The following is a 57,671-nucleotide window of genomic DNA, read 5'->3' on the forward strand; positions in this document are numbered from 1 at the left end:
CGACGCGGCCATGGGGGCAAATCGCGCCGGAGACGTGAAAGCCATCGAGAATCTAGCGCTCGCTACTGGCGTGTTCCAGCTTGAAGTGGTTGATGATCGAGGTCCCGGAGAGACCCGAGTGCCAGCCAATGCCCAACCGGTTATGCCGACCGGCCACGGCGAGCCAACAGACCCGCTGGAAGGCGCTTCCAAGGCGGAACGCCGCGCATGGAGCAAGAAGAACCAAGCCAAGCCCGTGCGTGTGTGGAGTTCCACGAACGTGCGCTACCTGCTAGGCCAGGGACGCATCAAAGACGCCGACGCGATTCTGGGGCATCCGCACGCCGTGGAAGGTATTGTGGTGCACGGCGAGGAACGTGGACGCACCATTGGATTCCCGACGGCGAATTTGAGTGACAATGTGGCCGGTTATCTGCCGGTTGACGGCGTGTATGCGGGTTGGCTCGTTGACTTGGGATCGAAAACTGCAGAGAGCGATCATGCGGAAGCAGCGTCCGATGGTATTTCGCAACAGTTTGACTCGTCTTCCGTTGATGCCCGCCTTGCCGATCATTCGCCGTATCGTTGGCCCGCTGCGATTTCCATCGGCACCAAGCCGACCTTCAACGAGGCGACCGGAATGAACGATCGCGTGGTCGAAGCTTACGCCATCACCGACGATTGGCTTGATTTGTACGATCATCAGGTGCGCGTGGAATTTACAGGATTCCTGCGTCCGCAAATCAAGTTCGATTCCGCACAGGATCTGATCGACGAGCTGAAGCGCAATGTCGAGGAAACCAAGCGAATTACTGCCTGATTCTAATCGCAATAATAATTACGATAATGACAGTGATTAATGAATGCTGATATTTTCGATAAAAACGTATCAGCATTCAAAAAAATAGTGGGGCTCTTACGTAAGAATCTACGTAAGAGCCCCACTAGTATAGGTTAAAAAATAACATAATGTATATGCTTCGCGTGCATACATGCGAAAACGGTATGTAGGGTGTGTGCTATCGCAACATGGCGCCAAGCGCATCCTGCAATGTGTCGACCTGAACGATCGACAATCCGGGAATTGCGATTTCTCTACGTAATGTCGGCACTACAGCGGTGGTGAAGCCAAGACGGGCAGCCTCGCGCAACCGGTATTCCAGTCGCGGCACCGGGCGCACCTGCCCGGTCAACGAAATCTCGCCGATCGCACACGTGGTGCGGCCGATCGCCTTCGACTTCGCGGCGCTCGCCAACGCGCCCACAATCGCCAGATCGCAGCCCGGCTCACGTGCCTGACCTCCAGCAATCGTGGAAATATAGAGATCGTTTGCCAGAAGATTGACGTTGCCATGCCTGTATAGCACCGCCACCAGCATGGCGATGCGGTTCGCGTCCACGCCATTCGCCGCACGGCGAGGCGTCGGCAATACCGATTTGGTGACCAACGACTGCACTTCGATAGGCAGGCTGCGGTGGCCGTCCAAGGTGAACGTCACGCACGTGCCCTCCACCGGAGCGGAACTGGCGGAATTGGATGATGAAAGAAAAAGCCCAGACGGGTCCGTCACCTCTTCGATGCCTTCGCCGCTCATATCGAAACAGCCGACCTCATCGGTGGGACCGAAACGATTCTTCACCGCGCGCAGCATGCGAAGCGCGGTTTCAGCATCCCCTTCGAATTGGCAGACCACATCAACGAGATGCTCCAACGTGCGCGGACCGGCAATCGAGCCGTCTTTGGTGACATGACCGACCAGTAATACTGGAATATCAAGCGTTTTTGCAGTGTCGATCAGGGCGCTCGCCACTTCGCGCACCTGCGTCGACCCTCCGGAAATTCCGTCGACTTCCTGCGAGACGATGGTCTGTGCGGAATCGACGATGGCCAGCGCAGGCTTGCTTTGCTCGATCAGTCCGAGCACGGTCGACAGGTCGGTGGTGGCGGACAGTAGCAGATTCGGCTCGACCGCGCCTATGCGTGATGCCCGCATACGCACCTGCGCCTGCGATTCCTCGCCGGAAATATACAGTACCGTGTTGCGTTCCGGTTGCGCCGCGCAAAGACGGGCCACGTTGCCGGCGGTTTCCAGCAGCAGTGTCGATTTGCCGATGCCCGGCTCGCCTGCGATGAGCGTCACGGAGCCGGGTACGATGCCGCCGCCGAGTATGCGGTTGAATTCCGTGAAACCCGTGCTGATTCTGGAAATGTTTTCCGTGCCGATTTCCGTGATGGGCTTTGCGGCGGAAGCGGGCACCATATGCGATTGCGTGCGCGATGTGCGCCCGGGGGCCGCGGTGCGTTTCGAAGCGGCGGGACGGGCCTCGTGAAATTCCTCGATGGTGCCCCACTGGCCGCATTCGGGGCAGCGGCCCAGCCATTTCGGGCCGTTCCAGCCGCATTCGGAACATACAAATTGCGAGGACGTCTTTGCCATATCGCTGACAATACGGATATTTTGGGACAATCGTTTTCGGAGATATTAAGGGGGTGCTGGTGCGGGATGATGGCGAGATCACGGTTTCTGGATTCGAGCGTCTCACGGATATGAAAGAATAACAGCCATGTCTACTACGCAAACTTCCTCTTCTCATGGCAAACTGATCGTGGCTGTCATTGCCGCCGCTTTGGTGGTCGTGCTCGCCTTGGTGTCCGCTTTCATCTGGCCCGGCTGGGCTCTGAACAAGGGCGATGAAGCGTCCACTCAGGGCACCACCACCTCGCAGGGCGCGTCGCAGGATGCCTCTGAGCCGACCACGCCGTCCATTGACGCTGTGGCGTTGCCGGATGACGCCAGCGAACTGTTGAAGGCCATGCCTGATTCCGTGTTGAATTTCGCGCGCACCAAGGCCGATGCCAGCACTTCGTGGAGCGGCGCTTCCCCGGTCGAGGAGTACACGTTGACGTATTCCACGGGCAAGGACGGTCAGGATATCACCTTGAAAGTGGCGCAATGGTCTCAGTCTGATGATGCGCAAAGTCAGTATGACAATCTGACCGGTGCCATGACCGGCAAGGAGCTGGGCGGCGGCAATGTGAAGGTTTCCGGTGAAGCGACCGGCGCCTATAGCGCCAAAACCGATCCGGACGACGAAACCAAGGCCATCGCGGTCTGGCGCAACGATACCGTGGTGTTCCAAGCCACGGGAGCCAAGGATTCGGTGCAGCGCTTCTACCAGCAGTTCCCGCTGTGATACTGCCTACGGCTGGTTGTGCGATCCTATGATTCATGCATGATTCACGTAAGATTCAGCCGTGGACCATGCGGACTGCGTTTGCCTGATCTTCCGATAAAAAGGTGCGTGCTTCCACCATATGAATGCGGTTGTGTGCGTTAGTCCCCGAAGCAGTGTAGTATTGGGCAAGTTGCAAACTTTTACCCTTTGAGTTTAAGAACGGAGGCTGAGATGGGCTCGGTCATCAAGAAGCGCCGCAAGCGCATGAGCAAGAAGAAGCACCGCAAACTGCTTCGTAAGACTCGCCACCAGCGCAAGTAGTCTTCAGGCGCGGTTGAAGCGTCGCTTAAACAAAATCCCGTATGTCTTCTTGAGGTATGCGGGATTTTTGCATATTGCAAAGAAATAAACGAAAAGTACGAGAATCGGAAATCAATAGATGCAAAAAGAAGGCTGTGCGTTCGAAGTTGAACGCACAGCCTCATATGGTTTCGTGTAGGTTCGCGAAAATCCGCGGAAAATGCGGAACTTACGCTACTTCAAACTCACTTGTTGGAGTTGGTGAGCACGCGCGGACCGTTGGGATCGCCCACGATGACCTGGTCCACCATGTGCAGGAACAGGCCATGCTCCACCACGCCAACGGTGTTGATGAGATCGTCGGCCAGAGCCTCCGGGTGTTCGATGCATTCGAGGTGCAGATCGACCACGTAGTTGTTCTCGTCGGTGCGCACCGGCTGGCCTTCGGCGTCGAGGCGAAGCACCGGCTTGTAGCCGCGGGATTCGAACTTCTTGACGACCTGGCCTGCGCCGAACGGAATCACCTCAACCGGCAGCGGGAACTTGCCGATGGTGTCCACAACCTTGGACTCGTCCACGATCCACACGATCTTGTTGGAGTTGGTGGCCACGATCTTCTCCCACAGCAGAGCGGCGCCGCCGCCCTTGATGCCGTTGAAGTTCTTGTCGACCTCGTCGGCGCCGTCGATGGTCACGTCGATGTGATCAACGTCATCGATGTCGACGATCTTGATGCCGTAGCCTTCTGCCTGCTCCTGAGTGCGGCGGGAGGTGGTCACGCCGGTGAACTCCAAGCCTTCCTCCTGCACGCGGCGGCCGAGCTCGTCGACCAGGAAGCGCACGGTCGAGCCGGTGCCCAGACCTGCGATCATGCCGTTCTGAATCAGCTTGGCAGCTTCGATGCCGGCTGCCTTCTTCAATGCGTCCTGCTGTGCCTTGTCCATGATCCTCCTTCGATATGGGGTTAAGACCGTCTCCATATTATCGGATGTGTTGATTTTTGTGCGTTTGCGGACATGTCATGAACGAAGGTGTGCCATTGGTGGTCAGCAAATGTTTTCACAGGATGTTTCACGCACTTTCGAGGCGTTAAGGTCGAAAGTGCTGGCTCGTTAGTTGTGCTTGACTGCAAATGGCGCTTCGTCGAGGACGAGCGTGCCGTCGCCTTGCACGTAGCCTTCCACCGCGATGTAACCGCGGATCAGGCGTGGCTTGCCGTCGAACGTCGGACTGGAATTTGGCGGGGGAGTGAAGCGAATGGCGCCCGACACCGCCAATCCCGAAGGACTGGCGCGATGCGGCAGTTTCGGCAAGTCGGCGACGGCGTTCGTTGGCGCCGACGCGTTTGCGGATTCGGCTGATTCGCTCGTTGGCGCCGGCGTGTTTTCCGAGGAATTCGCGGATTGTTCGTTCTGTGCATCGTCGGCTGGCTGCCGCTCGTCATGCTCGTGGGGAAAACAGTCCGGCTTGAGCAGCATTTCGGCATACGATTTGCGCGGTGCCTCGGCGTCAGGCGTCGTGCCATCAGGCATGGTCGTATCAAGCGCGGTGGTCGGTTCCGGCATGTCGTCGGATTCCACCGACATTTCGTTGGACGTCAACGGCAATGTCGCCTCGTCGGGCGCTGGATAGCCTTCCGGCTCCACCAGCATATCGGCGATGGAACGTGGACGCGGCTCCGGATCGGCCGCGCCCATCAGATCATCGGCCGATCCTTGAGCGGACTTGCCTTGCCCGCGCCCCATATGGTATTCGTCCGTAGTGATTTTGCCGTCAAGCAGCATTTGGGCATCATCGGGAACATCGGTACCTTGCGAATATTCGGAAGCCAGCAGCGACTGCCAACCCTCCAAAGGAAGATATCCTTCACGGATCTTCGAACGGCAATCGCCCGCATAGGTGCGCGCCAGCTCGTCCACCTTCTCATTGCCGGCATTGCCGGCATGACCCTTGACCCATACGAATTTCACCGGTCCGGGGCGCTTGGAGATTTCGGCATCGATCGCGCGAATCAGATCCGCGTTCTTTACCGGCTTCTTCTGCGAGTTCTTCCAGCCGTTCTTCTTCCAGCCGTGAACCCACGTGGTGGAACAGTTGATCGCATACTGCGAATCGGTTTCGATCACCAACGGTTCGGAGCCGGGGTGCGCGCGCAACGCCTCCAGCACTGCGCACAGCTCGCCAATCTGATTGGTGCCGTTCGTAGCTCCGCCGGCATCGCAGTCGCTGTCATGGTGATGCCCCGGCTTGCCGCCTGTGGCAAGCTCATGATCGGCCCAACCCCAACCCATCGGACCATTCGGATTGCCTAAAGCGGAACCGTCTGTAGAAACCGTAATCGTCATATCTCTACCCTACGAAAGCCGTGAGACGCTGCCATACGTGGTGAACTGCGAACTGTGATCGGGCGACGTCGAACGGGAATCTCAATCATCCAAACACAGCATGACGGAAGCGCGGAACAGCGTGCCGTCATAATCGAACGAGGTTGCGCCATGATGCCGTTCCGCGGTTTCGCGCACGGTGGCGGTGCCCAAACCTTCACCCCCATGCTTGGTTGAGGCGAAAGCGTCGCCAACCTGCATAATGGAGGAATCGTGCGTGTTGTCGACCACAATGAACAGTGATGCGGGCGGCCCAGTGCGATATTTGATGCGCACCCTGAGTTTTTTCTCCCCATCCTGTTGTTTCATAATGGCCTCAGACGCATTTTCCAGTAGATTGCCGACCATGGAACATAATTCGGCATTATTGATGTTGAGATATTGCGGCACCGACGCTTTGACGTCGACTTCAGCCCCTATATGGCGGATCCAGTCACAGTAGTAGACCAGCACCGCGTTCAACGAAGCATGTTCGCAATACTGCATGGGGATGGGCTGCAACAGCCTATGATTGGCCATCTCCTCCAAATACGAGGTGATGCCGGGCATATCGTCGGCCGCGGCGAGAGCCTGCAACGTCTGAATATGATGCCGGATATTGTGCTTGATCTGCCTCGCTTCGTTGATGCGTTCGTTCATATGCTGCAGCTGCAAGGTCTGCATGGCTTCGTAATGTTCGCGTTTGCTGGCTTCGCGCAGTCGGTCCGCCTGCTGGACCATATACCAGATGAGGAAGTAGGCCATGGTCATGAAACCGGAATATGCGATGGATACGGTGAAGGCGATGCTAAGCACGCGGGTGTCGAGCAGCGATGCGTTGTCGGCGGGCATGCACCACACCACAATTGCTGTGGAAATGAACGGGAAAAGCCAGATGACCCTCCAAAAATTCCTGCTGATGGAAGGTGAATCGAATGTTGCGGAAAATGAATGATGGAACGGATGGAAAAGTGTAGTCGCCGCAATCAAATCAAAAATCAGCAGACTGATCATTCCCGGCCATCCGACACGTAAATTCATGGACTGCTCATTCAGAACAGCTAAATCCACGGCCAAAGACAGGTAATAAATGATCGCGACGATATATGCGGCTGTTGAAACGACGAAAAGAAGCTGCCCCCAAGGAAGATTCGTCATCTTACGTAAAGCCAATACCACAACCGGAGCCGAAGGAATCACGGACCAGAGCGAGGGGACGTGGGCGAGGCAACATGCGATGCCGCACAGGAAGAAGACAATCACGCCGGAAATCATGAGAATAAGGCCGTCGCGCTTGGGATTCTCCATATGATGCCAGGTCATGTACAGGCAGAGAAGCAGGCCCGTTAGCGCGTTTAGCTGCTCGCCGATGGCGAAGAACATGCATGATGGCGCGATCGATGCGAGTGCGTCAAGCATGGCTAGTCCTCCATTCTCATGCGGGTGAACGTGTATTCCGCGTATTTTCTGCAGGTGGTGGTCACCGCGGTTTTCGTGATGGGAATGTGCTTGCCGCCTTTCATCACGAATTCATTGTTGCTGATGCCTGACACGTAGTCGAAGTTGACGAGCACTCCTCGCGCGGTGCGGTAGAAGTTGCTGAATACGGTGAGACGATGTTCCACATCGGAGAAGTTGGTGCGGATTTTCGCGCAGGTGCCGTCGGCGAAGGTGAATTCCACATAATGCGCGCTGGAAAGCGCGTAGGCGATAAGGCGACGGTCCATGGTGATGGCGGGATTGCCGAAAGCCACCTGCCATGCGGCGTCCGTGCTGCTTTGTGCATTGCCCGTCGATTGATGTTTTTTCAGATGAGTGACCGGTGTTTTCGTGTCGAGCTGCGCTGCGACGCGGTCCATGGTCGCATGGAACGCGTCGTGATTCAGGGGCTTCAACAGATATCCGCTTGCCTGCACCTCGTAGCCGAGCACGGCGAAATCAGTGCTTGACGTGATGAACACGATCGGGCAATCGTCGTTTTGTCTGCGCAGCGTCCGTGCGATATCAAGTCCGGTCGCCGCATGCGTGGCGGTTTCGTCGTCCGACAGATAGCAGTCGAGCAGCAGCAGGTCGTATCGGGCGTCTTTCCAGCTTTCGATGAAGGATTCCGCATCGGCGAAGGTCACGCATTCCACGCCGATATCGCGGGTGCGTTTGAAATATTCCGCGCACATGACGGCCATCAGTTGGCGTTCGGCGGCGTGGTCTTCGACGATGGCGATGCGCATCGTTCACCTCCCATGAAGATTGGCGGGGACCGCTGGACTGAGTGTTGTGTCGCTATCATTCAAGCGTAATGCGAAGCGGGGCCGGCAGGGGGTGATAGCGTGCGTGTCATGCCAGAATTCGGCGTTTCGTGCCATATCGCACGATTCGTGTTCGTTGCGATTCGTATTCGGGCGGATATGCGAGAAGCCCGCCTTTTTCAGGAAAGCGGGCTTCTCAGTGAGTTTGCGAATGATTGGCGAATGGCTGGATTACGCCGATTCGTCAATGATCACTCGGCCAAGGCCTTGTCCACGACTTCGGTGGCTTCGGCGAGCACCTTGTCGAGGGCTTCGGGGGATTCGAAGGACTCGGCGTACACCTTGTAGATGTTCTCGGTGCCGGAAGGACGGGCCGCGAACCAGTTGTTCTCGGTGGTGACCTTCAGGCCGCCGATCTTGGCGTGGTTGCCCGGGGCTTCGGTGAGCTTGGCGGTGATGTCCTCGCCGGCCAGCTGGGTGGCCGCGACGTCGTCGCCGGAAAGCTTGGCGAACTTCTGCTTCTGCTCCAAGGTGGTCGGCGTGTCGACTCGCTTGTACCAGCTTTCGCCAAAGCGATCGACCTGCTCCTGATGCAGCTGGGCCGGGTTCTTGCCGGTCTTGGCGGTGATTTCCGCAGCCAGCAGGTCAGGGATCAGACCATCCTTATCGGTGGTCCACACACGGCCGTCCTTGCGCAGGAAGCTCATGCCGGAGCTCTCTTCGCCGCCGAAGGCGACTTCGCCCTTGAACAGCGGGTCAACGAACCACTTGAAGCCGACCGGAACCTCAACGAGCTTGGCGTCGATGGAAGCGGCCACGCGGTCGATCAGGGAGGAGGACACCAGCGTCTTGCCGATGCCGGCGCCTTCCGGCCAGCCCGGGCGGTTGCCGCCGAACAGGTACTCTACGCACACGGCGATGTAGTGGTTCGGGTTCATCACGCCCCAGTTCGGGCATACGATGCCGTGACGGTCGGCGTCCGGATCGGTGCCGCCGACCAGGTCGTACTTGTCCCAAGCGCCGTTGTTGAGGGAGTCCACAAGACCCTTCATGGCGTACGGGGAGCTCGGATCCATGCGGATCTTGCCATCATGGTCGATGGTCATGAAGCTCCAGGTCGGATCGACCTGCGGGCGCACCACGTCGATGGTCAGGTTGAACTTCTCGTTCATCAGCGGCCAGTAGTTGACGGAAGCGCCGCCGAGCGGGTCGATGCCCAGGCGCACGCCGGAGGAACGGATCACATCGAAGTCGATGACGTTCTCCAGATCGGCGACATAGTGCTCGCGGAAGTCGAAGCGCTCGACCAGGTCGGACTTGACGGCCTGCTCGAACGGAACGCGCTTGATGTTCTTGAAATCGCCGAGCAGCTCGTTGGCACGATCCGCGATGGCGTTGGTGACGTCGGACGGAGCCGGGCCGCCGGTGACCGGGTCATACTTGAAGCCGCCATCGGTCGGCGGGTTGTGCGACGGGGTCACCACGATGCCGTCGGCCAGGCCTTCGCCGGTGAAGCGCTGGGTGCCATCCGCTGCGCGGTTGTGGGTCAGGATGGCCTGGGACACAACCGGGGTCGGGGTGAAGTCGTCGCGGGAATCGATGCGCACGGTCACGCCGTTGGCGACGAGCACTTCGATGGCGGTCTTCCAAGCCGGCTCGGACAGAGCATGAGTGTCGCGGCCGATGTACAGCGGGCCGGTCACGCCGGCCTTCTTGCGGTATTCGGCGATGGCCTGGGTGATGGCGACGATATGGGCCTCGTTGAACGAGGTCTTCAGAGACGATCCGCGGTGGCCGGAGGTGCCGAAGGAGACACGCTGTTCCGGAACGTTGGGGTCGGGGACGACGTCATAGTACTTGCCGATGACCTCGTCGACATTGATCAGATCTGCTGGGGTAGCGGGCATTCCCGCATTGTTTGCAACCATAGTCACTATTCTGCCACGCTTTTGCGTCAGATGTGCGTAATTGTCCCATTATGCGCGATGAATACGTTGTCTGTTTAGTGCATGTTCGGATGTGTGTACATGAATTTTCGAAAATGGCGGATTCTGCGCTTAGCCGAGTTGCGCAATGTCAAACGATGGTGTATAGCTCTATGCTATTCGACTGATGCAGGGTTGCTAGTCAACATAAAGACGCAAGACCTGAGATGTGGCTGAACTATAGCCATATCTCAGGTCTTTTTTTGTTGCCCGAAGCGGTGTTGCTCGGATCGAATCGGTTGTAAGGGAAAGAAAGGAAATCAGGATGGCTGACTCACTCGCATCGCAGATCATCACTGCAATCGGTGGTCCTGAAAACGTTCGCAGTCTGACGCATTGCGCCACTCGACTGCGCTTTGAACTGGTTGACGCATCCAAGGTCGATCAGAATAGTCTCGAGCACATGCAGGGCGTGCTCGGCGCGGTGCCGCAGAGCGGCGACCGCTTCCAGGTGGTCATCGGCGGTGGCGTTGCCACCGTGTACGAAAACATCATGCATCTGCCCGAAATGGCCGGTGTCGGCGGTGCCTCCGCATCCGACGATGGTCAGAAGAGCAATGCCGACGTCAAGGCCGAAGCCCGTTCCAAGGCCCGCGGCAAGGTGGCTTGGCTGGACTCCTTCTTCGAGTATCTCTCCGATTCCTTCCGCCCGATTCTGGGCGTGCTGCTCGGCGCTTCCATCATCATCGCGCTGGTCAACCTGCTTATTTCGCTGAACGTCATTCCGAATGACGAGGTTTCCGCAGGCTGGGTATTCGTGAAAGCCATCTGGAAGGGCGTATTCTACTTCCTGCCGATCATGGTCGCCTACAACGCGTCCAAGAAGCTCAAAGTCGACCCATGGCTGGGTGGTGCCATCATGGCCATGCTCATGACCCCGCAGTTCACCGGCTTGATGGACGCCAAGACCACCACGTGCGTGGAGAACGCCGCTCTGGGCACCAAGTCTTGCATGGCCAACATATTCGGTCTGCCGATGGCATTGAGCGACTATTCCGGCAACGTGTTCGTGCCGCTGCTCATGGCCGCCGTGCTTGCTCTCGTCTACCACGGATTGAAGAGGATCATCCCGGAAAGCGTCCAGCTGGTCTTCGTGCCGTTCTTCTGCATGATCATCGTTGGCGCGCTGACCGCCTTTATCATCGGCCCGATCGGCGTGTGGGTCGGCAACGGCCTCGGCGTCGGCTTGGCCTGGATGAACACCCATGCCCCGTTCATCTTCGCCATCATCATTCCGATGCTGTACCCGTTCCTCGTGCCGCTCGGTTTGCACTGGCCGCTCAACGCCCTGATGCTCATGAACATCCAGACTCTCGGCTACGACTTCATCCAAGGCCCGATGGGCGTGTGGAACTTCGCCTGCTTCGGCGCTACCGCTGGCGTGCTCTTCCTTGCTGTGCGTGACAAGGATAAGGACATGCGCCAGACCGCTTTGGGCGCACTTGCGGCCGGCCTGCTCGGTGGCGTTTCCGAACCGTCTCTGTACGGCATTCACCTGCGTTACAAGCTCATCTACAAGCGCATGCTGGTGGGCTGCGGTCTCGGTGGCGTCGTCATCGCCATCCTCGGTTGGCTCTTCCCGTCCGTCACCGCCGCCGGCCAGACCGTGCATGGCGTGACCACCACCGCTTTCGCATTCACCTCGTTGCTGACCATTCCGGTCTTCAATCAGATGTGGGTGTATGCAGTGTCCATCGCCGTGTCCTTCCTCACCTCCTTCCTTCTGATCATCACCTTCGACTACCGCACTCCGGAACAGAAGGCCGAAGTGCTGGCCCGTGCGGCTGCCAATCAGAAGACCGCTGTCTCGTCGGTCGAAGCCAAGGGAGTCGCTCCGGCTGCTGCCACCGCGACTGCCACTGTTGCCGCCACCAAGACTGAAGCCCCGGCTGCTGCTGCCACCACCACCGTGGTGAACGCTCCAGTCGCAGGCCATGTGATTTCCCTGGATGAAACCGGCGATCCGGTGTTCGCATCCCGCGCACTAGGCGAAGGCGTCGGCATCCAGCCGGCAGACAGCACCGTCGTCGCGCCGGTATCCGGCGTGCTGCAGACCGTCGCCGAAACCGGTCACGCATTCGGCATCAAAACCGATGATGGCGTGGAAGTGCTCGTGCACGTCGGCATCGACACGGTGAAGATGAACGGCGAAGGCTTCGATGTGAAGGTCAAGGCCAACGAACACGTGAACGCGGGGGACAACCTCGTTGTCGTCGACTTTGATAAGGTTAAGGAAGCTGGATACAGCACCACCACATTGATGACGGTGCTGAACACAGTGGCCTTCGCGTCCGTCACGCCAAAGACCGGCGTCGACGTCAAGGCCGGTGAGTCGGTGATCGACATTCAGCGCTGACCAATCGCATAGTCGGAAGGGGCCGACGTGGACGTTCTTCGCGTATTCAACAATAATGTCGTACTGGCAAAAGACGGCAACAGTGAGGTGATTCTCACCGGTCGAGGTATAGGTTTCCAAGCCAAGCCCGGCCAGCATGTTGACGACGCGAAGATCGTCCGTCGGTTCGTTCCCGCAGATGGCAAGGATCCCGACCATATGGCCCAACAGGTGGCCGGGATTCCGCCCGAAATCATTCGTCTCGTTACGGACGCCATGAACCGCACCGGTCTGAAGGAACAGGCCGACAGACAGCCTGCATTGGTGCTGGCATTATCCGACCATATTTGCGGTGCGATCCGCCGATCGCAAAACAAGCAGACCATCGAATATCCGCTGGAAGCCGAAGTGCGTTCGCTCTACGCGAGCGAATATGCCAAAGGCAAAGCTCTGGTCGATGCCATGAACACGTATCTGGGCGGTGCGCTGCCGGATTGCGAAGCCGTGGCTTTGGCCCTGCACTTGGTCAATGCGGGCTTCTCTACCGGCGATCTTTCCGCCACATACACCATGACCGGCGTCATCCAGCAAATGCTGACGGTCATCGAAGGCTATTACGGCATCACTCTCGACCAGAACAGCGTCAATGTGGCGCGTTTCATCACGCATCTGCGCTATCTTTTCGTGCGCATCCACCAACATGAACAGCTTGATGACGAGCCTGAACCAATCGTGGAATCCATCAAAACCTCATATCCGAAAGCATCGGATTGTGCGAACAAACTTGCGATCATCGTCAAAATGCGATTGAACGTGAGTCTTTCGGAAGCGGAAATCGCCTATCTCACCTTGCATGTCGCACGAGTGACTTCTCATGCGACGGAATCGCATGAGAATGACGATACCAATGCATAATCTGCATAAAATACATAATCATCGTAATAAATAATTTAATAATTACGATAATAGTTACTGATTTACATTGGAAGTATTGGCTTCGGGCGCTTCCGGCACACGCACGCACAACGACTTACGCTCCACACTGAAACGAATATGCTGCGTTTCGGGAAGCATATCGCCATCCACCTGAGCCAACACGGGTTTCTCCAACTTGATTTCCGCGCTGACGCCCTGAATCTGGTCAACCGTGGAATTCGTGGACAGCGGACTCTGCTGGGCCTTGCCGGTGATCGTCTGATGCAGCACATCGCCGAACAGATTCGCCCAACCGATCAAACCGCCGGATGTGTCAATGATCTCGTAATCGAGAATGCCGTCATCGTACACGGCGTCGGGCATGAGCGAAAATACCGGAATCTGGCCGCAATTGCCGGCCATGAACGTGCGGAAGGTCAATCCGTGCGTGGTGTGCGTGCTGCCGTCGGCGCTGGTAATGGTCACATCACCCTTGTACTTCGGGGCGAACAGGTTCTTCACGCCCGACACGAAATAGGCGAGCCAGCTGATGTTCTTCTTCAACTCAGGATCGGTGTCGTCGATCATCACCGCATCAAAGCCGATGCCCGCGATAATAAGGAACGCATGGCCGTGATCGGCGGCTTCATCATCGAGCAGCGTCAGTCGGCCGACATCCACCAAACGCGAACCATGAGATGTGGCGACGGTCAGCGCCGCATCGATATCATCCACAGGAATGCCCATATTGCGGGCAAACAGATTGCCGGTGCCAATAGGGATGATGCCCAGCGCGTGGCCGGTTCCCGAAAGTGCGCTCGCCACCGTGCGCACCGTGCCGTCGCCGCCGACCGCGACCACCACGTCGGCGCCATGCTCCAAGGCTTCCAGCGCGCAGGCGCGACCATCCTTATCAAGCTGCGTTCCGATATATTCAACCTGCGTGAGATGCTTCGCCTCACAGAACTCCTGAATATGCTGCTTGCGTTGTTCCGCCTGTGGTTTCGAAGGATTGATCACAAACGCGTAATGCACCTGATCATCGTCGCGCTTGTCGAGCTGTTCCGCAAGTTTGCGATGCTTATACGCGCGTACTGCGAAAAAGGCGGCCGCGCACACCGCTGCGACCGCAAGAACGACAATCAGAATGATAACAGGCATAGGCATGTCATCTATTGTTCACGGAAGATGCGAAAAAAGCGAATCAAGACTGATTTATTCGACGATTCCTGCACGTTGTATACAAAAATGAGAGGACTGCGGCGGGTGTCGGCTTTCAGCACTAGGCTAGGAGGCATGCTTGATATCCAATTCATTCGTGAACATGCTGACGTTGTTAAGGAATCCCAGCGCAAGCGTGGCGAATCGGTCGAACTGGTCGACGAGGTGCTGCGCTCCGACGAGGTTCGTCGTTCCTCTCTGAAGGAATTCGAGGCTGCCCGTGCGCAGCAGAAGGAAATCGGCAAGAAGGTCGCCGCGGCTCCGGCCGACGAAAAGGCCAAGCTGATTGCCGAAACCAAGGAACTCTCCCAGAAGGTTTCCGAATACAAGGCCGCAGCGGACGCCGCAGCCGAAGAATACACCACCGCCATGTGGAAGCTCTCCAACGTGGTTGAGCCGGAAGCTCCGGAAGGTGGCGAAGACGATTACGTGGTGGTCAAGAAGGTTGGACAGATCCGCGATTTCGCAGCCGAAGGTTTCGAGCCGAAGGATCACCTGACCCTCGGTCGTGGCGTTGCCGGCATCGATATGGAACGTGGCGTGAAGGTCGGCGGTTCCCGCTTCTACTTCCTGCGCGGCCAGGTGGCACGTATGCAGATCGCCATGCTCACCATGGCTGTGGACCAGGCCGAAGAGCACGGCTTCACGCTGGCCATCACCCCGACGCTGGTGCGTCCGGAAGTGATGCGCGGCACTGGCTTCCTCAACTCCCACGCCGACGAAATCTACCGTCTGCGCGAACCTGACGAGCAGTACTTGGTCGGTACTTCCGAAGTGGCGCTCGCCGGTATGCACGAGAACGAGATTCTCGACCTGTCTGACGGTCCGCTGCGTTACTGCGGTTGGAGCTCCTGCTACCGCCGTGAGGCTGGCGCAGCTGGCAAGGATACTTCCGGCATCATCCGCGTGCACCAGTTCGACAAGGTGGAAATGTTCGTTTACACCAAGCAGGAGGACTCCTACAAGGAGCATGAGCACCTGCTGGCCATGGAGCAGGAAATGCTCGGCAAAGTCGAGGTGCCGTACCGCATCATCGATACCGCTGCCGGCGATCTGGGCTCTTCCGCAGCCCGCAAGTTCGACTGCGAGGCTTGGGTGCCGACCCAGGGTCGCTACCGTGAGCTGACCTCCACTTCCAACTGCACCGAATATCAGGCTCGCCGTCTGAACATTCGCGAACGTATGGAAGATGGTGGCACCCGCGCCGTTTCCACGCTGAACGGTACGCTGGCCACCACCCGTTGGCTGGTTGCCATTCTTGAGAACCATCAGCAGAAGGACGGCTCCATCGTCATTCCGCAGGCCATGCGTGCCTACATGGGTGGCAAGGAAGTCATCGAGCCGACCAAGTGGGAAGCCTGATAGAGTTTGGGTTTGCCTGGCAGAGTCTGATAGCTTGGGTTGCTCGTGGAGTTTGGTAACTCGGGTTTGTTTATCGGTTCCACTGAGTTGCTGAGCTACTAAACTGCTGAAACGGACTTCTGCAATACGAAATATGGAAGTCTGAGGATGCCTGGCATTTGGCATTTGCCGATTTCTGGCTTTTCTGGCTTATGGGAAGGGACTCGCGGTGAGCGGGTCCCCTCTTTTTTGTTTTCGCCGCGTTCTTTCCTTTGTCCTTGCTCGCTTTCTTCCCCTCGTTCTTTGGGTTGTGCTATATTAGCGTTTCGTGCGTGATGCACATGGGTAGGTGTCTGAGCGGTCTAAAGAGACGGTCTTGAAAACCGTTGAGGTGCAAGCCTCCGCGAGTTCGAATCTCGCCTTACCCGCCTATCAGGCTTACTGAGAGCGCTCTAAGCGCCCGGTAAGCCTTTTTTGTTGCTGCAATCCGGGTAAACTCCACCCAAGTTCGGCTCAGCACCGTCCAAGTCTCAATTCTTCCATCCACTGGAACAATCTTCCCGCTGTTGGCCCTGTGAGCGTCCAGATTCTTCCAGTGGGTGGAGGATTTGGGTCGCTGGGATGGTCTGTGGCGGGGTGATTCTTCCAGTGACTGGGGGATTTTTCCCGCTGGGGGGCTTGTGGGCGTCTGTTTTTCTCCAGTGGGTGGAGGATTTGGGTCGTTGAGAGGCTTGTAAATGTCCACTTTCTTCCAGTGACTGGAAGGATTGGGGAGGGATTGTGATGTTGTTCGGTGTACGATCAGGCTGAGTTGTGAGAAAGGCTGCTGTGACTATGCGTGAGAATGGGATGCAAATGAAGGAACGAGCGATGGGAGCTATGGCTGGGCTTGCGTTGGGCGATGCGTGGGGAATGCCTACGCAAAGCATGTCGGACAAGCAGATTCGCCGGTATTACGACGGTCCGATCACGAAACTTATGAGTGCCGTGCCGCAGCAGCCGATCGCACCGAATATGAAAGCTGGTGCCGTCACCGACGATACAGAACAGGCTTTCGTACTCGCACGGCGACTTATCGACGATAACGGCTGCATTGATAACACCCGATACGCCCACGATCTGCTGCAATGGGAAGCTGCGATGAAGGCCAAGGGATCGCTTGACCTGCTGGGACCTTCCACCAAAGCAGCGCTGCAAAAACTTACCGAAGGCGTAAGTCTGGAAGAGACCGGCCGATTCGGCACCACCAACGGCGGTGCAATGCGTGCCACGCCGGTGGGCATCGCATTCCGTCCAGGCCAAGCGCTCGCCGACGCCGCCTGGCGATCCTGTGTGGTGACGCATAACACGGTGCAGGGCATTGAAGCGACCACTTTGGTGGCTGCGGCGGTGAGCTTTGCCATTGAAGGAGAACGTGACTTTTTGCACCTCGCGGTGGAATTCGTACGGAAGCTTCCACAGCGTGGCAATTGGTCGGCAAAGGCTTCGGTGCTTGCGCGTGTGCAATATTTCATGAATTGGGCCGAAACTGATGGATGCAGGCTCAATGACAACGAATTCGCTGCTGTGCTGCAACGGAATTGCGGTACCAGCGTGGAATCGAACGAGTCCGTGGCCGCCGCTTTCGCCATTGCGGCGCGCTTTTTTGACGATCCCACGCATGCTTTGTGTTTCGCGGCTTCTATCGGTGGCGACACTGACACCATTGCGGCTATTGCGGGCGCGATGCTGGGGGCGTGGCATGGTATGCAAGGTTTCGACAAAACCATGCTTGATCAGGTGCTTTCACAACTTGCTGAAGATAATCACCTTGATTTGGTCGGCACTGTTACGTCGCTACGCGCGTTACGCGATGATAGTGCGCTTAATGATGTAAATATCGTTTGATCTGCAGGAACCGTAGTTAGCGAAACTATGACGGAAGTGCGAAAGGCATCGCAATGACTGGAAAAGTTATTTCTCTTGGGCAGGTTATTGTCGATCTGACCATGAATGTGGACGCGGTGCCGCGTGCGGGTGAAGATGTGTTCGCCGGCAATGTGCAAACGCAGGTTGGTGCCAGCTTCAACACGCTGTATGCCGTGCGCCGCATGGGCGTTAAGGCGTCTCATGCTGGTGTGATTGGTACGGGGCCGTGGGCTTCGCAGATTCTGCAAACGTTGGAAAATCAGGAAATTCAGCATATCGGCAAGCGGGATGCCGTGCACGATTCGGGATTTTGCGTGGCGTTGACCGACGCGAATGCTGAACGGACGTTCATTTCGACGAGGGGCGCAGAAGCGTACGGCAGTGCCGATGCGTTCGATTCTGTGAATCCAGAAAAGCGGGATGTCGTGCATGTGAGCGGATACACGTTGGTGCATCACACTGCGGACGCGCTGCTTGCTTTTGTGAAAAGAACGACTGAACATCGTGAGTTCACTGCGGTATTCGATCCTTCTCCGATGATCTCGGCAGTTGATGATGACGTTTTCCGTGTGATGCTCGCATATCGTCCGATATGGTCGTGCAATGAACGCGAGGCAACGTTGATTGCGCAACGTTTGGCGGCGCTCGATAGTGGCGATTCTTGCGATTGCAAGGTTTCGCGGGATATGCTGCAAGAGATTGAGAGCGCGAATGTCAATGAGGAGACGGTTGCGTGGCTGTGCGATCGATTGCAATCTCCTGTAATCGTTCGCGTGGGCGCGGATGGTGCGTGGTCGGCGATTCCCGGTGACGAAGTGCTGCGAATTCCAGGTTTTCCAATGAAAGCGGTGGATACCAATGGCGCTGGTGATTGTCACGCGGGTGTGTTGTGCGCCCTGCTGTGCGAAGGCGTGCCGTTGGAGGAGGCTGTACGTTGCGCCAATGCTGCTTCGGCGTTGTCTGTAACGCGATCAGGGCCGGCTACCTGCCCTGATCGAAAGGAGGTTGAGCGGCTCCTAGGAAGGGCGTTCTAAGACTTATGGTACAAATGACTATAAGTGGTTATATCATGTGCACGATTGCGCTGACGCGGCGTGCATGTCGCTTGCCCGCGGCGTTGCTCGGCAGATTCAAGGAGATTAGTTTCACATGAGCAATGAGAAAGGGACCCTCTCCATCGAGGAGCAGGGTATCGACACCATATCCGAAGAGGAGCGTAAGGGCACGCCGGCCAGTCTGTTTTGGCCCTGGTTCGCTGCCAATGTTTCCATGTTCGCCATGTCGTACGGCGCGTGGGCGCTCGGTTTCGGCATTTCGTTCTGGCAGGCCACCGCCATGACCATTATTGGCGTGGTCATCTCGTTCCTGCTGGTCGGCATCATTTCCATCGCGGGCAAACGCGGCAACGCGCCCACCATGGTGCTCACCCGCGCCACGTTCGGCGTGGAAGGTGCCAAAGTGCCAGCGGCTCTGAGCTGGATCGCCACATTAGGCTGGGAGATTTCACTGACCACCACCGCTGTGTTGGCATTATCAAGCACCATCGAAAAACTCGGTTGGGGCTCTGGTGTCGCGCCCAAGATCATCTCCACCATTGTGGTGGTCGGCCTTGTGGTGGTCGCAGGTATTTTCGGATACGACCTGATTATGCGTTGTCAGCAGGTCATCACCATCGTGACCGGTGTGATCACCGTCGGTTTCTTTATCCTCGGCTGGGGACATATTGACTTTTCCGCCATTGACTCGGTTCCGGCGGGATCATTGCCGGCCATGCTCGGCTGCTGCTTCTTCGTGATGACCGGCTTTGGCTTGGGCTGGGTGAATATCGCTGCCGATTACTCGCGCTATCTGCCGCGCAACTCCTCCAATGGCGGCATTGTGTTCTGGACCACATTCGGTGCGTCCATTGCCAATGTGTTCCTGATTTTCTACGGTCTGCTGCTCGCGGTTTCCAATGCCGACATGGCGGAAAACGTTGGAAATGATCCGATTGGAGCCATGGCTTCCATTCTGCCGACCTGGTACTTGATTCCGTACACCATTGTGGCCGTGCTCGGTTTGATGTCCGGCTCCATTATGGACAATTATTCCAACGGGCTTGCGCTGCTGTCGTTCGGTGTGAAGTTGCCGCGTACCGTGGCTGCCGCGCTCACCGCCGCTTTGACTGTGCTTGGTGTGGTCTACGTGACTTTCTTCTCCGACACGTTCATTGGCCCGTTCCAAGGCTTTCTGACCACGCTCGGCGTGCCGATGGCCGTATGGGCCGGCATGTTCGTGGCCGATGTGATCATTCGCAAGAAGGATTACAGCACCGCTGATTTGTATGATCCGAAGGGGCGTTACGGTGCGTGGAACGGTAAGTCTTTCGCCATTCTTGTCGTCGGTACCGTGCTTGGTTGGGGATTGGTGGTCAACACTGCCGCCAGCTGGCTGAACTGGCAGGGGTATCTGCTGTTCCTTATCGGTGGCAAAGAAGGTAGTTGGGCTGCCGCCAATCTTGGTGTGATTGTTGCGCTGATTATTGGTCTTGCGGGATCGTTGATGTTCCAGCGTGGCGATATTGCCAAGCAGGAAGCTGATCTGCCGGTTTCGGAAGCATGAGTTGCTTATTGCGATAATACAAGGAAAGGAAAAGTCATGATTGCGGAAGATGAATGGCTGGTAGTTATCGACAGGCAGCGTGTTTTTGCGGAAAGTGAATGGTCCGCATGGGCTTGCCCGGACGGCTCCTATCACACTACTGATGAAGCGTTCGCACGATTGGCTAAGGCGTTCGGCGATCGTGTGGTCTATACGCGATATGTTGCGCCTGAGCCACCGCAAAACGCTTGGGTTGATTATTTCAAAGATTGGCCGCAGTTTTTGGTTGCTCCCGACGATCCGATGTACGATCTCACCGCGGATACCGCGGAATTGGCGCAAGGCCATGCCGTGGTCAGTTGCGACACTTTCGGCAAGTGGGGAAGCGTGCTGAGCGAAGCCATTAAAGGCGCTAAAAAGATCACGGTATGTGGTGTCGCCACCGATTGCTGTGTGCTTACCACTGTGCTCGCCGCGGCTGACAATGGTGTAGCGGTACGCGTTGCTGCTGACGCTTGTGCAGGCAGTTCGCCAGAAAACCATCAGATGGCATTGAGCACCATGGCATTGTTCACGCCGCTGGTCACCGTCACTGATACTGATTCCATCGTAGGATAGGTAAGGACTTTGATTCTGCGGGGTTTGTTGAGTTCTGCTCAGCAAACCCCGCTTTTTTGTATGTCGTGCATATTGCGCCAAAACTTGGATGATGCTCGGCTGGCATCGGTAATGAGCCATTAATCTTGCGGTGCGCTTTTGTAACTGCGGCGTAACAGTGCGGTGGTGATTGTAACGGACGATTCCGGCACAATCGTGGGTATCGACAGTTTCGTGAAGAGGTTTTACTGACGGACATGTCTCTCACAGGAAAAATCCCATGTATGAATCGAGGCCACCATGGCACAGCAGATCACTCGCTTGCTTGACGATCCTACGCAAGCGGTCAGTCTAGACACTTTCAGTGGGCTCACCAAAGGATGTCCCGCACCATTCTGGCTTTTCCAAGGCGTTTGCGCGGCTTGGGGCATCGACCACCAGCGGGCGCAACTCAACCTCATCACCGTATCCGAGAACGCGACGTTCCTGCTGTTGCTGGACGGCGAGCCCCAAGGCGTGGTACGTGTCTCGCAGCCGGGCTATGTGGGAGGTCCCGAGGCGGTGGCGTCGGAAATCAGCTGGTTGAATGCGTTGCATGATATCGAAGGTATCAGCCTGATCAATCCGGTTCCCACCATCCGTGGCACGTTCGTAACGAAAATCACTGATCTGAACGGTGTCGGCTGGACGGTGATCTCCACGAAATATGTGGAAGGAACCGTGCTGGAAGATCTTGAGAATCCTGCACCGTATTACGAGACGATCGGTGAATGGGCTGCGAAATTCCATGAGCAGTCGCGCACGTGGAGCAAACCGTACGGTTTCACCCGCTTCAATTGGGATCTTTCGAACATGGTTGGTCCGGCACCGCGTTGGGGACGTTGGGAAAACGCCAATCTCACCGACGAAGAGAAGCAGCTGTGCGACACCGCGCTGTGGAAGGCCATGGACGTGGTGATGAAAGTGCCGAGAACCAACGAAACTTGGGGGCTTATCCATGCCGACTTGCGCCCGTCGAACGTGATTCGCGGCAATGACGGGAGACTGACCGTCATCGATTTCGACGATGCCGGATACAGCTGGTATCTCTACGATTACGCTTCATCGCTGAGTTTCATCGAACATGAACCGTATGCTCCCGATCTTGCCAAGGCGTGGGTCAAGGGATACCAGCGCGTCGCAGGTTCGTTCACGGATGAGGAACTGCGTATCATGTCCGCGCTTTCCATGATCCGACGCATGCAGATGCTCGGCTGGACCACCAGCCACCGTGAGGATGCCCTGCCCGACGGTCTCGCTGCACAGCAGGCTCCCGGCAGCGTGATGTGCGCAAAAAACTATCTTGAGGATCCGCTCTGGCTGCTGCATTAGGCAAGTTGCATGAAACAAGCGTAATTACGCAGAAACCAGAAAATCCAAGAAATCCAATCGTAAGCACGTAAAAATACGCAATTACGAAAATCTCAATTTTTATAACTTAACAACATCTGACCGCAACCAACCAAACGAGGAATCAATGGCATAACTCGCCGAACAATAAGAGAGGAAGGCGATTACAATGACTGCGTCAACTGTTTCGGGACGATCGATAGGCGGCGTGACCTACGTTGAAACCGACAAGGACTATTTCGCAAAACGACAGCTTAAGCGAACCGCGGGAGCGTTCGGTCTATGGGCCATCGGCATTTCCGCGGTGATCTCCGGCGACTTCTCCGGCTGGAACGGAGGCATCGCCCAAGCCGGATGGGGTGGCATGCTGGTGGCCGCCATCGTGGTGTACCTCATGTACGTGCTTATGCTCAACTCCATCAGCGAAATGGCGTCGGCCATGCCGCACACGGGTGGCGCGTATTCCTTCGCGCGTGCCGCCATGGGTCCGTGGGGCGGCTTCTTCACCGGCCTTGCGGAAACCATCGAGTATGTGATGACCGCAGCCACCATCGTCTACTTCTCGTCGGCATACGCTGATGCGATCCTGTCGAACCTGACCGGATATTCGCTTGACGATCATGGCTTGGCTTGGGTTTGGTGGCTTGCCTTGTATGCGATTTTCGTAGTGGTCAATTGGCTGGGCGCCGAAACGTCGTTCCGTTTCGCCGAAGTCGTGTCGATCGCCGCGCTCGCCATCGTCGCACTGTTCGGTATCGGCGCTTTCGCCACTGGTAAGGCCGATTTCTCCACGCTGCTCAATATCACGCCTACCGAAGGCAACTCCGCGTTCCTGCCGTTCGGCCCAGGTGCCATCTTCTACGCCATGCCGTTCGCCATGTGGTTGTTCCTTGGTATTGAGCAGCTGCCTCTGGCTGCAGAGGAAGTGCGTGAGCCGGAAAAGAACATTCCGAAGTCGTCCCGCCTGTGCATTTTCACGCTGGGATTGTCCGCGCTGATCATCGTGTTCCTGAACCCGGCTGTGGTCGGTTCCGAAGCGCTCGCTGGTTCCGATGAGCCGTTGCTGGATGGCTATCGTGCGATTCTGCCGGGCAATCTCGCCGCGGTGCTGTCCGCATTCGCGTTGATCGGTCTGCTCGCTTCCATCCAAGGCATTATGTTCGCGTATGGCCGCAACCTGTATTCACTGTCCCGTGCAGGCTATTATCCGGCGTTCCTGTCGCTGACCGGTAAGAAGAAGACGCCGTACTGGGGTCTGGTCGTCGGCGCGATCATCGGTTTCGCAGCCCTGTTCATCATCGCGTACGGCGGTGATGGCGCCGGTTCGGTGGTGTTGAACATCGCTGTGTGGGGTGCGGTGCTGGCATATCTGCTGCAGATGGTTTCCTATGTGATCCTCAGGAAGAAGATGCCTGATATCAAGCGTCCGTTCACCAGCCCGTTCGGCGTGCCGGGCGCGGTAATCGCAGGTTTGCTTGCATTCTGCATTTTCGTTGCCGTGCTGCTGAACCCGGATTATCGACTGGCCGTCTACGCCATGGTGGTCATCTACGTTCTCGCGACCATCTTCTTCGCGGTTTACGGACGTAAGCACCTGGTGCTTTCTCCGGAAGAAGAGTTCGCCGCTTCCGGCGGAAAGGTCGCATATAAGACTGAAGACTGACTGATTTTCTGCGATTATCGTTTCGTTTTCTTGAAATAAAACGATATTGCCAAGGCCGTGTTCATCTGGGATGCGGCCTTTTTCAATCATCGGAAATATGTAAAAAGGTCAACCAAATAGGTGGAAAACAGCGGAAATGGTTTGTTTCTGCGCTGTATCAGCCACTCAACATTACTGCGTTACCGTGTGGGTAACGCCACAGGAAGCCAACGAAAGAAGGAATCATGGCAACTCGATCAACCATCATGGACACCAATAGCTTCCGTCCGGAAATGGCGGCCGCGCTCGACCCAGAAACACGCAAACTAACCGAAGAGCGTGACGTGCTTGGTCCGGCCTACCGTTTGTTCTACCGCAATCCAGTGCATCTGGTGAAGGGCCGTGGCTCGCATCTTTGGGATGCCGGCGGCGAGGAATACTTGGACGTGTACAACAATGTCGCATCCGTCGGCCACTGTCACCCGCGCGTGGTGGATGCACTTACCCAGCAGGCTTCGATGCTCAACACCCACACGCGCTACCTGCATGAGAACATCCTGCATTATGCGGAAGATATCCTCTCCACCATGCCTGACGAACTTGACCGCATCATGTTCCAGTGCACTGGTTCCGAAGCCAACGATCTGGCCATTCGCGTAGCACAGACCTACACTGGCGGCGAAGGCGTGATCGTGACCAGCGAGGCCTACCATGGCAATTCGGCACTCACCTCCAAGCTTTCCCCAGCGCTCGGCACCGCGCAAACGCTTGGCTTGACCATGCGCATGATTCCCACGCCGGACACTTACCGCTTGGTCATTGACGGCAAGCCTGCCGCGGAATGCGCCGCCGAGGAATTCGGCAACTGGATGGCTGGCGAAGTGCGCAAGGCCGTTGCTGATATGGAACGTCATGGCATCAAGTTTGCGGCATTGCTTGCCGACTCCATCTTCTCCTCCGACGGCGTGTACCCCGATCCGGTCGGCTATCTGAAGCCGGTGATCGACACCGTTCATGAACTGGGTGGCGTATGGATCGCCGACGAAGTGCAGCCGGGCTTCACTCGCACCGGCGACGCATTCTGGGGATTCGGACGCCAAGGCATTGTTCCCGATCTGGTCACATCCGGCAAGCCCATGGCCAACGGTCTGCCCACGTCGATGATGGCCGCCCGTCACGAAGTACTTGAACCGTTCGCAGGCTCCATTCCTTACTTCAACACTTTCGGCGGCAACCCGGTATGCATGGCCGCGGCCCAGGCGGTGCTTGACGTGATGCGTGACGAAGACACCATGAGCAACGCCAAGAAGGTCGGCGCAATATTCAAGGATGCCGTCGCGTCGCTTATGCCGGCACACCCCTGCATCGGCGACGTGCGTGGCGCGGGCCTGTACATCGGCTGCGAAATCGTCAAGCCGGGCACCAAGGATCCCGACCAGCAGGCAGCGCTCGATATCCTCGAAACCCTGCGTGACAACCACATCCTCACCTCCGTATGCGGCCGTTACGGCAATATCCTCAAGCTGCGCCCGCCGCTGGTGTTCAGCGAATCCGATGTGGATTGGTTCATGGATGGATTCATGAAGACTCTGGAAACATTGAAGCTGTAAAACGACAGATAACCATAAAGAAAGGGCGCGGATATGGAAGATCATACCGGCATCGGGCGCACGCGAAGCGCTACGAGCGAACTGGTCTACCGTATCCGCGCTCGCATTCGTGAACAGGAGCTTCTTCCCGGAGAGAAACTCGGATCGGAACGGGCGCTCGCCGACAGTCTTGGCGTCAGCCGTTCCGATTTGCGCAATGCGTTGACCGTGTTGGAATCCGATCATGAAATCATCCGCAAAATCGGTCGTGCCGGGGGCATCGTCATATCGGACGGACGTTTGGAACGCAATATCAACACGGTGGAATCATTGCCGACGATCGCGCGAAGACAAGGCATGCGCGTTTCGTCGAAAGTATTGCAGGCGGTGATTGCCCCGGCTTCCGTTTCCGACGTGCGTTTGCTGCGATTGCCGGGCGAGCATCCGATGATCTACGACATTACGCGATTGCGGTATATCGAAAATCGGCCGCTTTCGTTGGAACGGTCGCATTTGCCGGCATATCTGTTTCCTCTGTTCCTTACACGCGATTTGACGACCCCGTTCTACACCATGTTCGAACGTGATTATGGCGTGTATCCGTGCAATGTCGACGAAACATTGGAATCGGTGGTCGGCGACGAGCAGGAGAACGAGCTGCTGCAGATCAAGGCGGGAACTCCGCTGATGCGCATTCACCGGATCGCCTATGCGTCGGATGGATGCCCGTTCGAGCGTGCCACTGACGTGTATATCGCTGATCGCATGCGATTCACCATGCATCATTCCGGCTATGTACGCCTGTCCGCAACGTCTACGCAGAATATGACGAAATAAGCCGGAAGATTCTTCGGTTATACGATGCGGCGGTCGGCGGCCCAGCGGGTGAGTTCGGTGCGGTTTGACAGCTGCAGTTTGCGTAGTACGGAGCTGACGTGCGTTTCCACGGTTTTGATGGAAATAAACAGTTCCGCAGCCACTTCCTTGTACGTGTAGCCGCGCGCGATCAAGCGCATGACTTCCTGCTCACGGTTCGACAAGCGGTCCAGCTCGTCATCGTGGATCGGTCCGCTTGCAGAGCCGCCCATGCCAGCCGGTGAGCCATTTTGGAAAGCGGACAGCACGAATCCCGCCAATTTCGGCGAAAACACGGCATAGCCCTCATGCACTTGCTTGATGGAAGAAATCAAATCATCGCCGGAAATCGTCTTTGTCACATAGCCTTGCGCTCCGGCACGAATCACCGAACCGACATCCTGCGGCGAATCAGACACCGACAGCGCCAGAAACACGGTATTAGGGGAGTATGCGCGCGATTTCACGAGAATCTCGGCACCGCCGCCACCCTCGCCGCCGGGAACATGCACATCAAGCAGCACCACATCCGGCTTCGTCTGCGCGATCATCGCCACCGACCCCTCGACATCGGCCGCTTGCCCGACGATGTCGAAATGCGGCTGCAGCGTTGCGATAACGCCCGCACGGAACATTTCATGATCGTCAACGATGGCGATGCGGATCTGCTGTTCCTGCTCGTTCATTGCTGCTCCTCGAAATGGTTGGTAGGTTGATTGCTGAATTGATTGGTACGTTGATTGTTGGATTGACGGTTATGGTGATTGGGAAAATCGGTTTGTTGTGAGTTGCTTTGCGGCTCGTGCGATTGCTGCGCATTCGTGTCGGCGGCTGCGGATGCGGGCATGTCTGCGATTGGCATATGCATGCGTACCTCCGTGCCCCATTGCGGTCTCGATACAATCTCCACTGTACCGCCACGACGCTTGATTCGTCCGATAATCGATTCACGAATGCCAAGGCGATTCGCGGGGATGGCATTCACGTCAAATCCGTTGCCATGGTCGCGCACGAACACTTCCACCAGTTTGCTGCTTGCCTCGCAGTAGACGGAAATCGGCTCTCCTCCATGCGCTACCGCATTGATAAGCGCCTGTTGCGTGGCGTCAAGCAACGCATCGGTTTGCGCGCTTGGACGTGCGTCGCCCACCGTCACCACTTCGATCGGCTTGCCATGCGTGTCTTCCACATGTGCGGCGATTTCTTTCAAGCCGGCGTTCACGGAACGGTCAGACGTGGTGCGTTCCTGATACAGCCATTCACGCAATTCGCGTTCCTGCGAACGCGCCAGCGAAAACACCGTCTGCTGATCGTCGGCATGCAACTGAATCAGCGCCAACGTTTGCAGTACGCCATCATGCAGATGCGCGGTCATGTCGGCACGTTCCTCTTCGCGTTCCTTCGATGCGCGTTCCGTACCCAAATCGCGAATCAGCGCCATGATCCATGGCACAATCGCAAGCAATGCGCCAATCAGCAGTGCCAAACCGGCGCACAGTATGCGAATCATGGAAAACGCGTCAAAATGCATGCAGGAACTGACGTACAAAGCGTATGCGGCGAAAATAATCGCAATGCCGCCAAGCATCGTCCATAATTGACCTTCTTCGGCGTTGAAACGCAACCAAGAGACGCCGATACCGACCAGACCAAGCAGCAGGGGCACAATCAGAGTGCGTTCAACACCGCCTGCGAACATGACGAAACAGATGGAAAGCAGCATCAGACCAGCTAATGCAAGCAAAGCGGGTTTTGGTGCTTTCTTCAGTGTCTGTTCAAGGTTTTCGCTGGAAGATTGCGTATTACCATGCGTTTCGTCGTTGCGTTCAGTCGTATCTTCAAAAGATGGTGGTTGCGTGTGCTGACCATCTTGCGTAGCTGTAAAAGATTGATATTCCAGGGAAACGGGATATGTCCCGTACGGCATGTTGCCCCGGGAAAGCGGTGCCTGCCATGGCGAACGCTTGCCGGCAATAATGTACGTCTGCTGTATGGGGTCTCCTACGGGAAGTGCCATCCACAGGAAAATGTAAGCGATGAGCCCTGAACCGAACAGACATGTGGTGGCGAGGAAAAACAGGCGCACCCATAGCACGGCAATGCCCAAATGCATGCTGATCGCCTTGCATACGCCGGCTCCCATGCGTCCGTATGGAGGACGCATCAACGGCAGTTTGGCCGGCTGTGTCGGCATCGGACGTCCCTCATGCAGGGCTTGGTCGCAGCAGTAGCGCATATATACGGCGCTCGCCTGGTCGTACTGGCTTTGCGTGTACCACGGTTTTCCTAAGGATTTCATACTTCCATTGTGCCCTGTGAAGGACGCTGTTTCAGGGCATTCATATAGTGTTCAGGGCAGATTCAGGGTGTTCCCCGATACGTGTGGCACGCGCGAGTTGCTGTAATGGAACCATGAGCAATGCAAACAATGATCCGCTGGGCGATCGCGGCAACGCAGGGCCGCAGCCCGCTGCTGGACAACCGTATTATCAGCAGCCTGCGTACGGTTCGCCGCAACCTTCCCGCGGTGGCCGTTTCTTCGCGTGGATTCGTTCCAGCCAGGTCAAGCGTGGACATGACCGTTGGATTGGCGGCGTGTGCGATGGCATAGCACGTCGTCTTGGATGGAATACCACGTTGGTTCGTGCGCTTGTGGTGGTTGCCACGCTGTTTTTCGGCGCGGGTGCCGCGTTCTATGGTCTGGCGTGGTTTGTGCTGCCGGATGAGCGTGACAATCAGATTCTTGCTGAGGATTTGATTAACGGCAAGTGGGATTGGAATTGCATTGGCGCGTTGCTGTTCTGCATTGTGGCCATCTGTTTGCCGGGTGCGGGATGGCTTGCTTTCGCGTTGGCCGCGTTGGTGCTGTGGCTTCTGCTCAATAGGCAGATTTATGCGCCGAATGTTCGTTCAAATCAGTGTCAGCAGCCTCCGTATGGTCAGCCCCCATATGGTCAGGCTCCGTACGGTCAGGCTCCGTACGGTCAACCGCAATATGGTCAGCCTCAATATGGAAGTCCTTCGTACAGACAGCCGGTGCATCCTGCATCGCCGTCTCCAGCGCAATCGAATCCTTATACTCAGCCGATGCAGGCGAGCGGCGCATATAACGGGGCGGCCAACACGGCTTCGTCACCGGAATCGCAATCGCCTCAGCCCCAACGCCCTCAGCCTCAACAGCCTCCGTATCATGCCTACCAACAGCAGGCCAACGGTCCGGCCGCTTTTGCCACGGCCAATGTTCCTCCAACATTCACCGCTCCGGTAGCCCCGGTAGCGCAGACGCCTACGTCGCCAAGAAGGGGACGTCGTAAACCGGCTGGTCCGCTGTTGGTGTTGGTGATGTTCGGTCTCACGATGATTGCATGCGCGCTATGCGTATGGTGCATTATGACGTACGGCGTCCAAGGCGGGCAGCGGGGCATCGAATACACGTTACAGGCATCCGCGGCATGCGTCGGTGGCATCTGCCTAGTGACGGGAATCGTTATTGTCGCGCTCGGATTCGTGGGCAGAAGAACGGGAGGATTGCATCCTCTGACATGGATATCCGTATTCATGTCGTTGGTCATGGTGATGGCTTTGGCGGGTTATTCGCTGTTCAGCCATCGGATTGACACGGGCATTCCCTCATCCTACAAGACGGTCAATGTGTCGGGAATAACCACCATGGGCTCCACCGCCAGTGAAATGAGCAAATACGAGCAGGGCATCGTCGCGCAAGGCAATGATTACGCCACCGACGTGCTGCATATCGACTTAAGCGATTACGCGAAAAACAACGGTCCGCACAAAGTGGATCTTCAGGATGGCACACAGGGCACAACTTCCTGCCCTACCGGAACGTTGAATGTGGTGGCCTCAAGCGCGCAGGTCGTGGTGACTTTGCCGAACGGTTGCTGGTGGACGTTCGGGTCTGACAGCAATTTCTATACCATCACCGATTTCGTCGGCAGTCCGGACGGGCTCACGTTGGATTCCGGCGGGGTCGAGTTCTCGATTCTGAGCAACGATTCCACGAAATCGGTAGTGAAAAAGCGTGCGCTGGGAACTTACGATTGGAGTTGCGGCTCGTACGGAGACGAATCCGGCATCGAGGATTTCGATGATGAGGCCGATACGGAAGATGGCACGGATACCGGCACCGATTCCACTAGGACCGATTCCCCTTTCAAGGACGGGGATGTAGACAAGGCCTACCGCGAAATCTACGACAATCATCAATATTGGCCGTGCTTCACCGGTGATGACAAGGCTCCGGTCATGCCAGCCGGACTGCAGATCAATGACGTGGCAACGGTCGGCGGCAGCGTCGCGGTGCAGTATGCGTCCGACAACACATTGGGCAAAGCGGGAAAGGAGTGACCATGAGTGACGACAAAACCCAGGAAATGCCGGTTATGACGGATGCCGGAGATATGCCTACCGAAACGTTGCATACCGTGGATGCGCAGTCCACGTATGACCAGTCGCAGCACAGTGGGCGTGCAACGCAGGATGATAAGCCGCGCGTGGAATCCGTTCCAGCGCAAAGCGTTCCGACTTATACCGCTTCGGCAGCCGGTGCGAATGGCGGGCATAAGAATCGGCAGATTGGAGACGACATCATCAGACCTTCCGGAAGAAGCGGTTCGACCATCGCGCTCGGCGTGTTCACGTGCTTCATGGGGGTGGTGACGTTGCTTTGCGGCATGCATGTGCCAATGAATCTCTGGTGGTGGGCCAGCGATCCGAAACAGTCCTTCGTGTTCCTGCTTGGAGGCATCGGCGTGCTGCTTATCGCCGTCGCCGTGATTTGGGCGATAGTCAGCGCGGTGCGTTCAAACCGATCCAAGAATGAAAACGATGTGGACAGCGACGATCCATTCGACGCTCCCCATAGCTCGGATACCACGGCCTTTTCGACTGATTCGGATAAGTCTCCGCTTTCGGAACGATCGTGAGAATCAGCTGAATAACTCCTGATGTCAGCCGCACCAACGAAATCAAGGCTGACATCGCAAACAAATGTGTGGCCACCATGGCATGACCAAATCCAACACTTGCTTTTCCATCTTGACGTTGGATTTTGGTCGTACCATGGTGGCCATTTTTATGGTGATGTACGGGGCTTACTGCAGTTTTCGGTAATTTTCACGGTGTGTTTTCACTGTGTTTTACTGTGCGGCCTCAGCCTGTGCCAAGTCCTCAAATCCAGCCAAACGAACCGTATTGCGAATCGTCTCTTCGGTGAGATTGCGCTGTTCATGCCGCAAACGCTCCACAAAATCGCGGTACAATGCCACAGTGCGGTCGGAATAGGTTCCCAATTCGCCGCGCAGATACGTTTCGAACGACGTGGTCTCTGGCGTATCTTCGACAGTGGTCAGCACGCGCATCGCCTCGCCAAGATGGGGAAAACGCTCACGAAAATCACGCGCCCACGCCACCTGAACTGCTATGATGCCTTCCTGCAAGGCGTTGCGACCCGCGGAAATCCGGGGAATATACGGCGCAATGTTTGCACAATACTCCTGTGGATATGTGGATTGCATCATGCGGCCATACTTTTCCGTCACCAAATTACGTCCAACACGGTCGGCTTCCTGCAAGTCCGACCGGTAGCTGCGCAGCAATTCCTCCGGCCACGTCATGAACTGACTGGCACGCATCTGATGAAACATCGGCCAATTGCCTTGGCAGGACGCGCGGCCGCCCTCATTATTGGTTTGCTGAAACTGATTCCACTCCAGTTTGATAATGGGTTCAACAAGATTTGCTGTATCGTGACCGTCTATTACATCTGAAATTACGTTGCCATTCATATGATTTCGATTCTTGAGTTCGTCTTATTGCTGATCTAGATGTGCGATGCCTGCAATGAAGTTATTGCAATCACAAGCTGTGCAGACAACTTGCATCGGACTTGATATGGTCCTCAACATACGGACGTTGCCATTCCACAAAAGTTTCGTGAGATTCGGTCAATCCCTCCCGCAGCAATTCATCCACAACATCACTGCAGATGCGCTCAACGGTGGCGATAATATGCTCTGCCGCAGGCTTCGCACCCTTGCCGCCCTCACCGAAACCGGCACCGCCGAAACATGCGGCGGAACTCAATCGCAATATGTCTTCCAACTGTTCGCACACGCAGGCAAGCCTTGTTGCCATACGGTGGCTTAGCTTACGCATGGCAGCAAACTGCCATTTGTAATATGGTAGATACCCAACGCTCACCGGCTCATTGATCAGAAACACCAACGAAGCCGTGGCGTTCACGAACTCATGAATGCTTAACATCGCAGCAGCGCCATCGCCACGTTGCAGCATGCGCGGCAGATTGTATTGCCCCGCCTGAGCCATCATGCCCAAACGGCGAGAAATCAAGGAAAGTCGAACATCTTCCGGCATGAACTTAAACCCCTGCCGAGTCTTGGAAAACACCCCCAGCGGATCGGCGAACACCTGACCGTTTGTGGCAGTGGCAAGTGTCGCATCGTCCAAACTCAGCCAAGACGCATAGTCGTTTTGCACCGGAGCCTCACGAAACAGTGTGATCCGCTCGAAGAAATCACCGATACGAAACACGCCATCGCGGCGGAACTCGCCTTGTGCACGCGGCGTAAGTGGCGATTGAGATGCGGCAAGAGCGTTGGAATCAGCCGAACCTTGCCCTGCAAAATGCGGCTTGCCTTGCTCATCAACAGTGAAATCGCGACTCAACGCATCGTAATCAGCCTGCAATTGCTCGCCAATCGCATCATAATCCTCATCGGTAAGCCACAGGCAGAAACGCGGTGCAAAATCATGATCGCGAGAAAACTCATCGTCGAAACCGAAACATTCCGAACCATAACCGACCAAACCTGCGGCAATCCGCCCCTGATATGCCGAATATGCGCCGGCAAGCAACGGTTTGCCGAGATCATTCCAGAATGCGCGAGACAAAGCAAGTCCTGAAATATGGTGAGAAATCGCAGGAATCGAAGATGCGCCGGATTCTGCCATATAGTGCGGTTCACTTGATTGCTGAGATTCGCTTGATTTCGGTGAATGCTGAGATTTCAAGGATTCTTGCGATTCTTGATATTCTTGCGATTCCTGCGTTTTATGAGATGATGGCATGCGCTTATGCAACGCCTGTTTTGCCGCTTCAAGATTGGCTGCAGTCGTGTGATAGTAGTCGGTGTTGCGTCCGTAGCATTCTTCAATCACACTCAACGCATGCTCATAACCGGAAACTGCATCCTGCAGGCGGCCGGCCATATAGCAGGCCTGCGCATAGCCGGCCAGCGCCGAAGCATAATGCGCACTATGTTCCAAATGCCCGGTACGGTAGATTGTCAACGCTTTCTGAGCGTGCTGTATGGCGTCGCTCGCCCAATACCGGCCCATCTGCAGGAGCAGCAACGCAAGATTGGTGTGCGTGGAGGCGACGTCTATGTCAGCGCTCGCATCGGGGGAAGATTGCTCCAACAGGTCCAGCGCCTGTTCCAGCTCGCGCTTCGCCTGATTGAGACGACCGGTTTCGCTGTACAACATGGACATATTGTTGTGCAGCGCGGCCAGGCGTCGGTCGGTGGGGGAGAAGACGGACGTGGCCGCGTCAAGCGCCTGACGGTACAGCTGTTCGGCCTCCTCGTACCGGCCTGCGGCTCGCATGCCCGTGGCCACGTTGATTAGCGTCGTAGCCCACGCCTGCGGGTCGATTTCCTGAAGATGCAAATGATCCGCAATGCTTAACGATTCGCGGATAATCGGCAGATTGTCGGTATGTCGACCTTGCGAACGGTAAAACCCTATCGTTTCGTTCAAGACCGTCAGCAAACCGGCGTCATTATGACTGTGTTCGGCTTCGGTCCGCGCCTTCTGCAGATACGGTTCAGCCTGTTCAGGAGCCTTATGCGCATCGAAAATCGCATCAAGACCACGCAAAAATCGCTGTACATCAAACGTTGCGCATCCGTCATCGCAATTATTCATATTCAGATTGACATCACTGTCTGCCATCGCAATCCCTTCATCGGTGACTTCCATCATCTCCCGAACCGCAGACGGCATCGCAGACGGCGAAACAACGAAAGATGGGGAACATGCGATACGTCGTACAAAGAACAACGGGATATCTCATCACAATAATTGTGATGAGATATCCCGTTACATAACAGAAATAATCGAAATAACTGACTGTCGAATGTCAGACATGCACTTCGCGCATACGCTCCGTAGCACCCGTATGCGTTTCGTAACGACGCGAATAGGTGACCAGCATAATCACCGCGATCAAAGCGATCGGAGCACCGGCCAAACCGGTGTAATGGTAGTTCATGGTGTTTGCCGTCAATGCGGCACCACCAACGATCGAACCAACCGCATTGCCAAAATTGAACGCGATCTGCACGGCCGCGCCCGCAATCAGCTCGCCGCCGCCCTCACCGGCCTGCACCATCAGCAGCTGCTGTGGAGACGAGTTGAAGAACAGTGCGAAACCAATCAGGAATGTCAGCAGAGCGGTGGTCACATGATTGCCAGGAACAAAGAACACCAACAGCAAACCAACCGTGGCGATGGCCTGCGAAAGCCCGGCGGTGGCACCAGGCTTCCACAAATCAGTCAAACGGCCGCCCGCAATACCACCGATCACCATGCCGAAACCGGCAAGCACCATTAACAGGGGAACCAGCGAAGAATCCCATCCACCGACCTTCTGCAGCCACGGCGAAACGTAGCTCCACCAGCAGAAAATACCGGAATTACCGCAGAACACCGCCATGAGAATAAACCACGGACCGGCGTGAGTGAGGAAACGGAACTGCCCCTTAATGCCAGCGTCCTTGATCGGCGCGACGAACGGCACCCACGCAATCACCAACATCATCGTCATCAACGCCCAAGCGGCAAGAATCGCAAACGCCAAACGCCACGACAGCATTTCCGAAAGCAATGTGCCCGCAGGCACACCCAACATATTGGCCACCGTCTGACCCGTCACCATCATTGACACGGACTGCGCTTCCTTGCCCTTATCGGCCAACGTCTTGGCAATCAGCGTGGCCGTACCGAAAAACGCGCCATGCGGCAAGCCCGAGATGAAACGAGCAGCCAACAACATGGGGGAATTGAACGAAACCGCGCTCAACGTGTTGCCGACCAGTGCGATGATCATGAACAGAATAATGAGATTCTTCGGCGGTACCTTACGGCCGAACACCAGAATCAGCGTGCCCACGCACACGCCTATCGCATATGCGGAAATATAATGGCCTGCCGCAGGAATGCTGACCTGCATGGCGGCGGCTGTCTGAGGCAAAATGCCCATCATCACGAATTCGGCGGCACCAAGAATAAAGGCGCCGGAAGCCAAAGCCAGAATGCTTCTTTTCACAGTCTCTCCTCCATGAATGTGAAGCGTGTTGGTGTGCGCGCTTGTTTACGCGCTTGTGTATTACGTGTTTTTTGATTTTTCAGGTGGTTGCGTCTCGCATATGCTGTTTTGCACCGCTGATGCGCTGGAAATAAAAAAGGCGGAACCGAAGTTCCGCCTTGAGTTGTCGGGCTGGCGGGATTTGAACCCGCGGCCTCTTCGTCCCGAACGAAGCGCGCTACCAAGCTGCGCTACAGCCCGTTTGGCAACAGTTGGAAATATTACACGATTGCTTAGGTAATGCAAATACGGCGTGTCGCGTGTGGTGTAGTGGCTTCTCGGTACACTGTGGGCTTATGAGTGAGACCATCGAATCGCAAGAAAATCAGAATGAAGAGGCTGCCGTTCCCGCTATGACTACGGTGGAGCGCGCCGAAATGCTGCTGCAGCAGGATGCGGCTATCTACGCCAAGATCAATGACGGCGCCACCCTGGATGAGGCCGTCGATCCGGGCAATAAGGAATTCGGCCCGCTGGCGCATCCGGAACAGGTGCAGATGCGTGTGGCCAAGCGTGCCATGATGCTTAAGGACGGCATTCAGCCGTACCCGGTGACCTTGGACGTCACCGCCACCATTGAAGAGGTTCGCGCCAAGTATGACGGCAAGCTTGAAGCAGGAGATGAAACCGAAGACGTGGTCGGCATCGCCGGTCGCGTGCTCTTCCTGCGTAACGCCGGTGGCTTGTGCTTCGTGCAGCTTTCCGCTGGCGACGGCACCAAGATCCAGGGCATGATTTCCAAGAAGGAGATTGGCGCCGATTCCTTGAAGCAGTTCAAGCAGCTGGTTGACTTGGGTGATCACCTGTTCATCAAGGGTCGTGTGATTGCCTCCAAGACCGGCGAACTGTCCGTGTTCGCCACCGAATGGGCCATTGCAGCCAAGGCGCTTCAGCCGCTGCCGGCCCTGCACAAGGACCTGAACGAGGATACCCGCACCCGCAAGCCGTACATCGGCATGATCGCCGACGAGAAGATGCGCAACATGGTGCGTAACCGCTCCAAGGCCGTTGCTTCCCTGCGCAAGACCTTCGCCGATCATGACTTCCTCGAGGTCGAGACTCCGATGTTGCAGACCGTGCACGGCGGTGCTGCGGCCCGTCCGTTCACCACGCACATGAACGCGTTCGACCTTGACCTGTATCTGCGTATCGCGCCGGAACTGTTCCTCAAGCGTTGCCTGGTCGGCGGCATCGACCGCGTGTTCGAGATCAACCGTGACTTCCGTAACGAAGGCGTTGACGCCACCCATGCTCCGGAATTTACCATGGTTGAGGCCTATCAGGCTTACGGCAACTACGACACCATCGGCGCGCTCGTCAAGCAGCTCGTGCAAGACACTGCCATGGACGTGTTCGGCACCCACAAGGTGACCCTGCTGGACGGTTCCGAATACGATTTCGGCGGCGAATGGAAGACCATCAGCATGTATGATTCCCTTTCCGAAGCGCTCGGCGAGGAAATCGTGCCGAATGGCGGCCCGGACAATCCGGGTACTTCCGTGGAACATCTCGGTGCCATTGCCGACAAGCTCGGTGTGGAACGCGACGATGTGGAGAACCACGGCAAGCTCGTCGAACACCTGTGGGAGCACTTCTACGAAGACAAGCTGTTCGAGCCGACCTTCGTGCGTGACTTCCCGGTCGAAACCTCCCCGCTGGTCAAGGGCCACCGTTCCAAGCCCGGTGTGGTCGAGAAGTGGGATCTGTATGTGCGCGGCTTCGAGCTGGCCACCGGCTACTCCGAATTGAACGATCCGGTTGTGCAGCGTGAACGTTTCGTGGCTCAGGCCAAGGATGCGCTCGCGGGCGACGAAGAAGCCTGCGATATTGATGAGGACTTCCTTGAGGCTCTCGGCGTGGGCATGCCTCCGGCAGGCGGCATGGGCATGGGTATCGACCGACTGCTGATCGCCCTGACCGGCGCCACCATCCGCGAAACCATCACCTTCCCGCTAGTGAAGCCGCTGAATTAAGGCAAAGCCTTAATTCAATATCGGCTTCACGCGAGGCGGAAAAGCTGACGGCCCAGTGGGCCGTCAGCCCGCCGGAGCCATCCTTATAAAAATTGCCGCTGAATTAAGGCAAAGCCTTAATTCAATATCGGCTTCACTTGAGGCTGCTTGGGTACAACCAGGCAGCCCCGCGTCTTTTAATCCCCAATTCTGTTTTATTCCCTAATTTCTGGCGCTGGTCCTGTGCTTTCGCGCACGACAAGCGTTGGTGGAAACAATAGCGTGCGCTGCGCGTCTTCGGACTGATGTTTGGATAGTAATGTGGCAAGTGTTGCTCGGGTCATTTCCGCCAGTGGCTGCCGCATGGTGGTCAATGGCGGTCCGAGATGCCGTGCGCTGTTGATGTCGTCGAATCCGGTGACGGACAGATCTTCGGGAATCGACAGTCCCAACTGATGTGCCGCGTCATATATGCCGAATGCCTGCGTATCGCTACAGGCAAATACTGCAGTTGGACGATTCTTTTGCTGCAGTAGATCAAGCGCGTGCAAGCGTGCATTTTCCGACCAGTAGTCGCCTTCGCGCACTTGAGTGTCATTGAGAACGATGTCATGCTGTGCTAGTGCCGCACGAAATCCAGCCAATCTGGCGGGGTAGCAGGTGGTGGACATTGGGCCGGTAATTGCCGCGAATTGGCGGTGTCCTAAGTTAATAAGATGGCTGCCGATTTCGAATCCGCCTGTCCAATTGTCGATGCGCACGTCCATGCAATCTTTGCATGGTGTTCCGGATGGGTCGACTACCGCATATCGAGCTCCAAGTTCTTGGCAAAGCGTTCGATCTCGCATTGGCACGTAGGCGTTGTCGAAAATCACTGCTTTGGGTCTGGCTCGGCGGATTGCTTGCCGGTAGGTGTCGTTGAGGATGCCATCGGAGGCGTTTTTCGCGCAGATGGTCACGGTCATGCTTCGTTTGACGGCGGTGTCGGTGGCTCCTTGCATGATGTCGAGCACCCATGGGTTGTCCATGGATTCGAGCACCAACATGATGGTTGTGGACAGCGCGTGTTTGACTGGCGGTTTGCTGTATTCCATGTCTTTGAGCAGCGCTTCAATGCGTTGCCGTGTTTCGTCGGAGACTCCGGAACGTCCATTGATGACTTTGGAGACGGTGGATGGCGTGGTGTTCGCAAGTTTGGCGATGTGCGACAGCTTCGGTCGTTGACTGGCGGTACGCATATTGGTTTGCGATGAAGACAGTGTCATGATAGCAGTATAGTAGAGAAATTTCTTCTAATGATTGCTATGCAGTGTAATCATTGTGTTGGAGTGCATGATAATTGCTGTTTATCTGCTGTATATTGACATTTGCAAGAAAGAAATTTCCTTATCATCTCAAGAATTTGCATTTCATTTTCTCTACTCTGACATCAGACGGCGAAAATGCAATATACGCAATGAGCGCAGGTGCGAATCGGCCGTCAGGGATAAGAAGCATTGTCATCGCGTTGCTGCGAATGGCATGATGGCTCGTATTGCACGGGCTGTTCGGGATTCTCGACAAAGGAGTTGTTGTGGACAACGCGAACGTTAAGCTCTCCCTTAAGGAGAAGCTCAGCTATGGAGCGTCGGATTGCGCGTACAATCTGGTGTTCAACGTGGTCACCACGTACATGATGTTCTATTACACCGACGTGGCCGGCATTAGCCTGCTGTCTGTCGGTACGCTGTTCCTGGTGGTGCGTGTGCTTGACGCGATTGCAGGTCCGGTGGTGGGTGCGCTTATTGATAAAACGCATACCAAGTGGGGCAAGGTGCGTCCATGGTTCCTATGGTTCGGTGCGCCATTTGCCATCATAGGTGTCATGGCGTTTTCGGTGCCGAACTTCGGCGGCGTAATCAAGATGATTTATGTGTACGTAACGTACATCATGATGAATTTCCTCGCCGTCACGGTGACCACGCCGTGCACCGCGCTGCTGCCGAACCTCACCACCAACGCCCAGGAACGTGTCAATGCAAATGCTTTCCGTAATGTCGGCGGTCAGATCGGCGTGATTGCCTCTGGTATGCTTACTCTGCCGTTGGTCAACCTGATCGGTGGTGGCAATCAGCAGTTGGGCTTTACCGTCACCATGATCATCTATGGCGTGATCTGCGTGGGTCTGTTGCTGCTGACTTTTGCCAATACGCGTGAACGTGTGTTTACCCCTAAGGAGAAGGAGCCGCCGTTCATCAAGAGTTTCGTGGCCATGCTGCACAATGGGCCATGGTGGATTCTTGTCACCCTCAACCTTGTCATGTTCATTGGTGTGGTAACCAAGGCCTCGTCCATCGTGTACTTCTTCAAGTACAACGTCGGCAACGAAACTCTTTCCTCTTTGGCTAATGGCATCAATTCGGCTGGCATGATTGCCGGTATGATTCTTGCTCCGTTCTTCGCCAAGAAGATGAAGAACCGCAATATCGCCATCATGTTCTTCGGATTCGGCATTATTGGTCTGCTTGGTCTGTACGTTGGTGCCAAGATCATGTCCATTCCGCTGATCTTCGTATCCATGGCGGTTTCGGCATTGTTCCAGACTGGTCAAAGCATGGGCTTCGTGATGTTGGCCGATGTGGTTGACTATGGCGAATGGAAGACCGGTGTGCGTAGCCAGGGCTTGATTACTTCCTGCGCGGCCATCGGTGTTACCTGTGGTGCGGGCATCGCCGGCTGGCTCTCCAGTTTTGTGCTGGAAATCAACGGTTTTGTGCCTAATCAAGAGCAGACGGCGCAAGCTCTGAACGCCATCAACATCAACTTCGTGTGGATTCCGATCGCCTGCTGCGCTATCGGCACTGTGCTGATGCTGCTGTACAAGGTCGATGATCAGATCGGCACTATTCGTGAGGAACTCGCAGTCCGTAATCAGGTCGTTGCTGAGTAAACGCACCCTGCGTATCGCGCTTCGGGCTTCGAAACGGTTTGATCCCAATTCCCTTTTCCGTTCGAAGCCCGGAACATTCGTTTTACAAACCAATAAGGAAATCATCATGAGTGTTATGGAACCTGCTGTTTTCACAGTGGAACGTGCCGACGGTACTTCTTTGACGTTACGAGGTACCCGTTATCTGCCGGAAGGTTTTTCGGAAGACGGACATTCGCCGGTGGCGGTGCTTTTTCATGGCTTCGGGGGCAATCGCATCGACTTTTCCGGATTTGTCGTGCAAATGGCGCGAGAACTTGCTTCTCGTGGTCTCGTGGTCGTTACTTACGATCGTGCTGGTCATGGCGAAAGTGATGGTACTTTCTTCGATACCACCGTTAGTGGCGATGTCGAAGACGCCTTGCAGGTAGTGGAGCAGGCTCGTCATATGAGCGGCTGCGATCCGGATAATCTGCATTTCGCTGGACTGAGCCTTGGCGCGGTGATTTGCACGCTGTTGGCACCGAAGGTGCCTGGGCAGCCCAAGTCGATCGCTCTGTGTTCTACGGCCACTTCGTATGTTGATGAGATTGCCGGTGGGCATATTCAGGGTAAGCCTCTGTCTGCCATCGAAGAGCAAGGCTATCTTGACTTTATGGGTGTTGCCATGGGACCGGCCATGGTGGAGGATGCGGGTCGTACCGATCCTTACGGCATGGCTTGCGGATATCGCGGTAAGGTGCTTGCCATCCATGGCACCAAGGATTTCATTCCTGTTGACTATATTCGTCGGTACGAGGATGTGTATGGCGAAAATATGCAGCTCAAGGTCATCGAGGATGGCGACCATGGTTTCGGCAATGTGAAGCATCGCGAAATGGTTATGCCGGCTCTCGGTGATTTTGTGGCAGAGCAGGCAGGTCTGTAAGGCCGGAAGGCTTTGCGCCGTATCGGACTTCTTGTCAGTGCACGGCAAGAATAATCTGCGACCTGTAGTGTTGTGACCTGGTCGCAGATTTGGGGCATTCGTTCGCGAATGCCCTTTTTCCCGTATCCCTTTCGTACCACCCAGCTTGCCTACCGCAGAATACATGGGCGTGAGGATGCTGAATCGCAGGGTGCGATTGAAGCTCTCCATGTTTTCAAAAAAGAAATCCCACGGGTTTCATGATATTTCGCATGAGTGACGTTCTGGGGCATTCTCCGGTATTGTGTCGATTTCTGGAAACAGACGAAATATCAATGAGTATGGTCAGGTTGTGAATCTGGAATGCGGGTAGGCGGTTGGAAGGCGAATCGTGAGTGTGATTCTAGAATGGCGTTCATGGGAATGACGATTTGGATTCGTGGCGCTCGCCCTCAAACGCTGCCGCTGGGTCTTGCCCCGGTTCTGGTCGGCGTTGCCGCCAGTTGGCGGTGGGAGGCTTTGGGTGGCCTGCGGTCGTGCCCAGCTTTTCCGGGAAGATTGCTGGAAGAGCATGATGCTGGTGATGTGCTGGGGTATTGTGCGTTTTCTCGGCCGTGGTTTGCGGTCGTTGCGATGTTGTGCGCCGTGGTGGCGGTCGGTCTGCAGATTGCTGTGAATTATCTCAACGATTATGCCGATGGTGTACGCGGCACGGACGCCCGACGAGGCAGTGACGCCGCGGGACCTCGGCGGTTGGTCGCTTCCGGAGTGGATCCCAGTCACGTGTTGCTGGCTGCCGCGGTCGCTGCTTTAGCCGCCTGTGCCGCCGGACTGGTCGCTGTCGTCATAACTGGTCGCTGGTGGCTGATAGCGCTTGGCGCAACCTGTCTGGTGGCGGCCTGGGGATATACCAACGGTCGGCATCCTTACGGATATCGGGGTCTGGGCGAACTTGCGGCATTCGTATTCTTCGGGTTGGTTCCAGCCCTCGGCACGCAGTATGCGCTAAGCGGGTCGATCACCGTGACGGGGGTGGCCGGTTCGGTGATCTGCGGCCTGCTGTCCGTCAGCGTCATGATGGTGAATAACCTGCGCGATCTCGAAGATGACGCCGCGCACGGCAAGCGCACGCTGATGGTGCGCATCGGCAGTGGGAAGGGCAAATGCTGGTGCATGCGTGCGCTGGGATGGGCTGCTGGTCTGACGGTGGTTTTCGCCATGCCATTATCGGTGTATGCCAAACTTCTGGATCTGCTCATAAAGCTGCCTGCGGAGGTGGATCGCGACCGTTCATGCACGGAATATGGCATATGCGGTGACTGGTCGTGGGGAAACGCCGATTGGATGAGCCTTGCGGCGTTCGTATCCATCGCAGGGTGTGTGGCGATTGCTACTCGTGCCGTCGCGGCCGTCCGGCATGACCAGTGGCGTCGGGCGTTGCCATTGTGCTCGATGACCTCGTTGGTCGCAGCCGGCGCGTTCGTGCTCAATGCCTGTCAGGCCGGTTTCATGGCGTAGCTGCATCCTGCATTTACGATTTCGTCATTGAGCACCGGCGATTGCCTGATGATGCAAACGGCATGCAACAGAATGAAAATTGTTGCATGAACGTAACCAAATAATCGTCATCGACGGTTGTGTTGGGCGTGCTAGGCGGTAGACTGGCAGGTATGACTTACAAACTAGTACTGCTCCGTCATGGACAGAGCGCATGGAATAAAACCAATCAGTTCACCGGCTGGGTCGACGTCCCGCTGACCGAGCAGGGTGTCGAGGAAGCCAAGAACGGCGGCCGCCTGCTCAAGGAGAAGAACGTCCTTCCGGATATCGTTTTCACCTCGATGCTGCGTCGTGCCATCAACACCGCCAACGTGGCTCTGGATGAGGCAGATCGTCTGTGGATTCCGGTCAAGCGCAGCTGGCGTCTGAACGAGCGTCACTACGGCGCTCTGCAGGGCAAGAACAAGACCGAGATCCGTCAGGAGTACGGTGACGAGAAGTTCATGCTGTGGCGCCGTTCCTACGCCACTCCGCCGCCGGAGATCGATCCGAACGACGAGTACGCGCAGAACAATGATCCGCGCTACACCGGCGATCCGGTTCCGGAAGCCGAATGCCTGGCCGACGTGGTCAAGCGCGTTGAGCCGTACTTCAAGTCCGACATCGAGCCGGAGCTGAAGGCTGGCAAGACCGTTCTGATCGCCGCTCACGGCAACTCCCTGCGCGCCATCGTGAAGATGCTCGACAACCTCTCCGAAGAGGAGATCGCCAAGGTCAACATCCCGACCGCAATGCCGCTGCTGTACGAGCTGGACGAGAACTTCAAGCCGATCAAGCCGCGTGGCGAGTATCTGGATCCGGAAGCCGCCGCTGCTGGTGCCGCCGCTGTCGCCGCCCAGGGCCAGAAGTGAGTTTGTTGCGATTGATACGCAGGTAATCGCGTTCAATCGTACGGAACGTATATGAAAAGGTGGAAATCCACAGTATGTGGGTTTCCACCTTTTTGCGTCCGGTATCTTTGTTGGGTTATTACGTCCGTCTGCCGGATGAAATACGGAACATGAGATGTGCGGCAGACGGACGTCAATCGCAATCGGCTCAGATCACGCCGTATTCCTTAAGTAACATCGGAATATCGGTGGAATCGAGCTTCTTCAGAATCTGCTTCAACACGGTCTTTTCAATGGGGTTGAGTTTCATGTCGGTAATCGGCTTGCCGTCACGCAGCATCACTGTGGCGTTGAGCAGGTTGCGTACGTCGTAGACCGAACCCCACACTTCCGGCACGCCACGGTCCACATCGCACAGCGTGTACACCGCTTCCATGCCGGTGCGCATCGAATACTCGGTGGTGAAGATCGTGTCGCGCGGGGTTTCGGCGAACTGGCCGAGGAATGCGAAATTCACGGCACCATCAGGCACCACATCAGGGCGGTCGCCGGCGGAACGAGGCATGAAGAACGCGTCGATGTATGGCATCATCACCGGAACGGTGTTCGCATGGTTCGTGGCGAGTTCCTTGATCTTGTCGGTCGGCACGCCCATATGGTAGAGCCATTCCTCGCAGATTTCCTCGCCAGTGCATTCCTGCATCGGCTTCTTCACATAGTTGCCGGGCTTGTCGGGGAACAGACCGTACACCCACACGCACAGCTGGTCTTTCGGCTGGTCGCGGAACTGCTGTTGACGGTTCAACGTCCAGCTCATCAGCCAGTTGGAATCCTCAACGGTTACGATGCCGCCGGTCACCACATGGCCGGTGAACGGGTCACGCTTACAGATCTTCTGAATATACGGCGGAATCTCCATGTCAAGCGTGGTCACGGTGGCGCTCATCCACTTCGAATGCTCCGGATCGCCGCAGAACACGTCCGGGTGACCGAAACTCGGGTCTTGCTTGGCAATGCGACGCCACATGTCCCAGCCGCCGCCGGGCTTGATTTCCGGAGCCCATGCGGCCGCTTCGGTTTGCGAGCCCATGGTCGAGTTTTCCACGCAGCCACCATTGGTGATGAACACCAAGTCGTTTTCGCCCAAATCAATGCTTCGCGCGGTGCCATCCGCTTCGGTCAGGTCGATGCGCGTAGCCATTTTCTTGGTTGGCGAACTGTACGGATTGCGTACGAACACGCCGGATTCAGCCTGCTTCTTCAAAATCGTGTCTTGACCGGTGCCGGTATGCGAACGTACCGGTCCCATGCCTCCGCCAATCTTGAAATCGACATTCTCCACTTTCGCGTTGTAGTGGAACTGCACGCCGAATCCTTCCAAATACTTGATCATCGGCAGAATCATCGACTCATACTGGTTGTAACGGGTGAAACGCAACGCACTGAAGTCCGGCAATCCGCCAATATGATGAATATATCGACGGATATACAGCTTCATTTCCAACGCACTATGGGTGCGCCAGTACATCCAGAAATTCGAATTGAAAACCTCATCGTCGAAATAATCAGAAATTTTCTTGCCGTACAGTTCCTCATTCGGCGTGAAGAACAATTGCATGATCTCCATCGAGGCTTTGTCTGACAGATTGAATTTGCCGTTCGTGCCTGCGTCAACGCCGCGCGCTTTCGTGGAGCGGCAGAGTGAGAAGTTGGGATCTTCCTTGTTCAGCCAGTAATACTCGTCAAGTACGGAAACGCCTTCCGTTTCGATGGATGGAATGGAACGGAACATGTCCCACATCACTTCGAAATGGTTGTCCATTTCACGGCCGCCGCGCATCACATAGCCAACGCCGGGAATATTTGCGCCATCGCAGGCGCCTCCCGGAACCGCGTCCTTTTCGAATACGTGAATGTGGCTGCCCGGCAGTTGCGCATCTCGCACCAGGTAACAGGCTGCGGTGAGTGCGGCCAAGCCGGTGCCGATGATGTACGCGTTCTTGCTGTCCATGCCTTCGGGTTTCTTCGGTCGGGCGAATGCTTCGTAATTGCCGTTGGAATAATACATGACTGCCTCCTTTGGATGTCACTGCACATATTGTGCCGCGACATTGCGTAAAAGTATATGGGCAAAAAATAGACAGATTGTTTAATTTTTCTTACGGCTTGACGAAAGTGAAATAATGCGGGAGATAGTGCTTGACGATTCGTGCTGAAAGATTGCAAAAACAAAACAAGAAGGCGGCTTCAGTGGGGAACGGAAGCCGCCTTCTCAAAAAGAAGATGAAAAAGAAGATCGCAAGAAAAAAATCAGGCGATGTCGGTGTCTTCGTCGCGGGTCGGCTCCTTGGACGGGTCGAAACCGGAGACGATGTACACCACGCGGCGAGCCGCGGACACGGCGTGATCGCCAAGACGCTCCATGAAGCGGCCGATCAGCACCACGTCGATGAGCTGCTGGTTGGTGCCGGACCAATCCGCGGACTGAGCCAGTTCAAAGGTCTTCTTGTGCAGTTCGTCGAGCTTGTCGTCGTTGATGATGATCTGTTCGGCGGTCTTGGTGTCGCGGTCAGACAGCATGGCCACGGTCTGGTCGGCGACGTCGTTCAGGAACGCCTGCATTTCGGCGAACAGCGGTTGGGCTTCGGCCGGCAGCGGGGAAGCCGGGTAGGTGCGGCGGGCGGCTTCGGCGATGTGACGGGCCAGATCGCCCATACGTTCGAAGGTGGTGGCCAAACGCATGGTGGAAACAACCACGCGCAGATCGGTGGCAACCGGGTTCTGCTTGGCCAGCAGCTTCACGCACTGGTCGACAACGCTGGCTTCGAGGGCATCGATTTCGATGTCGCCGTCGATAACGGCCTGGGCGGCTTCAAGATTCTGGTTCAGCAGCGCGTCGCCGGCACCGTTGATCGCCTTGCGCACGCCTTTGACCATGTGGTCGAGATCATCGGCAACAGCCTTGAGCTCCTCGTTGAAAATAACGCGCATGTGACTTGCCTTTCAATGCTTCATATATATCTGGGTTCGATATAACCTCTCACAAGTCTATTAGACAAACGCCATATTCGTAACCACTGCTCGTGTTGTTCCGTCAAAGTTCACCAACGCGTTCACCTTGTGTTCACGAACGAGCGGTGGTGTCGCGAGTTGGGGAGCCTCAAGAGTGTGCAACAATGAAACCATGGTTGAATCTTTGGGTTCGTGGTGGCGTTCGCTGACGCACCGCAACGACGATGATGAGCATGATGCCGATGACGACACATTGGATGATGCCACCAACGCGTTGCTTTCCATGCTGCCGTTGGCTTCCGTCGTAGTTGACGAGCATGACGAAGTGATTCGCGCGCACCCGTCGGCGTATGCGCTTGGCGTGGTGCGCGATGATGCCATCGCGGAAGAGACCGTGCTTCGCGCAGTGCATGAGGTGCGTTCCTGTGGCGGCAACAAACAATTTGATTTGACCACCACCACCCAATATGTCGCCCAGCAAGTGCCGAAGGCAGGCAAACCAACCACACGTGAAATCGCGCGCCAGGCACTGATAGGGCAGTCAAACCCCAATACTTCCGGCGCAACCGTTTCCCGACCCAACTGGCTGAAAATCATCGTCGGCAAACTCAATGAGAATCTCATGGTTGTGCTCATCAGCGATGTGAGCGAAAGCGTACGATTCTCGCAGGTGCGCGATTCGTTCATCACCAACGTTTCCGAACAATTGCTTGAGCCGACGCAATCATTGGAACAGCTGGCGGACATTGTGGAACGGGGCGGTGCCAGCCAACAGGACGTCGAACGCAACGCCACGCAGCTGCGTCAATCCTGTTCCCGTCTTGAGCATATGATTTCCGATCTGCTGCTGCTGATCAAAGCGCAGGAGCCAATCCTGCCGACCGCCGACAATCGCATCAACGTGATGGAACAGGTACAAGCCGTGGTGCAGGCGCATCTCGATATGGCTGCGCAACGCGGCATCACCATCGAGACCGGCGGTGACGAATCGCTATGCATCAATGGCGAAGCCGATCAGATTCAGGCGGCGCTCGCAAAATTGATTGAAAACGCGATTACGTATTCAAAAGACGGTTCTACGGTGAATGTCGTCGCCAAAGCCAATGAGGAGCATACGGAAGCGGTAATCAGTGTTCTCGATCGAGGCAAAGGCATCGCCATCGGCGAACAGAACCGTATTTTTGAACGGTTCTATCGCGGCAGCAATCAGAATGAGCATTCCGGTGACGGCATTGGCTTGGGACTTGCGATTGTCAAGCATGTTGCGTTGACTCACCATGGTTCCGCGTCGGTGTGGAGCAGCCCGGGGCAGGGAAGCACGTTCGCCTTGGTGCTGCCGTTGGGCGGGGAATGATGTAAGACATTCGGCAGATGTTGCAAATATCTCAAATGGAGATAATGCGATGCCCGTCTCGCTTTCGATAAGGCAAGACGGGCATCATATTTTTTTGAGGATTTTTCGGGGGTATATTGCCGATTACTCGCCAAGACGGCGATAATCCCAACGGTCGAAATGCTCCCAAACCAGCATGAGCACGCCGATGACCGTACCCGCTTCGCAGACGGTTTGCGCGCGTTCCGCGTCGATGCCGAATGCGATAAGTACGATGCAGACCACCAAAGCGATGGCCCATAGCGCGGTGCCAAACATGAATACCTTGCGTAGGTCGACGCGCACCGGTTTCGGCGAAGGTTTCCTCACGCTGGGATCAATAATCGGAGCAATCTTCATATCGCCACACCTTACCTTGCATCAGAGATGTTCCACCACGTAGTCGATACAGCGGGTGAGCGCATCCACATCGCTGGGTTCCACGGACGGGAACACGCCGATGCGAAGCTGGTTTCGGCCGAGCTTACGGTATCCGTTGGTGTCCACAATGCCGTTTTCGCGCAATGCCGCCACCACTTGGGATGCATTGATGCCATCGTTGATATCGATGGTGACCACGGCGTTGGAGCGCGCGTTCCTGTCGTTTACGAACGGGGAGGCGTAATCGGACTTCTCCGCCCACTGGTACAGCAGGGACGCAGACCTTGCGCAGCGGGCCGAAGCCCAGGCGAGCCCACCGTTGTCGTTGAGCCAACGAACCTGGTTTTCCAGCATGATCAGCGTTGCCACTGCCGGCGTGTTGAGCGTCTGATCCTTGCGGGAATTCTCGATGGCCGAAGTCAGGGAAAGGAACGGAGGAATCCAGCGGCGTGCGCCCGGAAGATCCACGCTTTTGGCGATGCCGTAGGCGCGTTCGATTGCAGCGGGGGAGAGTACGGCAATCCATAGTCCGCCATCGGATCCGAAAGCTTTTTGCGGCGAGAAATAGTAGGCGTCGGTCTGGCTGATGTCGACCGGCAGCGCGCCGGCGCCACTGGTGGCGTCGATCAGCGTGAGCGCACCCTGCTCCTTGGTGCCTGCGATGCGTTTGATCGGTGCGGCAACGCCGGTGGAAGTCTCATTGTGGGCCCAGCAATAAGTGTCCACGTATTCCGTGAGCTCAGGCAGGCGATATGTTCCCGGCTCTCCTGCGAAAATCTCCGGCTCCTCAAGGAACGGTGCGGATTGCGCTGACTTGGCGAACTTCGAGCTGAATGAGCCGTACGTGCCGAATGCGGCCTTGCGGGTGATCAGCGAGGCGCAGGCGATATCCCAGAACGCGCTGGCTCCGCCGTTGCCCAGCACCACTTCGTAGCCATCGGGAATCTGGAAGAATTCGGACAGTCCTTCGCGGATTGAGCCGACCACCTGCTTGATGGGGGTCTGTCGATGGGAGGTTCCCAGAAGATTACGGGCTCCCTTATCGAGCGCTTGGATTTGCTCCGGGCGGATTTTGGTCGGCCCTGAGCCGAAACGTCCGTCTTCCGGAAGCACGTTGGAAGGAATGGTCACAGTGTTCGTCATGACAACCTAGGGTAGTCAGATGGTCGGATTGTGCGTGGTGATGACCGCTTTTCGGAACCATGACGTGGCGATGATGACTGCGATATCCCGGTGTCGGTGTAGCCTGAGCTTCCGTGACGGTTCTGTAACCACGCGGTCATAAGCCTGCTGTGGTTGAAGTAATCCGCAAGGAGTGTTGATATATGAGGCATGCGGCGCATAAAGCTGCCAAGGTTTCGAATGAGCGTTTCAGCGTTGCCAAGGCGCTGTTCACCTCGAGCCGCGGTTCCCACACCGCCAAGGCCGTTCGTATGGTCCAGCTGGCAAATGGTGGGGGTGCCGTTGTAGGTCTTGAGCCTGCGGTTGCCGAAAAGCTGAATGAAGTGGCTCCGATGAGCCGCCGCGCCATGCGTGAAGCCGCTCGTGCGGCCGGTCGTCGCTCCGCATTCATGGCTTCCGCATCGCTGGCTGCGTTGGTTGGCACCGCGGCCACTGCCATGGCGGTCGGCCAGCAGAATGCGTCTGAAATGACTTTTGCCGACAATGCCACCACTACCACGCAGATGAAGCGTGTCTCCGACGATGCGGCATCCCGTTCCGAGTCCCGTAGCGATCTAGACGCTCTGGCCTCCACCAGCAATAGCGGTGATTGGCAGCTTGGCGAAACCAGTTCCTCCATGGACACGAATCTTCTGTCAAAGTCCATTGCCGACAATCCCAATGTCGCCGTTCTCATGGATCAGGACGCCGGTCTTCTTCCTTCGGGCTTCAATCCGAACCACGGCACCGGTGATACCGGCAATGACTATCCATACGGTCAGTGCACATGGTGGGCGTATACCCGTCGTGCACAGCTTGGCCTGCCTGCCGGAAGCCATTTTGGTGATGCGCGGAGTTGGGGTGATTCCGCTCGCGCTCTCGGCTATTGGGTTGACAATACGGCACGTCACGTTGGCGATATTGTGGTATTCGCTCCAGGCCAAATGGGCGCGGACAGCTATTACGGGCATGTCGCGATTGTCGAAGGAGTGAATGCCGACGGTTCGATTAAGATTTCGGAATCCAACGTCAGGGGTCTTGGCGTGATTTCCGATCGTACGTTCACTGCGCAGGAAGCTTCGCAGTTGACATATATCCATTACTGATTTCTCTGTTTTCGTTAATCTGCGCTTGCCGCACTTTTTTGGCGTAGCGTGATTGCGTCGGCGTGTCGCGTGATATGACACTGTTCTGGTTATCTTGCTGTTCTGCTGCGGGGGAACGTGTATGGTAGCTTCAGACACGATGAATATTGCTAAACGTTTCACGAGTATCTTCGCCGTTGTTGCTGTATCTGCCTTGTTGGGTGCGGCGGTTCCCGCCGCAAGCGCAGGCGGTGCTATGGCTGATACCACGGTAACCGCTACACGTTCTTTCCCGAAGACCACCGCGGCCAAGCGTGATTTTCTCGCCGAGCACACATCCACGGATGTTGAATCTAACGCCGATTGGGGTGGCATCGAAAGCTTGGATGTTCCCCAGACCGAGTCTCAGGCGGAAAAGGACCAGAAGGCTCAGGAGCAGGCTGAGGCCGAAGCTCAAGCACAGGCGGCCCAAGCTCAGGCACAGGCTGAATCTCAGGCTGCCAGTCGTTCTTCCGATCGTGCTTCCATCAGCGTTCCTACGGCTCCCGCGAGTGCCACTGGGCAGGCTCTGGCCGACTACGCTCTGCAGTTCCAAGGTTATCCTTACGTGGCCGGAGGCAATACTCCGTCCGGCTGGGATTGCTCTGGTTTCGTACAGTGGGTGTTCGCCCAGTTCGGGGTAAGCCTGCCGCATTATTCTGGCGCCCAGATGAGCGTTGGAACGGCAGTTGGAAGCATTGCCGAAGCAGCTCCTGGGGATATCATCGTCAATACTCAGCATGCCGCGATCTATATTGGCAACGGCATGGTGATCAACGCGCTGAATCCGGCTCAGGGAACGCAGGTCACTTCGCTGGCCGTGTTCTCAGGTGGCTATGCGATTCGTCGTGTGCTCTGAGTGAACATACGGTTTGATTTTTTTAAGGCGTATCCTTTCGGGGATACGCCTTTTTGTATGGAAAAGACCGAGTCGTTACTGACAAAACCGCATGTCGCGCGGTATGGTGGAGCCTAGAGGCGACGCATGGTCGCGTTGCCGAGGTGATTCAAGGAGGTCGTCCATGATTAACGACAAGGCAATCCTCGTTGGTGTTGATGGATCCCACGCCAGCTATAAGGCCACTTGGTGGGCTGCGAACTATGCGAAGCATGCGGGACTGACGCTGCAGATCGTATGCGCATACTCGTTGCCGAGCTATGCCGCTGTCTCCTTCGACGCGACATACACCGCCATGGGGGATGACAATGCGGCCCATAGCGACGCGCAGGAGATTCTTTCGAAGGCCAAGGCCATCGCCGACGAGCAGGGTGTTGAGGCTACCACGCTTATTGTTACGGGCGATCCGGCTTCCGTATTCGTGGAACTGTCTCGTAACTACAATCTCATCGTCATCGGCAATCGCGGCAAAGGCGGTCTGGCGGAACGTCTGCTGGGCACGACCAGCTCCAGTCTGCCGGCGTATGCATACTGCCCGATCGTAGTGGTGCCGTACACTGACGATGACGGCAATCTGATGCACTTGAACAACACCATCACCAAGGTGGCCGTCGGCTCCGACGAATCCAAGTGGGGTTTGAAGGCGCTGGAGATCGCGGCGAATTTCGCCGCCGCATGGGATGCCGAGCTGGATGTTATTTCCGCGGTGCCGAACATGAAGGGTTCCGACGACGAAGGTGTGATGGCCTCGTTCAAGGATGATCTGGAAGTGCGTATCAAGCCGCTTGAGGAAGCCCATCCGGATTTGAAGATCAACAAGCAGATCGTGCCTGGCCCGGCGGTTGGCGCGCTGACCAAGGCCAGCTATGATCACGACGTCGTCGTGGTCGGTTCCCGTGGTCGCGGCGGCTTCACTGGCCTGCTGCTCGGCTCCACCAGCCAGGGCTTGCTGCAGCACGCGGTCGGCCCGGTGTATGTGGTGCCCCGCAAGTATGTCGAGGCTGCGGAAACCCGTCTTGACACGGTTCCGAGCTCGCCGGCGGAAGTCAAGCCGAAGGCTCTTGACGATATCAAGGGTGTCGAGGAGGTGCCGGTTTCCAAGGCCGAGCCGGATGTGGTCGAAGCCATCGAAACCAAGATCGATCCCGATCGTCAGTAAATTCAACAGGTACATATAAAAAGGCGATTGCAACACTGCGAAAGCGTTGCAATCGCCTTTTTTTTTAAAAAAAGAAAACGTCAGTGCTTGATGATGACGTCCATGCGGACCGGAGTCTTCTCCACGTACGTATGCTTCACCGTGCAGCCCTTGTCGATATGACGAGTGACGCGTTCCTTAAGCTTTGCCGCATCCTCATCGCTCAGACCGGCGTCGGTGGCGTCGATGACCACCTGTTCGTCGAAACCGATGTATGCGTCATTGTCGGCGTCATAGGTGCCGTCCACAACGATTTTCGCGCCCTTGCCCTCGCCCAGCGTATGCTCGATGGCGAACTGGCTTGACAGTGCGGCGCAACCGGCCAGCGCGATCTTCATCAGGTCGCCCGGCGTGAACTGTCCACGACCCTTGCCGAACTTGATATGCGCGCCATCCTCGCCGAAAGCATCCCAAGAACCGTCTTTGTTACGCTCGACCCACAGTCTTTTGCCCATGGTGAACTCCTCATCGTCTTGCCGGGAGCGCCGTTCGCTCCTCGCCTACATACCTAATGTAATCCATTGATGCCTGTTCGCTAGGAGGCATTCCGAAAAGCGTAAACAATCAACGCGCGGGTGGCATATGCTTGACCTGCCGTTCTGTACTGTTAAGCTTGCAACCATGGCTTTGACACCTGAACAACTTGCAGATATCCGTACCCGTATTCCGGCACGCCCGGAAACCGACATTCCCATGCCATATGAAGACCTTGTGCGCAAGATCCTGACGGAAGGCACGTTGAAGTCCGATCGTACGGGCACTGGTACCGTCAGCCTGTTCGGCCAGCAGATGCGATTCGACCTGAGCGAGTATTTTCCGCTGCTCACGACGAAGACGGTGTTTTTCAAGGGACTTGCCTATGAGCTGCTGTGGTTCCTGAAAGGTTCCACGAACGTGCGTTGGCTGCAGGAGCGCAATGTGCATATTTGGGACGAATGGGCCGATGAGAACGGCGATTTGGGTCCCGTATACGGCGCGCAGTGGCGTAGCTGGCCGGCGCCCACGCCCGATGATCCGAACCGTACCATCGATCAGATCAGCAATGTGCTTGATCTTGTCGAGAATCACCCGGATTCTCGTCGTATGGTCGTGTCCGCTTGGAATCCTGCCGAAGTGGAGAATATGGCGTTGCCGCCATGCCACGCGCTCTTCCAGTTCTACGTGGCGGATGGCAAACTTTCGTGCCAGCTATATCAGCGTTCCTGCGACATGTTCCTCGGCGTACCGTTCAATATCGCATCCTATTCGCTGTTGACGTTGATGATCGCTCAGCAGGCGGGACTGCAGCCGGGGGAGTTCGTGTGGACGGGTGGCGACTGCCACGTGTACGACAATCACATCGACCAGGTGTTGGAGCAGTTGAGCCGCGATCCATACCCGTATCCGCAGATCCGTATTAACAAAGCCGATTCGCTGTTCGATTACGATTACAGTGATTTTGAAATCGTCGGCTACCAGCACCATCCAACCATCAAGGCGCCGGTGGCGGTCTGAGAGTCGTCGCCAGACGTTAGACTACTGACCCTAGTTCGACTGCAAGGAGTGAGTGAAATGGAGCATGACAGTAGCCGCAGTGGCTATCACGAACCCGAGCCCGGACTTGCCGGGCTTGAGGACGAGGAGGATTGGGGCGATGATTTCCCCAAGACGTTCTCGGTGAATCTGATTTGGGCGCAGGCCTGTGACAAGGAAGGTCATGACGGCGCCATCGGATTCGAGGGTGGCATGCCATGGCATCTGCCCGAGGATATGAGGCGTTTCAAGGAGCTTACCGTCTCGCATCCGGTCATTATGGGGCGTAAGACGTGGGAGTCCCTGAGCCCGAAGTATCGTCCGCTGCCGAATCGCGACAATATCGTGGTTTCGCGTGATCCGGCTTACACTGCGCCGGGAGCGACCGTGGTCGACAGTCTGGATGATGCGCTTGATCTGGCACGACAGGAAGCCATTCCGGATGACGGTCTTGACCGCAGCGAAATCTGGATTATCGGTGGCGGCCAGCTGTTCCGTGAGGCCATGCCATTTGCGGACAAGGCGTATGTGACGCAGATCAGCATGCATGCCGATGCCGATACCTACGCGCCCGACGTGAAGTCGCTGGTGGAATCCGGCGCTTGGAAGGTGCTTGAAGAGGGCGTGTGGCAGAACACGCGGAAGGGTTCCGGAGATATCGCCGGATTCCGTTTCATGACGTATGCGAAGAATCGCGAGGAGTAACCGTATGTATACCGTGATGACCGTGTGTACCGGTAATATCTGCCGTTCTCCCATGGCCGAAATCATTCTGCGCACTGAATTCGAGCGTCGTGGCCTTGCCGACAAGGTCAACGTCGAGTCCAGTGGCGTGAGCGACGAAGAGTATGGCAATCCGATCGATCGTCGTGCCGTCAAGGTGCTCCGTGAGCGTGGATATGAGCTGCCGGCACATCATTTCGCCCATCGCATCACCCGCGATGAGATCGAGCGTACCGACCTGTTTCTGCCGATGACCGCTTCGCATATGCGTGCGCTACTGCGTCAGCTGCCGCAGGCCAAGCGTGAGAACGTGCATATGTACCGTAGTTTCGATCCGAATCTTGCCAAGCCTGTCGCAGGCTACGAAAGTGAGATTGATTTGGTCGATCCTTGGTATGGCGGCGCCCGCGAATTCGAAGTGGCGATTGACCAGATTGAGGAAGTGGCCCCGTTCATCGTTGATTGGGTTGAGCGGCAGCTCTGACGATTGCATACGATTTTTCCGTCGAAAAGCCCGGTTCGCAAGAGCCGGGCTTTCTTGTATCCGTATGATTTCAATGATTTCGAAAGATCTTAAGAAATCGCAAGAGATTGCAAAAGTAATATTGCGCAATTGATGTAAATCAGAGAAAAATAGAAATGAAAAATAAAAAAGCGACCCCGGCCGGACTTGAACCGGTGACCTCCGCCGTGACAGGGCGGCGCTCTAACCAACTGAGCTACGGGGCCGTTGTTTCAGCCTTGCGACTGGCAACAGATAGATATATTACGGCAAAGTCGCTATCGTGCAAATTTCGGCGTGTCATCGATGAATATTCGTATGAATTGCTGAAAGAAAGTATTTGCTTAAACTGCGGCAGTAGTAGGGAAGAAAAGCAACGGCCGGTCGCATATGAGGGGAAAACTTCTCATATGCGACCGGCCGTTACCGTTGCGGTGCCGTGTTGTCGCTCACGACACTACGAATTGCTGGTGGAATCAGTCGGTCTGTTTCCAGGTCTCGACGTCGATGTGGTGTTCCGGATTGGCCTGCCATGCATCCCAAGCGGACTTCACGATGTCTTCGACGTTGTACTGTGCGTGCCAGCCCATCTCTTCGTTGATGCGCTTCGGGGAGCCGATCAGGTGCGGCGGATCGCCTGCGCGACGGGCCATGACGGTCTCTTCGAACGGCAGGCCGGTGACCTTCTTGACCTCATCGACGATCTGACGCACGGAGGTGCCTTCGCCGGTGCCGACGTTGAAGGCGTCGTACTTGCGTTCATCGCGGTCCAGATACTTCAGGGCGGCGATGTGGGCGTCGGCCAGATCGGAGACGTGGATGTAGTCGCGCACGCAGGTGCCATCCGGAGTCGGGTAGTCGTCGCCGAAGATCGCAGGGGCCTTGCCCTTCTTCAGACGGTCGAACAGCATCGGGATGAGGTTCAGGATTGCCGGATCCTCAAGCTCGACCGGGCCGCAGCCGGCCACGTTGAAATAGCGCAGGCCGCAGAAGCGAATGCCGTACGGCTCTTCGCAGGCGCGTGCCATCCACTCGCCGAACAGCTTGGTCTGGCCGTACGGGTTGATCGGCAGCATCGGAACGACGTCTTCCGGAACCACGTCGACCGGCGGAACGCCGTAGGTGGCTGCGGAAGAGGAGAAGACGAGCTTCTTGGCGCCGGAGTCGCGCATGCCGATGAGCACGTTGAGCATGCCGTTGATGTTCTGCTGGTAGTACCACAGCGGCTTCTCAACGGATTCGCCGACCTGCTTGCGGGCTGCGAAGTGGATGACGGATTCGACGCCTTCGGCCTTCATGATTTCGGCGAGGCGTTCGCCGGCACCCGGTGCGGCGATATCCATGCCGTACAGGCGGGAGCCTTCGATGCGGGTTGGCTTGCCGTAGCTCAGATCGTCAACGACGACGACCTGTTCGCCGGCCTGGTGAAGAGCGTGGACGACGTGAGCGCCGATGTAGCCGCACCCACCAGTGACGAGAACTGTCATGTTCTGTCCTTTCCTCCAAAATGAGCGTTAAAGCGCTTTGTTCGAAAAACAAACGTCCAACGAACGTTGTTCACTTTTGCTCTAGTTTGTTACCTTTTGAACAATTTGAGTATAACACATGAACAGGAACGCACATAATCGACCCTTTCCTGCGTTTCCTCTATAAATTAGGGTATGCAAGAAGATGTGAACACGCCGACTGAAAATCAAGTTAACGGCGAAAACGAACAAAGCATGTCAAAAACGCAAGATGAACAACGGGCTGATGCTGGCCAGCGTCCTGCCTTGTATGGGCGCAAGGTGTTGTCCTTCGTGC

48 protein-coding genes and 3 tRNA genes (2 of these 51 only partly in view) are annotated in these 57,671 nt (G+C 56.3%); 30 read left to right on the plus strand and 21 right to left on the minus strand.

The window, feature by feature from the left end:
* Positions 1–799: the 3' portion of a bifunctional riboflavin kinase/FMN adenylyltransferase gene (ribF, locus tag BBPC_RS01885; protein ID WP_033524204.1), read on the plus strand. Its footprint begins 428 nt before the window's first position; 799 of the gene's 1,227 nt are visible here — the last part of the coding sequence; its start codon lies off the left edge, out of view; the stop codon is at positions 797–799.
* 199 nt (positions 800–998) lie between these two features.
* Here ribF and radA read toward each other — a convergent pair whose 3' ends face one another.
* A complete protein-coding gene (radA, locus tag BBPC_RS01890; RefSeq protein ID WP_033524205.1) occupies positions 999–2,417 on the minus strand; it encodes a DNA repair protein RadA in 1,419 nt (472 codons plus the stop codon).
* A gap of 127 nt (positions 2,418–2,544) precedes the next feature.
* Here radA and BBPC_RS01895 point away from each other — a divergent pair, with 127 nt between their 5' ends.
* Positions 2,545–3,174, plus strand: coding sequence for a hypothetical protein (locus BBPC_RS01895; protein ID WP_004219996.1), 630 nt, complete (start codon positions 2,545–2,547; stop codon positions 3,172–3,174).
* Positions 3,175–3,387: 213 nt separating this feature from the next.
* Entirely contained in the window at positions 3,388–3,477 is a 90-nt protein-coding gene (locus tag BBPC_RS09495) for a 30S ribosomal protein bS22 (RefSeq protein ID WP_004268639.1), read from the plus strand.
* A 224-nt stretch (positions 3,478–3,701) separates the two neighbouring features.
* Here the strand turns inward: BBPC_RS09495 and rpiA are convergent, their stop codons facing one another.
* The 5 genes from rpiA to pgm all read right to left on the minus strand — a co-directional run bounded on the left by rpiA (position 3,702) and on the right by pgm (position 9,993).
* Positions 3,702–4,400, minus strand: coding sequence for a ribose-5-phosphate isomerase RpiA (rpiA, locus tag BBPC_RS01900; protein WP_033524206.1), 699 nt, complete (start codon positions 4,398–4,400; stop codon positions 3,702–3,704).
* A gap of 168 nt (positions 4,401–4,568) precedes the next feature.
* Positions 4,569–5,801 (minus strand): ribonuclease H family protein, encoded by a 1,233-nt coding sequence (locus BBPC_RS01905; protein WP_033524207.1) that lies wholly within the window; start codon positions 5,799–5,801, stop codon positions 4,569–4,571.
* A gap of 81 nt (positions 5,802–5,882) precedes the next feature.
* Positions 5,883–7,238 (minus strand): sensor histidine kinase, encoded by a 1,356-nt coding sequence (locus BBPC_RS01910; RefSeq protein WP_033524208.1) that lies wholly within the window; start codon positions 7,236–7,238, stop codon positions 5,883–5,885.
* Between the two features lie 2 nt (positions 7,239–7,240).
* Entirely contained in the window at positions 7,241–8,047 is an 807-nt protein-coding gene (locus BBPC_RS01915; RefSeq protein ID WP_004219986.1) for a LytR/AlgR family response regulator transcription factor, read from the minus strand.
* Between the two features lie 269 nt (positions 8,048–8,316).
* Positions 8,317–9,993, minus strand: a complete 1,677-nt coding sequence (gene pgm / locus BBPC_RS01920; protein WP_004219985.1) for a phosphoglucomutase (alpha-D-glucose-1,6-bisphosphate-dependent) — start codon at positions 9,991–9,993, stop codon at positions 8,317–8,319.
* 322 nt (positions 9,994–10,315) lie between these two features.
* Here pgm and BBPC_RS01925 point away from each other — a divergent pair, with 322 nt between their 5' ends.
* Positions 10,316–12,406, plus strand: coding sequence for a glucose PTS transporter subunit IIA (locus BBPC_RS01925; protein ID WP_004219983.1), 2,091 nt, complete (start codon positions 10,316–10,318; stop codon positions 12,404–12,406).
* Positions 12,407–12,433: 27 nt separating this feature from the next.
* Complete coding sequence (locus BBPC_RS01930) at positions 12,434–13,300, plus strand: PRD domain-containing protein (protein ID WP_022244981.1); 867 nt, start codon at positions 12,434–12,436, stop codon at positions 13,298–13,300.
* Positions 13,301–13,354: 54 nt separating this feature from the next.
* Here BBPC_RS01930 and BBPC_RS01935 read toward each other — a convergent pair whose 3' ends face one another.
* Positions 13,355–14,467 (minus strand): diacylglycerol/lipid kinase family protein, encoded by a 1,113-nt coding sequence (locus BBPC_RS01935; protein ID WP_004219978.1) that lies wholly within the window; start codon positions 14,465–14,467, stop codon positions 13,355–13,357.
* A 129-nt stretch (positions 14,468–14,596) separates the two neighbouring features.
* On the opposite strand from BBPC_RS01935, the gene serS reads away from it, so the two are divergent.
* The 10 genes from serS (at position 14,597) to BBPC_RS01985 (ending at position 26,404) form a co-directional block, all read left to right on the plus strand.
* Positions 14,597–15,883, plus strand: coding sequence for a serine--tRNA ligase (serS, locus tag BBPC_RS01940; RefSeq protein ID WP_033524209.1), 1,287 nt, complete (start codon positions 14,597–14,599; stop codon positions 15,881–15,883).
* 322 nt (positions 15,884–16,205) lie between these two features.
* Positions 16,206–16,290, plus strand: a tRNA-Ser gene (locus BBPC_RS01945).
* A gap of 442 nt (positions 16,291–16,732) precedes the next feature.
* Positions 16,733–17,749, plus strand: a complete 1,017-nt coding sequence (locus tag BBPC_RS01950) for an ADP-ribosylglycohydrolase family protein (RefSeq protein WP_407921910.1) — start codon at positions 16,733–16,735, stop codon at positions 17,747–17,749.
* A 53-nt stretch (positions 17,750–17,802) separates the two neighbouring features.
* Positions 17,803–18,804 (plus strand): PfkB family carbohydrate kinase, encoded by a 1,002-nt coding sequence (locus BBPC_RS01955; RefSeq protein WP_004219974.1) that lies wholly within the window; start codon positions 17,803–17,805, stop codon positions 18,802–18,804.
* A gap of 115 nt (positions 18,805–18,919) precedes the next feature.
* Positions 18,920–20,371, plus strand: a complete 1,452-nt coding sequence (locus BBPC_RS01960; RefSeq protein WP_004219971.1) for a purine-cytosine permease family protein — start codon at positions 18,920–18,922, stop codon at positions 20,369–20,371.
* Between the two features lie 36 nt (positions 20,372–20,407).
* Positions 20,408–20,968 (plus strand): cysteine hydrolase, encoded by a 561-nt coding sequence (locus tag BBPC_RS01965; RefSeq protein ID WP_004219968.1) that lies wholly within the window; start codon positions 20,408–20,410, stop codon positions 20,966–20,968.
* A gap of 279 nt (positions 20,969–21,247) precedes the next feature.
* A complete protein-coding gene (locus BBPC_RS01970) occupies positions 21,248–22,318 on the plus strand; it encodes a phosphotransferase enzyme family protein (protein ID WP_004219966.1) in 1,071 nt (356 codons plus the stop codon).
* Positions 22,319–22,505: 187 nt separating this feature from the next.
* Entirely contained in the window at positions 22,506–23,999 is a 1,494-nt protein-coding gene (locus BBPC_RS01975; protein WP_004219963.1) for an amino acid permease, read from the plus strand.
* Positions 24,000–24,223: 224 nt separating this feature from the next.
* On the plus strand, positions 24,224–25,588 hold the full coding sequence (locus BBPC_RS01980) for an aspartate aminotransferase family protein (RefSeq protein ID WP_047749576.1): 1,365 nt from the start codon (positions 24,224–24,226) through the stop codon (positions 25,586–25,588).
* Between the two features lie 33 nt (positions 25,589–25,621).
* Positions 25,622–26,404 carry a GntR family transcriptional regulator gene (locus BBPC_RS01985; RefSeq protein ID WP_004219956.1) on the plus strand — a complete coding sequence of 261 codons (783 nt, stop codon included), beginning with the start codon at positions 25,622–25,624 and terminating at the stop codon, positions 26,402–26,404.
* A 17-nt stretch (positions 26,405–26,421) separates the two neighbouring features.
* Here the strand turns inward: BBPC_RS01985 and BBPC_RS01990 are convergent, their stop codons facing one another.
* Together BBPC_RS01990 and BBPC_RS01995 are read right to left on the minus strand one after the other, a co-directional pair.
* Entirely contained in the window at positions 26,422–27,108 is a 687-nt protein-coding gene (locus tag BBPC_RS01990) for a LuxR C-terminal-related transcriptional regulator (RefSeq protein WP_004219954.1), read from the minus strand.
* Entirely contained in the window at positions 27,105–28,721 is a 1,617-nt protein-coding gene (locus BBPC_RS01995; RefSeq protein ID WP_004219952.1) for an ATP-binding protein, read from the minus strand. The genes BBPC_RS01990 and BBPC_RS01995 overlap by 4 nt, the downstream gene beginning before the upstream one ends.
* A 113-nt stretch (positions 28,722–28,834) precedes the next feature.
* Here BBPC_RS01995 and BBPC_RS09430 point away from each other — a divergent pair, with 113 nt between their 5' ends.
* Together BBPC_RS09430 and BBPC_RS02005 are read left to right on the plus strand one after the other, a co-directional pair.
* A complete protein-coding gene (locus tag BBPC_RS09430) occupies positions 28,835–30,787 on the plus strand; it encodes a PspC domain-containing protein (RefSeq protein WP_033524211.1) in 1,953 nt (650 codons plus the stop codon).
* 2 nt (positions 30,788–30,789) lie between these two features.
* Complete coding sequence (locus tag BBPC_RS02005; RefSeq protein WP_004219946.1) at positions 30,790–31,365, plus strand: DUF3784 domain-containing protein; 576 nt, start codon at positions 30,790–30,792, stop codon at positions 31,363–31,365.
* Between the two features lie 213 nt (positions 31,366–31,578).
* Here the strand turns inward: BBPC_RS02005 and BBPC_RS02010 are convergent, their stop codons facing one another.
* The 4 genes from BBPC_RS02010 to BBPC_RS02025 all read right to left on the minus strand — a co-directional run bounded on the left by BBPC_RS02010 (position 31,579) and on the right by BBPC_RS02025 (position 36,029).
* Positions 31,579–32,226: a DUF4125 family protein gene (locus BBPC_RS02010; RefSeq protein ID WP_004219943.1), complete on the minus strand. Its 648-nt coding sequence runs from the start codon at positions 32,224–32,226 to the stop codon at positions 31,579–31,581.
* Positions 32,227–32,296: 70 nt separating this feature from the next.
* Positions 32,297–34,414, minus strand: a complete 2,118-nt coding sequence (locus tag BBPC_RS02015; protein WP_047749578.1) for a DUF4037 domain-containing protein — start codon at positions 34,412–34,414, stop codon at positions 32,297–32,299.
* A 187-nt stretch (positions 34,415–34,601) separates the two neighbouring features.
* Positions 34,602–35,789, minus strand: a complete 1,188-nt coding sequence (locus BBPC_RS02020) for an MFS transporter (RefSeq protein WP_004219940.1) — start codon at positions 35,787–35,789, stop codon at positions 34,602–34,604.
* Between the two features lie 166 nt (positions 35,790–35,955).
* Positions 35,956–36,029: transfer RNA gene (locus BBPC_RS02025), tRNA-Pro, on the minus strand.
* A gap of 95 nt (positions 36,030–36,124) precedes the next feature.
* Here BBPC_RS02025 and lysS point away from each other — a divergent pair.
* A complete protein-coding gene (gene lysS, locus BBPC_RS02030; RefSeq protein WP_004219939.1) occupies positions 36,125–37,801 on the plus strand; it encodes a lysine--tRNA ligase in 1,677 nt (558 codons plus the stop codon).
* 194 nt (positions 37,802–37,995) lie between these two features.
* On the opposite strand, the gene BBPC_RS02035 is transcribed toward lysS, so the two are convergent.
* On the minus strand, positions 37,996–39,045 hold the full coding sequence (locus tag BBPC_RS02035; protein ID WP_226562786.1) for a LacI family DNA-binding transcriptional regulator: 1,050 nt from the start codon (positions 39,043–39,045) through the stop codon (positions 37,996–37,998).
* Between the two features lie 308 nt (positions 39,046–39,353).
* Between BBPC_RS02035 and BBPC_RS02040 the strand changes: the two genes are divergently transcribed.
* The 4 genes from BBPC_RS02040 (at position 39,354) to BBPC_RS02055 (ending at position 44,006) form a co-directional block, all read left to right on the plus strand.
* On the plus strand, positions 39,354–40,709 hold the full coding sequence (locus BBPC_RS02040; protein WP_033524212.1) for an MFS transporter: 1,356 nt from the start codon (positions 39,354–39,356) through the stop codon (positions 40,707–40,709).
* Positions 40,710–40,815: 106 nt separating this feature from the next.
* A complete protein-coding gene (locus BBPC_RS02045; RefSeq protein WP_226558210.1) occupies positions 40,816–41,616 on the plus strand; it encodes an alpha/beta hydrolase in 801 nt (266 codons plus the stop codon).
* 396 nt (positions 41,617–42,012) lie between these two features.
* Positions 42,013–43,113 (plus strand): 1,4-dihydroxy-2-naphthoate octaprenyltransferase, encoded by a 1,101-nt coding sequence (gene menA, locus BBPC_RS02050; RefSeq protein WP_033524250.1) that lies wholly within the window; start codon positions 42,013–42,015, stop codon positions 43,111–43,113.
* A 152-nt stretch (positions 43,114–43,265) separates the two neighbouring features.
* On the plus strand, positions 43,266–44,006 hold the full coding sequence (locus BBPC_RS02055) for a phosphoglyceromutase (RefSeq protein WP_003808215.1): 741 nt from the start codon (positions 43,266–43,268) through the stop codon (positions 44,004–44,006).
* A gap of 187 nt (positions 44,007–44,193) precedes the next feature.
* Here the strand turns inward: BBPC_RS02055 and BBPC_RS02060 are convergent, their stop codons facing one another.
* On the minus strand, positions 44,194–46,053 hold the full coding sequence (locus BBPC_RS02060) for an oleate hydratase (RefSeq protein WP_004219923.1): 1,860 nt from the start codon (positions 46,051–46,053) through the stop codon (positions 44,194–44,196).
* 242 nt (positions 46,054–46,295) lie between these two features.
* Complete coding sequence (phoU, locus tag BBPC_RS02065) at positions 46,296–46,976, minus strand: phosphate signaling complex protein PhoU (protein ID WP_004219921.1); 681 nt, start codon at positions 46,974–46,976, stop codon at positions 46,296–46,298.
* Between the two features lie 193 nt (positions 46,977–47,169).
* Between phoU and BBPC_RS02070 the strand changes: the two genes are divergently transcribed.
* Positions 47,170–48,351: a sensor histidine kinase gene (locus BBPC_RS02070; protein ID WP_004219919.1), complete on the plus strand. Its 1,182-nt coding sequence runs from the start codon at positions 47,170–47,172 to the stop codon at positions 48,349–48,351.
* A gap of 123 nt (positions 48,352–48,474) precedes the next feature.
* Here BBPC_RS02070 and BBPC_RS02075 read toward each other — a convergent pair whose 3' ends face one another.
* Positions 48,475–48,729, minus strand: a complete 255-nt coding sequence (locus tag BBPC_RS02075; protein ID WP_004219918.1) for a DUF2530 domain-containing protein — start codon at positions 48,727–48,729, stop codon at positions 48,475–48,477.
* 21 nt (positions 48,730–48,750) lie between these two features.
* A complete protein-coding gene (serC, locus tag BBPC_RS02080; protein WP_004219916.1) occupies positions 48,751–49,893 on the minus strand; it encodes a phosphoserine transaminase in 1,143 nt (380 codons plus the stop codon).
* Between the two features lie 182 nt (positions 49,894–50,075).
* Between serC and BBPC_RS02085 the strand changes: the two genes are divergently transcribed.
* The 3 genes from BBPC_RS02085 to BBPC_RS02095 all read left to right on the plus strand — a co-directional run bounded on the left by BBPC_RS02085 (position 50,076) and on the right by BBPC_RS02095 (position 53,092).
* The gene (locus BBPC_RS02085) at positions 50,076–51,017 is read left to right on the plus strand and encodes a CHAP domain-containing protein (RefSeq protein ID WP_004219915.1); all 942 of its coding nucleotides are present in this window, start codon (positions 50,076–50,078) and stop codon (positions 51,015–51,017) included.
* Between the two features lie 121 nt (positions 51,018–51,138).
* Positions 51,139–51,894 carry a C40 family peptidase gene (locus BBPC_RS02090; protein ID WP_004219912.1) on the plus strand — a complete coding sequence of 252 codons (756 nt, stop codon included), beginning with the start codon at positions 51,139–51,141 and terminating at the stop codon, positions 51,892–51,894.
* A gap of 163 nt (positions 51,895–52,057) precedes the next feature.
* Positions 52,058–53,092: a universal stress protein gene (locus BBPC_RS02095; RefSeq protein ID WP_004219911.1), complete on the plus strand. Its 1,035-nt coding sequence runs from the start codon at positions 52,058–52,060 to the stop codon at positions 53,090–53,092.
* A gap of 80 nt (positions 53,093–53,172) precedes the next feature.
* Here the strand turns inward: BBPC_RS02095 and BBPC_RS02100 are convergent, their stop codons facing one another.
* Positions 53,173–53,586: an OsmC family protein gene (locus BBPC_RS02100; protein ID WP_004219910.1), complete on the minus strand. Its 414-nt coding sequence runs from the start codon at positions 53,584–53,586 to the stop codon at positions 53,173–53,175.
* 238 nt (positions 53,587–53,824) lie between these two features.
* Here BBPC_RS02100 and BBPC_RS02105 point away from each other — a divergent pair, with 238 nt between their 5' ends.
* From BBPC_RS02105 to BBPC_RS02115, 3 genes are read left to right on the plus strand one after another with little or no spacing between them, the layout of a single operon-like run.
* Positions 53,825–54,625, plus strand: coding sequence for a thymidylate synthase (locus BBPC_RS02105; RefSeq protein ID WP_171025347.1), 801 nt, complete (start codon positions 53,825–53,827; stop codon positions 54,623–54,625).
* Positions 54,626–54,682: 57 nt separating this feature from the next.
* Positions 54,683–55,348 carry a dihydrofolate reductase gene (locus BBPC_RS02110; RefSeq protein ID WP_004219905.1) on the plus strand — a complete coding sequence of 222 codons (666 nt, stop codon included), beginning with the start codon at positions 54,683–54,685 and terminating at the stop codon, positions 55,346–55,348.
* Between the two features lie 4 nt (positions 55,349–55,352).
* Positions 55,353–55,850, plus strand: coding sequence for a low molecular weight protein-tyrosine-phosphatase (locus BBPC_RS02115; protein WP_033524216.1), 498 nt, complete (start codon positions 55,353–55,355; stop codon positions 55,848–55,850).
* Between the two features lie 171 nt (positions 55,851–56,021).
* Here BBPC_RS02115 and BBPC_RS02120 read toward each other — a convergent pair.
* Together BBPC_RS02120 and galE are read right to left on the minus strand one after the other, a co-directional pair.
* Positions 56,022–56,095 (minus strand) — tRNA-Asp (locus tag BBPC_RS02120).
* 249 nt (positions 56,096–56,344) lie between these two features.
* Positions 56,345–57,355, minus strand: a complete 1,011-nt coding sequence (gene galE / locus BBPC_RS02125) for a UDP-glucose 4-epimerase GalE (protein ID WP_004219900.1) — start codon at positions 57,353–57,355, stop codon at positions 56,345–56,347.
* A gap of 174 nt (positions 57,356–57,529) precedes the next feature.
* Here galE and trmB point away from each other — a divergent pair, with 174 nt between their 5' ends.
* On the plus strand, positions 57,530–57,671 hold the 5' end (the start) of the coding sequence (gene trmB / locus BBPC_RS02130) for a tRNA (guanosine(46)-N7)-methyltransferase TrmB (protein WP_004219895.1). The gene runs 752 nt beyond the window's last position; only the first 142 of its 894 coding nucleotides appear in the window; it begins with the start codon at positions 57,530–57,532; its stop codon lies beyond the right edge, outside the window.

Origin of the sequence: Bifidobacterium pseudocatenulatum DSM 20438 = JCM 1200 = LMG 10505 (assembly GCF_001025215.1) — a bacterium.
GTDB classification, from domain to species: Bacteria; Actinomycetota; Actinomycetes; order Actinomycetales; family Bifidobacteriaceae; genus Bifidobacterium; species Bifidobacterium pseudocatenulatum.

Bases quoted from the DNA above. Each gene is read 5' to 3' on its own strand.
- serS (WP_033524209.1), top strand. From the start codon at position 14,597: ATGCTTGATATCCAATTCATTCGTGAACATGCTGACGTTGTTAAGGAA.
- BBPC_RS01925 (WP_004219983.1), top strand. From the start codon at position 10,316: ATGGCTGACTCACTCGCATCGCAGATCATCACTGCAATCGGTGGTCCT.
- BBPC_RS01985 (WP_004219956.1), top strand. From the start codon at position 25,622: ATGGAAGATCATACCGGCATCGGGCGCACGCGAAGCGCTACGAGCGAA.
- BBPC_RS01905 (WP_033524207.1), bottom strand. From the start codon at position 5,801: ATGACGATTACGGTTTCTACAGACGGTTCCGCTTTAGGCAATCCGAAT.
- BBPC_RS02015 (WP_047749578.1), bottom strand. From the start codon at position 34,414: ATGGCAGACAGTGATGTCAATCTGAATATGAATAATTGCGATGACGGA.
- BBPC_RS02100 (WP_004219910.1), bottom strand. From the start codon at position 53,586: ATGGGCAAAAGACTGTGGGTCGAGCGTAACAAAGACGGTTCTTGGGAT.
- serC (WP_004219916.1), bottom strand. From the start codon at position 49,893: ATGACGAACACTGTGACCATTCCTTCCAACGTGCTTCCGGAAGACGGA.
- BBPC_RS09430 (WP_033524211.1), top strand. From the start codon at position 28,835: ATGAGCAATGCAAACAATGATCCGCTGGGCGATCGCGGCAACGCAGGG.
- BBPC_RS01895 (WP_004219996.1), top strand. From the start codon at position 2,545: ATGTCTACTACGCAAACTTCCTCTTCTCATGGCAAACTGATCGTGGCT.
- BBPC_RS02095 (WP_004219911.1), top strand. From the start codon at position 52,058: ATGATTAACGACAAGGCAATCCTCGTTGGTGTTGATGGATCCCACGCC.
- BBPC_RS02060 (WP_004219923.1), bottom strand. From the start codon at position 46,053: ATGTATTATTCCAACGGCAATTACGAAGCATTCGCCCGACCGAAGAAA.
- BBPC_RS09495 (WP_004268639.1), top strand. From the start codon at position 3,388: ATGGGCTCGGTCATCAAGAAGCGCCGCAAGCGCATGAGCAAGAAGAAG.
- BBPC_RS02105 (WP_171025347.1), top strand. From the start codon at position 53,825: ATGCCATATGAAGACCTTGTGCGCAAGATCCTGACGGAAGGCACGTTG.
- BBPC_RS02090 (WP_004219912.1), top strand. From the start codon at position 51,139: ATGGTAGCTTCAGACACGATGAATATTGCTAAACGTTTCACGAGTATC.
- rpiA (WP_033524206.1), bottom strand. From the start codon at position 4,400: ATGGACAAGGCACAGCAGGACGCATTGAAGAAGGCAGCCGGCATCGAA.
- BBPC_RS01965 (WP_004219968.1), top strand. From the start codon at position 20,408: ATGATTGCGGAAGATGAATGGCTGGTAGTTATCGACAGGCAGCGTGTT.
- menA (WP_033524250.1), top strand. From the start codon at position 42,013: ATGGGAATGACGATTTGGATTCGTGGCGCTCGCCCTCAAACGCTGCCG.
- lysS (WP_004219939.1), top strand. From the start codon at position 36,125: ATGAGTGAGACCATCGAATCGCAAGAAAATCAGAATGAAGAGGCTGCC.
- BBPC_RS01910 (WP_033524208.1), bottom strand. From the start codon at position 7,238: ATGCTTGACGCACTCGCATCGATCGCGCCATCATGCATGTTCTTCGCC.
- BBPC_RS02055 (WP_003808215.1), top strand. From the start codon at position 43,266: ATGACTTACAAACTAGTACTGCTCCGTCATGGACAGAGCGCATGGAAT.
- BBPC_RS02110 (WP_004219905.1), top strand. From the start codon at position 54,683: ATGGAGCATGACAGTAGCCGCAGTGGCTATCACGAACCCGAGCCCGGA.
- BBPC_RS01980 (WP_047749576.1), top strand. From the start codon at position 24,224: ATGGCAACTCGATCAACCATCATGGACACCAATAGCTTCCGTCCGGAA.
- BBPC_RS01960 (WP_004219971.1), top strand. From the start codon at position 18,920: ATGAGCAATGAGAAAGGGACCCTCTCCATCGAGGAGCAGGGTATCGAC.
- BBPC_RS02085 (WP_004219915.1), top strand. From the start codon at position 50,076: ATGAGGCATGCGGCGCATAAAGCTGCCAAGGTTTCGAATGAGCGTTTC.
- BBPC_RS02070 (WP_004219919.1), top strand. From the start codon at position 47,170: ATGGTTGAATCTTTGGGTTCGTGGTGGCGTTCGCTGACGCACCGCAAC.
- BBPC_RS01975 (WP_004219963.1), top strand. From the start codon at position 22,506: ATGACTGCGTCAACTGTTTCGGGACGATCGATAGGCGGCGTGACCTAC.
- BBPC_RS02045 (WP_226558210.1), top strand. From the start codon at position 40,816: ATGAGTGTTATGGAACCTGCTGTTTTCACAGTGGAACGTGCCGACGGT.
- BBPC_RS01955 (WP_004219974.1), top strand. From the start codon at position 17,803: ATGACTGGAAAAGTTATTTCTCTTGGGCAGGTTATTGTCGATCTGACC.
- BBPC_RS01915 (WP_004219986.1), bottom strand. From the start codon at position 8,047: ATGCGCATCGCCATCGTCGAAGACCACGCCGCCGAACGCCAACTGATG.
- BBPC_RS02115 (WP_033524216.1), top strand. From the start codon at position 55,353: ATGTATACCGTGATGACCGTGTGTACCGGTAATATCTGCCGTTCTCCC.
- BBPC_RS02010 (WP_004219943.1), bottom strand. From the start codon at position 32,226: ATGAATGGCAACGTAATTTCAGATGTAATAGACGGTCACGATACAGCA.
- BBPC_RS02075 (WP_004219918.1), bottom strand. From the start codon at position 48,729: ATGAAGATTGCTCCGATTATTGATCCCAGCGTGAGGAAACCTTCGCCG.
- pgm (WP_004219985.1), bottom strand. From the start codon at position 9,993: ATGGTTGCAAACAATGCGGGAATGCCCGCTACCCCAGCAGATCTGATC.
- BBPC_RS02005 (WP_004219946.1), top strand. From the start codon at position 30,790: ATGAGTGACGACAAAACCCAGGAAATGCCGGTTATGACGGATGCCGGA.
- phoU (WP_004219921.1), bottom strand. From the start codon at position 46,976: ATGCGCGTTATTTTCAACGAGGAGCTCAAGGCTGTTGCCGATGATCTC.
- BBPC_RS01970 (WP_004219966.1), top strand. From the start codon at position 21,248: ATGGCACAGCAGATCACTCGCTTGCTTGACGATCCTACGCAAGCGGTC.
- BBPC_RS01935 (WP_004219978.1), bottom strand. From the start codon at position 14,467: ATGCCTATGCCTGTTATCATTCTGATTGTCGTTCTTGCGGTCGCAGCG.
- BBPC_RS01990 (WP_004219954.1), bottom strand. From the start codon at position 27,108: ATGAACGAGCAGGAACAGCAGATCCGCATCGCCATCGTTGACGATCAT.
- galE (WP_004219900.1), bottom strand. From the start codon at position 57,355: ATGACAGTTCTCGTCACTGGTGGGTGCGGCTACATCGGCGCTCACGTC.
- BBPC_RS02035 (WP_226562786.1), bottom strand. From the start codon at position 39,045: ATGACACTGTCTTCATCGCAAACCAATATGCGTACCGCCAGTCAACGA.
- radA (WP_033524205.1), bottom strand. From the start codon at position 2,417: ATGGCAAAGACGTCCTCGCAATTTGTATGTTCCGAATGCGGCTGGAAC.
- BBPC_RS01950 (WP_407921910.1), top strand. From the start codon at position 16,733: ATGGGAGCTATGGCTGGGCTTGCGTTGGGCGATGCGTGGGGAATGCCT.
- BBPC_RS01995 (WP_004219952.1), bottom strand. From the start codon at position 28,721: ATGAAATCCTTAGGAAAACCGTGGTACACGCAAAGCCAGTACGACCAG.